This is a genomic window from Coprobacillus sp., from assembly GCF_984815275.1.
Genome location: NZ_CFJNYH010000001.1, coordinates 56375 through 114045, shown reverse-complemented (window position 1 = coordinate 114045; position 57671 = coordinate 56375). Strand labels below are relative to the sequence as shown.

Annotated in this window: 53 protein-coding genes, 1 CRISPR repeat array and 1 riboswitch (2 of these 55 running past the window's edge); of the genes, 36 read left to right on the top strand and 17 right to left on the bottom strand. The window is 31.0% G+C overall.

Features of this window, described 5'->3' with window-relative positions:
• From AC5M21_RS00610 to AC5M21_RS00565, 10 genes are all read left to right on the top strand, one after another.
• A protein-coding gene (locus AC5M21_RS00610) for an HAD-IC family P-type ATPase (RefSeq protein WP_117598975.1) crosses the window boundary here: on the top strand, positions 1-2336 show its 3' portion. Its footprint begins 10 nt before the window's first position; the window shows 2336 of its 2346 coding nt (coding positions 11-2346); its start codon lies off the left edge, out of view; the stop codon is at positions 2334-2336.
• Positions 2337-2524: 188 nt separating this feature from the next.
• Positions 2525-3043, top strand: coding sequence for a nucleoside-triphosphatase (locus AC5M21_RS00605; protein ID WP_117598976.1), 519 nt, complete (start codon positions 2525-2527; stop codon positions 3041-3043).
• On the top strand, positions 3036-4058 hold the full coding sequence (locus AC5M21_RS00600; RefSeq protein ID WP_117598977.1) for an ABC transporter substrate-binding protein: 1023 nt from the start codon (positions 3036-3038) through the stop codon (positions 4056-4058). The genes AC5M21_RS00605 and AC5M21_RS00600 overlap by 8 nt, the downstream gene beginning before the upstream one ends.
• Entirely contained in the window at positions 4055-5047 is a 993-nt protein-coding gene (locus tag AC5M21_RS00595) for a FecCD family ABC transporter permease (protein ID WP_117598978.1), read from the top strand. The genes AC5M21_RS00600 and AC5M21_RS00595 overlap by 4 nt, the downstream gene beginning before the upstream one ends.
• A complete protein-coding gene (locus AC5M21_RS00590) occupies positions 5044-5817 on the top strand; it encodes an ABC transporter ATP-binding protein (protein WP_117598979.1) in 774 nt (257 codons plus the stop codon). The genes AC5M21_RS00595 and AC5M21_RS00590 overlap by 4 nt, the downstream gene beginning before the upstream one ends.
• A 16-nt stretch (positions 5818-5833) precedes the next feature.
• Positions 5834-7249 (top strand): uracil-xanthine permease family protein, encoded by a 1416-nt coding sequence (locus AC5M21_RS00585; protein WP_117598980.1) that lies wholly within the window; start codon positions 5834-5836, stop codon positions 7247-7249.
• Positions 7250-7266: 17 nt separating this feature from the next.
• Positions 7267-8070, top strand: coding sequence for an FAD binding domain-containing protein (locus AC5M21_RS00580; protein WP_117598981.1), 804 nt, complete (start codon positions 7267-7269; stop codon positions 8068-8070).
• Positions 8060-8533, top strand: coding sequence for a (2Fe-2S)-binding protein (locus AC5M21_RS00575; protein WP_117598982.1), 474 nt, complete (start codon positions 8060-8062; stop codon positions 8531-8533). The genes AC5M21_RS00580 and AC5M21_RS00575 overlap by 11 nt, the downstream gene beginning before the upstream one ends.
• Positions 8533-10827, top strand: coding sequence for a xanthine dehydrogenase family protein molybdopterin-binding subunit (locus tag AC5M21_RS00570; RefSeq protein ID WP_117598983.1), 2295 nt, complete (start codon positions 8533-8535; stop codon positions 10825-10827). The genes AC5M21_RS00575 and AC5M21_RS00570 overlap by 1 nt, the downstream gene beginning before the upstream one ends.
• The gene (locus AC5M21_RS00565; RefSeq protein ID WP_028043486.1) at positions 10824-11423 is read left to right on the top strand and encodes a nucleotidyltransferase family protein; all 600 of its coding nucleotides are present in this window, start codon (positions 10824-10826) and stop codon (positions 11421-11423) included. Before AC5M21_RS00570 ends, AC5M21_RS00565 begins: the two co-directional genes overlap by 4 nt.
• 113 nt (positions 11424-11536) lie before the next feature.
• Here the strand turns inward: AC5M21_RS00565 and AC5M21_RS00560 are convergent, their stop codons facing one another.
• Positions 11537-12418, bottom strand: coding sequence for an NAD-dependent epimerase/dehydratase family protein (locus AC5M21_RS00560; RefSeq protein ID WP_117598984.1), 882 nt, complete (start codon positions 12416-12418; stop codon positions 11537-11539).
• Between the two features lie 188 nt (positions 12419-12606).
• Between AC5M21_RS00560 and AC5M21_RS00555 the strand changes: the two genes are divergently transcribed.
• The 6 genes from AC5M21_RS00555 (at position 12607) to AC5M21_RS00530 (ending at position 22285) form a co-directional block, all read left to right on the top strand.
• Positions 12607-13041 (top strand): AraC family transcriptional regulator, encoded by a 435-nt coding sequence (locus tag AC5M21_RS00555; protein WP_028043484.1) that lies wholly within the window; start codon positions 12607-12609, stop codon positions 13039-13041.
• 502 nt (positions 13042-13543) lie between these two features.
• Positions 13544-17077 (top strand): Ig-like domain-containing protein, encoded by a 3534-nt coding sequence (locus AC5M21_RS00550; protein WP_302280804.1) that lies wholly within the window; start codon positions 13544-13546, stop codon positions 17075-17077.
• Between the two features lie 200 nt (positions 17078-17277).
• The gene (locus AC5M21_RS00545; protein ID WP_117599167.1) at positions 17278-17739 is read left to right on the top strand and encodes a DUF6323 family protein; all 462 of its coding nucleotides are present in this window, start codon (positions 17278-17280) and stop codon (positions 17737-17739) included.
• Complete coding sequence (locus AC5M21_RS00540) at positions 17726-18643, top strand: DUF6179 domain-containing protein (protein WP_117599168.1); 918 nt, start codon at positions 17726-17728, stop codon at positions 18641-18643. Before AC5M21_RS00545 ends, AC5M21_RS00540 begins: the two co-directional genes overlap by 14 nt.
• 80 nt (positions 18644-18723) lie before the next feature.
• Positions 18724-21231, top strand: a complete 2508-nt coding sequence (locus AC5M21_RS00535; RefSeq protein ID WP_302280805.1) for a ribonucleoside-diphosphate reductase subunit alpha — start codon at positions 18724-18726, stop codon at positions 21229-21231.
• 13 nt (positions 21232-21244) lie between these two features.
• Positions 21245-22285 (top strand): ribonucleotide-diphosphate reductase subunit beta, encoded by a 1041-nt coding sequence (locus tag AC5M21_RS00530; protein ID WP_302280806.1) that lies wholly within the window; start codon positions 21245-21247, stop codon positions 22283-22285.
• Between the two features lie 51 nt (positions 22286-22336).
• Here AC5M21_RS00530 and AC5M21_RS00525 read toward each other — a convergent pair whose 3' ends face one another.
• The 7 genes from AC5M21_RS00525 to AC5M21_RS00495 form a co-directional block, all read right to left on the bottom strand.
• Complete coding sequence (locus AC5M21_RS00525) at positions 22337-24301, bottom strand: leucine-rich repeat domain-containing protein (protein WP_117599170.1); 1965 nt, start codon at positions 24299-24301, stop codon at positions 22337-22339.
• 105 nt (positions 24302-24406) lie between these two features.
• Complete coding sequence (locus tag AC5M21_RS00520; protein ID WP_117599171.1) at positions 24407-25693, bottom strand: RNA polymerase sigma factor; 1287 nt, start codon at positions 25691-25693, stop codon at positions 24407-24409.
• Between the two features lie 419 nt (positions 25694-26112).
• The gene (locus AC5M21_RS00515; protein WP_117599172.1) at positions 26113-26364 is read right to left on the bottom strand and encodes a hypothetical protein; all 252 of its coding nucleotides are present in this window, start codon (positions 26362-26364) and stop codon (positions 26113-26115) included.
• Between the two features lie 20 nt (positions 26365-26384).
• Positions 26385-26585, bottom strand: a complete 201-nt coding sequence (locus tag AC5M21_RS00510; protein WP_303320122.1) for a PD-(D/E)XK nuclease family transposase — start codon at positions 26583-26585, stop codon at positions 26385-26387.
• Positions 26561-26701, bottom strand: coding sequence for a hypothetical protein (locus AC5M21_RS00505; RefSeq protein ID WP_238637667.1), 141 nt, complete (start codon positions 26699-26701; stop codon positions 26561-26563). Before AC5M21_RS00505 ends, AC5M21_RS00510 begins: the two co-directional genes overlap by 25 nt.
• 340 nt (positions 26702-27041) lie before the next feature.
• Positions 27042-29177, bottom strand: a complete 2136-nt coding sequence (feoB, locus tag AC5M21_RS00500) for a ferrous iron transport protein B (protein ID WP_117599174.1) — start codon at positions 29175-29177, stop codon at positions 27042-27044.
• Positions 29137-29415 (bottom strand): FeoA family protein, encoded by a 279-nt coding sequence (locus AC5M21_RS00495; protein ID WP_008788746.1) that lies wholly within the window; start codon positions 29413-29415, stop codon positions 29137-29139. The genes feoB and AC5M21_RS00495 overlap by 41 nt, the downstream gene beginning before the upstream one ends.
• Positions 29416-29522: 107 nt before the next feature.
• Here AC5M21_RS00495 and AC5M21_RS00490 point away from each other — a divergent pair, with 107 nt between their 5' ends.
• Positions 29523-29966 carry a metal-dependent transcriptional regulator gene (locus tag AC5M21_RS00490; RefSeq protein WP_008788747.1) on the top strand — a complete coding sequence of 148 codons (444 nt, stop codon included), beginning with the start codon at positions 29523-29525 and terminating at the stop codon, positions 29964-29966.
• A 151-nt stretch (positions 29967-30117) separates the two neighbouring features.
• Here AC5M21_RS00490 and AC5M21_RS00485 read toward each other — a convergent pair whose 3' ends face one another.
• The 3 genes from AC5M21_RS00485 to AC5M21_RS00475 form a co-directional block, all read right to left on the bottom strand.
• A complete protein-coding gene (locus tag AC5M21_RS00485; RefSeq protein ID WP_017144239.1) occupies positions 30118-30783 on the bottom strand; it encodes a putative immunity protein in 666 nt (221 codons plus the stop codon).
• Between the two features lie 249 nt (positions 30784-31032).
• A complete protein-coding gene (locus tag AC5M21_RS00480; RefSeq protein ID WP_008788749.1) occupies positions 31033-31371 on the bottom strand; it encodes a hypothetical protein in 339 nt (112 codons plus the stop codon).
• A gap of 63 nt (positions 31372-31434) precedes the next feature.
• Positions 31435-31878 carry a YfbO family protein gene (locus AC5M21_RS00475; protein WP_302280832.1) on the bottom strand — a complete coding sequence of 148 codons (444 nt, stop codon included), beginning with the start codon at positions 31876-31878 and terminating at the stop codon, positions 31435-31437.
• A gap of 345 nt (positions 31879-32223) precedes the next feature.
• On the opposite strand from AC5M21_RS00475, the gene AC5M21_RS00470 reads away from it, so the two are divergent.
• The 3 genes from AC5M21_RS00470 (at position 32224) to AC5M21_RS00460 (ending at position 34765) form a co-directional block, all read left to right on the top strand.
• Positions 32224-32373: a hypothetical protein gene (locus tag AC5M21_RS00470; RefSeq protein ID WP_302280830.1), complete on the top strand. Its 150-nt coding sequence runs from the start codon at positions 32224-32226 to the stop codon at positions 32371-32373.
• Between the two features lie 114 nt (positions 32374-32487).
• On the top strand, positions 32488-32952 hold the full coding sequence (locus AC5M21_RS00465; RefSeq protein ID WP_302280829.1) for a hypothetical protein: 465 nt from the start codon (positions 32488-32490) through the stop codon (positions 32950-32952).
• 81 nt (positions 32953-33033) lie between these two features.
• A riboswitch (Lysine riboswitch) is annotated at positions 33034-33201 on the top strand.
• Between the two features lie 79 nt (positions 33202-33280).
• Positions 33281-34765, top strand: coding sequence for a Na+/H+ antiporter NhaC family protein (locus AC5M21_RS00460; RefSeq protein ID WP_302280827.1), 1485 nt, complete (start codon positions 33281-33283; stop codon positions 34763-34765).
• Between the two features lie 432 nt (positions 34766-35197).
• On the opposite strand, the gene AC5M21_RS00455 is transcribed toward AC5M21_RS00460, so the two are convergent.
• The 3 genes from AC5M21_RS00455 to AC5M21_RS00445 all read right to left on the bottom strand — a co-directional run bounded on the left by AC5M21_RS00455 (position 35198) and on the right by AC5M21_RS00445 (position 37746).
• Positions 35198-35521: a hypothetical protein gene (locus AC5M21_RS00455; RefSeq protein WP_302280826.1), complete on the bottom strand. Its 324-nt coding sequence runs from the start codon at positions 35519-35521 to the stop codon at positions 35198-35200.
• Positions 35522-35552: 31 nt separating this feature from the next.
• Entirely contained in the window at positions 35553-36437 is an 885-nt protein-coding gene (locus tag AC5M21_RS00450; RefSeq protein WP_302280825.1) for a helix-turn-helix domain-containing protein, read from the bottom strand.
• A gap of 284 nt (positions 36438-36721) precedes the next feature.
• Positions 36722-37148: direct repeats of the CRISPR family, unit length 30 nt; unit sequence GTTTAATATCAACATATGATGTTTTGAAAT.
• A 34-nt stretch (positions 37149-37182) separates the two neighbouring features.
• Positions 37183-37746, bottom strand: coding sequence for a 3'-5' exonuclease (locus AC5M21_RS00445; protein ID WP_302280824.1), 564 nt, complete (start codon positions 37744-37746; stop codon positions 37183-37185).
• A gap of 417 nt (positions 37747-38163) precedes the next feature.
• Between AC5M21_RS00445 and AC5M21_RS00440 the strand changes: the two genes are divergently transcribed.
• The 11 genes from AC5M21_RS00440 to AC5M21_RS00390 all read left to right on the top strand — a co-directional run bounded on the left by AC5M21_RS00440 (position 38164) and on the right by AC5M21_RS00390 (position 48231).
• Positions 38164-38520, top strand: a complete 357-nt coding sequence (locus AC5M21_RS00440; RefSeq protein WP_302280823.1) for a CidA/LrgA family protein — start codon at positions 38164-38166, stop codon at positions 38518-38520.
• Positions 38513-39205, top strand: coding sequence for an LrgB family protein (locus AC5M21_RS00435; protein WP_008788756.1), 693 nt, complete (start codon positions 38513-38515; stop codon positions 39203-39205). Before AC5M21_RS00440 ends, AC5M21_RS00435 begins: the two co-directional genes overlap by 8 nt.
• 36 nt (positions 39206-39241) lie before the next feature.
• On the top strand, positions 39242-39874 hold the full coding sequence (locus tag AC5M21_RS00430; RefSeq protein ID WP_302280822.1) for a lysoplasmalogenase family protein: 633 nt from the start codon (positions 39242-39244) through the stop codon (positions 39872-39874).
• A gap of 245 nt (positions 39875-40119) precedes the next feature.
• A complete protein-coding gene (locus AC5M21_RS00425) occupies positions 40120-42870 on the top strand; it encodes a PRD domain-containing protein (RefSeq protein ID WP_008788758.1) in 2751 nt (916 codons plus the stop codon).
• A complete protein-coding gene (locus tag AC5M21_RS00420; protein WP_008788759.1) occupies positions 42867-43328 on the top strand; it encodes a PTS sugar transporter subunit IIA in 462 nt (153 codons plus the stop codon). Before AC5M21_RS00425 ends, AC5M21_RS00420 begins: the two co-directional genes overlap by 4 nt.
• On the top strand, positions 43312-43812 hold the full coding sequence (locus AC5M21_RS00415; protein WP_008788760.1) for a PTS sugar transporter subunit IIB: 501 nt from the start codon (positions 43312-43314) through the stop codon (positions 43810-43812). The genes AC5M21_RS00420 and AC5M21_RS00415 overlap by 17 nt, the downstream gene beginning before the upstream one ends.
• Before the next feature lie 12 nt (positions 43813-43824).
• Entirely contained in the window at positions 43825-44631 is an 807-nt protein-coding gene (locus AC5M21_RS00410; protein WP_008788761.1) for a PTS mannose/fructose/sorbose/N-acetylgalactosamine transporter subunit IIC, read from the top strand.
• The gene (locus tag AC5M21_RS00405) at positions 44628-45458 is read left to right on the top strand and encodes a PTS system mannose/fructose/sorbose family transporter subunit IID (protein WP_008788762.1); all 831 of its coding nucleotides are present in this window, start codon (positions 44628-44630) and stop codon (positions 45456-45458) included. Before AC5M21_RS00410 ends, AC5M21_RS00405 begins: the two co-directional genes overlap by 4 nt.
• 14 nt (positions 45459-45472) lie before the next feature.
• The gene (locus AC5M21_RS00400) at positions 45473-46357 is read left to right on the top strand and encodes a class II fructose-bisphosphate aldolase (protein WP_008788763.1); all 885 of its coding nucleotides are present in this window, start codon (positions 45473-45475) and stop codon (positions 46355-46357) included.
• An 11-nt stretch (positions 46358-46368) separates the two neighbouring features.
• Positions 46369-47331, top strand: coding sequence for an aldo/keto reductase (locus AC5M21_RS00395; protein WP_008788764.1), 963 nt, complete (start codon positions 46369-46371; stop codon positions 47329-47331).
• On the top strand, positions 47332-48231 hold the full coding sequence (locus AC5M21_RS00390; protein ID WP_008788765.1) for an AEC family transporter: 900 nt from the start codon (positions 47332-47334) through the stop codon (positions 48229-48231).
• Positions 48232-48261: 30 nt separating this feature from the next.
• Here the strand turns inward: AC5M21_RS00390 and AC5M21_RS00385 are convergent, their stop codons facing one another.
• Together AC5M21_RS00385 and AC5M21_RS00380 are read right to left on the bottom strand one after the other, a co-directional pair.
• Positions 48262-49215 carry an L-lactate dehydrogenase gene (locus tag AC5M21_RS00385; RefSeq protein ID WP_008788766.1) on the bottom strand — a complete coding sequence of 318 codons (954 nt, stop codon included), beginning with the start codon at positions 49213-49215 and terminating at the stop codon, positions 48262-48264.
• A gap of 117 nt (positions 49216-49332) precedes the next feature.
• A complete protein-coding gene (locus AC5M21_RS00380; protein ID WP_008788767.1) occupies positions 49333-50055 on the bottom strand; it encodes a hypothetical protein in 723 nt (240 codons plus the stop codon).
• 147 nt (positions 50056-50202) lie between these two features.
• Here AC5M21_RS00380 and AC5M21_RS00375 point away from each other — a divergent pair, with 147 nt between their 5' ends.
• Entirely contained in the window at positions 50203-50724 is a 522-nt protein-coding gene (locus tag AC5M21_RS00375; protein WP_008788768.1) for a YcxB family protein, read from the top strand.
• A gap of 1045 nt (positions 50725-51769) precedes the next feature.
• A complete protein-coding gene (locus tag AC5M21_RS00370; RefSeq protein WP_008788769.1) occupies positions 51770-52195 on the top strand; it encodes a very short patch repair endonuclease in 426 nt (141 codons plus the stop codon).
• Between the two features lie 10 nt (positions 52196-52205).
• Here AC5M21_RS00370 and AC5M21_RS00365 read toward each other — a convergent pair whose 3' ends face one another.
• Positions 52206-53654 (bottom strand): Sau3AI family type II restriction endonuclease, encoded by a 1449-nt coding sequence (locus AC5M21_RS00365; RefSeq protein WP_008788770.1) that lies wholly within the window; start codon positions 53652-53654, stop codon positions 52206-52208.
• Between the two features lie 143 nt (positions 53655-53797).
• On the opposite strand from AC5M21_RS00365, the gene dcm reads away from it, so the two are divergent.
• The 3 genes from dcm to AC5M21_RS00350 all read left to right on the top strand — a co-directional run.
• Entirely contained in the window at positions 53798-55054 is a 1257-nt protein-coding gene (gene dcm / locus AC5M21_RS00360; RefSeq protein ID WP_008788771.1) for a DNA (cytosine-5-)-methyltransferase, read from the top strand.
• A gap of 73 nt (positions 55055-55127) precedes the next feature.
• The gene (locus tag AC5M21_RS00355) at positions 55128-56093 is read left to right on the top strand and encodes an FRG domain-containing protein (RefSeq protein WP_008788772.1); all 966 of its coding nucleotides are present in this window, start codon (positions 55128-55130) and stop codon (positions 56091-56093) included.
• A gap of 1 nt (position 56094) precedes the next feature.
• On the top strand, positions 56095-57671 hold the 5' portion of the coding sequence (locus AC5M21_RS00350; RefSeq protein ID WP_017144245.1) for an AIPR family protein. 283 nt of this gene lie beyond the right edge of the window; only the first 1577 of its 1860 coding nucleotides appear in the window; it begins with the start codon at positions 56095-56097; the stop codon falls past the right edge of the window.

Below are 57671 nucleotides of genomic sequence, written 5' to 3'. Positions count from 1 at the left end.
CACATGCATATCAAACACATGGTTTAAATACAAATGAAGTTCAAGAAAGAAAAGATGCTGGAAAACAAAATGGCATAAGTCAACCAGCTAGTAAAACTTATTATCAAATATTAAAAGATAATATTTTTACACTTTTTAATCTCTTGAACTTTTTCATCTTTGTTGCATTAATGATGGTTGAAGCATGGTCAAATCTTGTGTTCATGGCTATTATTATAGCGAATGCTGGGATTGGAATTTTACAAGAAATGAATGCGAAAAGACTGGTTGATAAACTTTCTATTTTGACCAAGCCAACTATCCATGTTATGCGTGATGGGCATAAGCAGGTGGTTGATATTCAAGATATTGTTTTAGATGATTTGTTAATTCTAGAAAGTGGAGATCAGGTATGTAATGATGCAGTTGTTGTCTTTGGAAGTATAGAAGCAAATGAGTCTTTATTAACTGGTGAATCTGATCCAATCCATAAGCATCAGGATGCTCATCTTTTATCAGGAAGTAGTGTTATATCTGGGAAATGTTATGCAAGGGTTGAAAAGGTTGGTAAAGATAATTATGCAACAACACTCATTCAACAAGCACAAGTGTCCAAAGAACAAAATTCTGAATTAATGGATTCTATGAATCGTGTGACACGAATAACCACTTTTATGATTATCCCTTTAGGAATTATTCTTTTTATAGAGGCATTGTGGTTACGTGATGATACATTATTGACAGCAGTTGTTTCTTCTTCAGCTGCATTGCTTGGAATGTTGCCAAAAGGACTGGTATTGCTGACGAGTGTTTCATTAGCAAATGGTGTTACGCGATTGGCTAAACGTCAAGTTCTTGTACAGGATTTATATTCTTTAGAAACATTATCGCATGTAGATGTTCTATGTTTAGACAAAACAGGAACGATTACTGATGGTCAGATGAAAGTTGAACATATGTTTACATATGGTGTTATCGCACATTTACCAAATAAAGAAATAATGGGATCTTATTTACGTTTTAGTGATGATAATAATGTTACGTTTCAAGCGATGGATCGTTATTTTCAAAAAAATCAAATCTTAAATCCTATTCAAAAAATTCCTTTTTCATCATTACGTAAATGGAGTGCAATTGAATTTGAAAGTTTTGGAACAGTTGTTGTTGGTGCAGCTGAAAAAATAATGATGAAAGATTTTCCTATTGAAATCAATGAATATATTCAACAAGGTATGCGAGCAATTGCAGTTGGTTTTACTAAAGAGAGTGTTTTTGATGATCAGCCTTTGCCAGAACTCCAGCCTTTAATGGTCTTGATTTTATCAGATAATATGAGAAAAAACACGAAAGAAACATTAGATTACTTCCATGAAGAAGGTATTGATACAAAGATTATTTCAGGTGATCATGTTGAAACAGTTGCTGCTATTGCTAAAAAAGCAGGAGTTAAAAATCATGAAAAATTTATTGATATGTCAACTGTTTCAGATGATGAAATCGGTACAGTTGTTGAAGAATATACAATCTTTGGAAGGGTTACACCTTTTCAAAAGAAGCGTATTGTAGAGGAACTGCAAAAGGTTGGTCATCATGTGGCTATGACTGGTGATGGAGTGAATGATTTATTAGCTCTCAAAGCAGCAGATTGTTCTATAGCTATCGCAGATGGGAGTGATGCTTCTAAACAAATTTCCCAAGTTGTTTTACTAAATAATGATTTTACATGTTTACCAGATGTTCTTTTAGAAGGCCGTAAGGTTGTGAATAATGTGACACGTGTTGCAGGTGTTTTCTTTATCAAAACAATTTATACAATTCTTTTATCAATCATTTGTGTCTTCACAAATACACCTTTTCCTTTTATACCATTGCAGATTACTCTCATCGATTTATTCATTGAAGCAATGCCTTCTTTCTTGACAATGTTTGAATCGGATACAAGAAAAATTGAAGGAGCATTCTTACCACAAGTCTTTACAAAGGCTTTACCAAATGGTATAAGTATAATCATTTGTTTTATGCTTGTCATGATGTTTTATCCAAGCTTCTCATTTGATGACTTAGAAGCTATAACAATTATGTATATTGTCTTGGGAGTTATTAGTATGGTTGCAGTCATTCGTTCATGCATTCCATTTACCAATTTAAGAGTCATTGTATGTACTCTTATGATTTTAGGTTTTATAAGTGCAATTATTTTGGGAGCAGGACATCTCAATCTTGCAGCCATAACACAGCGCATAGGGATTTACGCTATCGGTGTTAGTTTTATTGGTTTGGTTATTGAAAGGCTTTTATATTCATATATTAAGAAGAATCAAACACCGCTTCAGGCTATCCCATATATATTGAAATAACTTAGCATTTTTGCTAAGTTTTTTTGTTTTTATGTTGATACAATAAGATTGTAGAATAATGTTGCTTATGATATAATAATGTCGCTTTTAAGCACAATGGAAATATAAGGGAATTTGTTTTTTTGTTCAAAGAAAGGATGTTTTTTCAATTAATAGATTATTGAAAAACTTTTTTATGTGTGTGAATGATGAAAAATATTTTTATAACTGGAGATCGCCAAATTGGAAAGTCAACATTAATAAGTCACATTTTATCTGAGTGTCAAAAGGAATATGTAGGTTATCGGACACTTCCTGATCAAAAAGTATCGATGGGTTATACATATGTGATGCAAGATATGACAACGCAAGAGACAATGCCTATATCCTTTTATAATGGAAAAAGGATGATGGGGATACCTGAAACTTTTTCTGATTTAGGTGTCAGGTGTTTAAAACATGCTTTAAAATCTTCATGTGAAATCGTTGTCCTTGATGAATTAGGACGTTTTGAACAGGAAAATCTAGATTTTATTGAATCTGTTTATGATTTATTAGATAGTGAAAAATGGGTGATTGCTGTTCTTAAAAATGAACCTATTTCTTATCTTTTACAGATGAAACAAAGAGAAGATTGTCAGTTATATGATTTGAATACTCTTTCATTTGAACAAGCAGAACAAATGATTATTTCTGAAATAAAAATGAAGGGAGAAGAGGATGAATAAGAGATTATTCAAAAAGTTAGTCAGTTTGTTAATATGTATAGCAGTGTTTATATCTTTAATGGGGTGTTCTTCCAATCAAGATGCTAAGCAATCACAAATTGAGTTAATAGATCAAGCTGGAAGAACAGTCACTTTAGAGCAGCCAGCTCAAAAAATTGTGAGTTGTTACTATATTACAACATATGCAACTTTGTCTTTGGGTATCAGTGATAGACTTGTCGGAATTGAAAAGAAAGCAAATTCTAGACCAATTTATAAAATGGCTAATGGGAAATTACTGGATTTAAAACAAGTGGGAAGTTTAAAGGAATTGAATATAGAAGCTATTGCTGAATTGAAACCTGATTTGGTTTTGATGCCATTAAAATTAAAAGAGAAAGCTCAAATATTAACGGACTTAGGCATTCAGGTTTTGATTGTGAATCCTGAAACACATGAACAATTGGTAGAAATGTTAAAACTGATTGGAAAAGCATGTGGAGTAGAAGAAAAAGCGAAACAATTAACTGATTATTATCAGACACAAATTGATAAAATGACAAAGACATCTCATCAAAAGACCCAAAGTGTTTATATGGGAAGCAATTCTGCTTATTTAGAAACAGCACCTGCAACAATGTATCAAAGTACTTTAATTGAAACAGCAGGTGGAAAGAATGTTGCCGAAGAATTAGAAGGAAATTATTGGACACAAGTTTCTTATGAAACATTATTAAAAATGAATCCTGATATGATTGTCATTCCATCAGCAGCAAATTATTCTGTTGAAGATATCATGAATGATTCACAATTGAAATCATTAAAAGCGATTCAAGAGGAAAATGTTTTTCAAATGCCAAAAGGAATTGAAGAGTGGGATTCACCAATTCCTTCAGGGGTATTAGGAACAATGTGGTTATATAGTTTGTTGCATAATGAGATTTATTCATATGATGCATTTATCAAAGATGTTCAAGATTTCTATAAGACTTTTTATGGTTTTGATATTGATGAAAGTTTATTAAAGAACTCATGAAATCAAAACGTTTATTATTTTTGATGATGGCTTTGTTGTTGATAACTTTTTGTCTTTCTTTAACAGTTGGAAGTTATTCTTTATCATTATCTGAAATTGGCTGTTTGTTTGTTGGTCAATCAAATGATGTGATAGCACAACAAGTTTTCTTTCACTTGCGTATTCCACGTATTGTGATGGGAGTATTGGCAGGACTTGTTTTAGGTGTTGCTGGGGGTGTTTATCAGTTTATCTTTAGGAATCCTTTGGCTTCCCCTGATTTGACAGGGGTTGCTTCAGGAGCAAGTTTTGGTGCTGCTTTGATGATTGTTGTAGGCATGAACAGTGCAATAGAGATGATGTTTGGAGCTTTTGTTATGGGGATTGTTTCTCTTTTCTTTGTTATGTTCCTTGTCAAAATAACTGGGGTTCAACGCGCAACGACTTATATTCTTGCTGGCATTGTCATATCAGCTTTGGCAGATGCTGGAATCATGATCTTTAAGTATATGGCTGATCCTATAAGTGAATTAGCAACGATAGAGTTTTGGACTATGGGCAGTTTAGCATCTATGACTTTGAGTAAGATGGTGATTGCACTTATGAGTATTGTCATTCCACTTGCTTTTATTTTATTATGTCGCCGTCAAATTGTGATGTTGTCATTGGGAGATGAAAATGCAAGATACTTAGGTCTCAATGCGAGTTTATTAAGAATGATTGTCCTTTTGTTAACAACATGGATGGTTGCCTCAATTGTTTCTATTACAGGAGTCATTTCTTTTGTGGGATTGATTGCTCCACACATCGCTTATCTGATTTTACATAAGCGTACAGAACATTTTTTACTGATGAGTGGTTGTATTGGTGCCTTGATTGTTATAGTCGGTGATATGCTTTCAAGGAGTCTTGTCTCAGGGGCTGAATTACCATTAAGTATTCTCACTATTTTCTTTGCAGTCCCAGTACTTATTTTTTTGATGTGGAGACAGCGAGGTCAAATTCTATGAATGGATTATTAGAAGTGAAAAACTTATCAGTTTCTTATCAGCAAAAGGTTGTGGCTGATGTATCAATAACTATACATTCTCAAGAAATTGTAGGACTCATTGGACAAAATGGTTGTGGGAAATCAACATTACTCAAAGGTATTATAGGTGGTTTTGTTTCAACACAGGGACAAGTCTATGTAAACGGACAGGACTACTTTGCAATGAATATAAAAAAACGTGCTCAAAACATAGCGATGATGACACAAAGATGTGAAGTGATGGAAGGCTTCACAGTTAGTGAAATGATTGAACTTGGTGGGTATGCATCTTCTCGTTTTTTTGATTCTCACATTGATGAAGAACAGATTATGCAGATTGCTAAAGAGTTTCAAATTGCTGATTTATTAGATAAAGACTATACAAAGTTAAGTGAAGGACAAAAGCAATTGGTTCAATTAGCAAGATTAACAAGACAAAATACGTCAGTTCTTTTGTTAGATGAACCAGATAGTGCTTTAGATTTTGAGAATCGTCATCGTATCTTCCAAATGATTCAAAAGATGATTAAAAAACAAGAAAAAACGGGTTTCATAGTTTTACATGATCCACTTTATGCTTTTATGTATTGTGATCGGATTTTATTAATGAAAGATGGGAGAATCATTGATGAAATCATACCACAACAAGAAACATGTGAAATAATGACGCAAAAGATGCAGAATCTTTATCCTCGAATGATTATTCAAAAGGATCAAAACTATCAACAATTTTATTGTTTAACAAAATAAGAAAGGGTTTATATATATGAAAACAAATACAAATCAAGAGAATTCAACGCCTTATGATTTTGAAGGAAAACTTCCTTTAAAACAGGCTATACCATTAGGTTTACAACATGTGCTTGCGATGTTTGTTGGAAATCTAACACCAATTTTAATTATTACAAGTGCTTGTGCAGCTATGAGTGATGCTGAGCAATTTGCAGCTATTCAAGTTTCATTATTACAAAATGCAATGTTAATTGCTGGAGTTGTGACTTTAATCCAATTGTTTGCGATTGGACCAGTAGGTGGAAAGGTTCCAATTATTATGGGAACAAGTTCTGGTTTTATTGGGGTTTTTCAAAGTGTTGCGAAAGTCATGGGTGGAGGTATCTTAGGATATGCTGCTATTATGGGAGCATCTATCATTGGTGGCTTATTTGAAGGTGTTTTAGGCTTTTTATTAAAGCCACTTCGTCGTTTTTTTCCTGCTGTTGTGACAGGGACTGTCGTTTTATCAATTGGGCTTTCTTTAATTAGTGTTGGGGTTGGTTCTTTTGGTGGAGGAAGTAATGCAAAAGATTATGGTTCTATTGAAAACTTATTGGTTGCTTTAGCAGTTTTAGTGATTATCTTGGTTTTAAAACATGCGACAAAAGGAATGATGAGTTCTTCATGTATCTTAATTGGCATTATTTGTGGTTATATCATTTGTAGTTTGATGCCAATGTTTTTATCTACAACTGGTGTCAGTGCAGAGGGAACTGAATTTGTGAAATCATGGGTGATTAATTGGGATGCTGTTGCACAAGCAAAATGGTTTGCCATTCCAGAATTCATGCCAGTCACTCCAGTTTTTGATTTACGTGCGATTTTACCTGTATTGATTATGTTTATTGTCACTGCAGTAGAAACTGTTGGTGATATTTCTGGTGTTATTGAAGGTGGTATGGGACGTGAAGCAACAGATGAGGAATTATCTGGAGGTGTCATTTGTGATGGACTTGGTTCAAGCTTAGCAGCTGTTTTTGGTGTTTTACCAAATACTTCATTTAGTCAAAATGTTGGTTTAGTAACAATGACAAAGATTGTAAATCGCTTTGCACTTGCTTGTGGGGCTATTTTCTTAATCTTATGTGGGTTATTTCCTAAATTAGCTGCATTAATTTCAATTATGCCACAAAGTGTATTGGGTGGAGCAGCAGTTATTATGTTCTCATCTATTGTGATGAGTGGTATTCAATTAATTACCAAAGAACCATTGAATGCTCGTCGTATGACAATTGTCTCAGTTGCTTTAGGGTTAGGTTATGGATTAGGTGCGAATAGTGCTGTTTTAGCTGGTTTACCAGAAGCTGTTCAAATGATCTTTGGTGGATCTGGAATTGTTCCAGCAGCATTAGTTGCAATTATTTTAAATATTTGTTTACCAGAAGAAAAGGATGTTAAAGAAGTATAACGTGAGGAGGGATTGTTTTGTTAGAAATCAAAAACTATGTCAGAGTACAGAGTTTAGCAGAAGCTTATGAGTTATGTCAAAATCGCAGCAATGTGATTATTGGTGGGATGCTATGGTTAAAAATGCAAAATAGAAGTGTTGATACTGCGATTGATCTTTGTGATTTGAATTTGAATCATATTGAGGATAAAGGTGATGAGATTCATATCGGTGCAATGGTATCGTTGCGTGAATTAGAACTCAATTCCATTCTTGATCAATATACATATGGAGCTATGAAAGAAAGTGTACACAATATTGTTGGTGTTCAATTTAGAAACCTTGCGACTGTTGGTGGAAGTTTATTTGGACGTTATGGATTTTCAGATGTATTGACAATGTTTATGGCTCTTGATGCTTATGTTGAACTTTATCATGGTGGAATTGTTTCCATTCAAGAGTTTGCGACTATGCGTCCAATTCCTGATGTTCTTATAAGAGTTATTATTAAAAAAAGACCACAACGTGTTGTCTATATGTCACAACGCAACACGAAAACAGATTTTCCTGTTTTAACATGTGCAGTGAGTCAAATGAATTCTTCTTATACATGTACAATTGGTGCACGTCCTTTAAAGGCAATCACATTTTCAGATGAAAATCATTTATTAGATGAATCTTTAAGTAATGAGAGTATTTTGAATTTTGCGAATGAAATTGCTCAAAAGCTTGTTTTAGGTTCTAATTTACGTGCGAGTGCTGATTATCGTCGTCGTATTGCAAAAGTCTTAATCAAACGTGCTTTGACAGCGTTAAGGGAGGGAAATCATCATGCTTATTAAAATGAATTTAAATGGAAAAGATATTGAAGCTTTGATTGAGCCAGATATGTTATTGATTGATTTCTTACGTTCTCAAGGATGTTTAAGCGTGAAACGTGGATGTGATACAAGTAATTGTGGCTTATGCACAGTGTTTGCTGATGAAAAGCCAATCCTTTCTTGTAGTGTTTTGACTGCAAGGATGGCAGGACATAAAATTGTGACTTTGGAAGGAATGCAACAAGAAGCTAAATGTTTAGCTGAATTTATTGCTGATCAGGGGGCTGAACAATGTGGTTTCTGTAATCCAGGAATGATGATGAATGCAATTGCTCTTTTAAAAGAAAATCCACATCCTACTGATGAAGAGATATTAAATTATTTGGCTGGTAATTTATGTCGCTGTTCTGGTTATGAGGGACAATTACGTGGTATGAAAGCTTATATTGCTTATTTAGAAAAACAAGGAAAGGAGTCATTATAATGAAGAAGACTTTCCAGCAGGTGAATAAACCTGTTCGTAAAAAAGATGCAATGAATTTATTGTTAGGAAAACCAGCATATGTTGATGATGTGACACCAACAGATTGTCTTGTTGTGAAAGTTTTACGTTCTCCTCATGCTCATGCTTTGATTGTAGATATTGATATAGAGACTGCTAAACAAGTGGATGGGATTGAAGCTATTTATACTTATCATGATGTTCCTCAAAAACGTTTTACGATGGCTGGACAAACATATCCAGAACCAAGTCCCTATGATCGTTTGATTTTAGATCAAAGAGTTCGTTTTGTTGGCGATGCGGTTGCGATTATTGCGGGAGTAAACGAAAAGGCTGTTGATCAGGCAATGAAACTTATTCAAGTCAAATACCAAGTCTTAGAAGCTGTTTTAGATATACATACTGCAAAAGATAATGAAGTTTTGGTTCATCCAGAAGAAAATTGGAAGGCATTATGTCCAGTAGGGGCTGATAATCAACGAAACCTTTGTGCAAGTGATTATAGTGTTGAGGGTGATTTAGAAGGTGTACTCTCAACTTGTGACGAAGTGATCGAAAGAACTTATCATACTCGTGCGAATCAACAGGCCATGATGGAAACTTTTAGAACATATTGTGAAATTGATCCTTTTGGTCGATTACATGTTGTGAGTTCAACTCAGATTATTTTCCATGTCCGCCGTATTTTAGCTCATGCGTTAGATATTCCTAAATCTCAAATTCATGTTGAAAAGCCAAGAATTGGTGGCGGGTTTGGAGCAAAACAAACAGTGGTTGCTGAAGTTTATCCAGCCTTTGTGACTTGGATGACAAAGAAACCATCAAAGATGATATACTCACGTACAGAAACTCAAATTGCTGCCTCACCTCGCCATGAGATGGAAGTGACAGTCCGTATTGGTGCTATGAAGGATGGAACCATTCGTGCTATTGATGTGTATACATTATCAAATACAGGTGCTTTTGGTGAACATGGTCCAACAACAGTTGGATTATCAGGACATAAATCGATTCCATTATATAATCATCATTTAGAAGCTTTCCGTTTTGCCTATGATGTTGTTTATACCAATTGTCAGGCAGCTGGAGCTTATCGTGGTTATGGCGCAACTCAAGGCATCTTTGCAGTCGAATCTGCCGTTAATGAACTAGCCTCTCGTCTAGGAATAGATGCAGTTGCTATTCGAAAAACCAATATGGTGAAAGAAGGACAGGAAATGTCTGCTTATTATCATGAAGTGGCTAAGAGTTGTGCTTTGAATCGCTGTATGGAACGTGCTGAAGAATTATTTGATTGGAAAAATAAATCAAAACCAAGAATAATGCCAGATGGGAAGATCCGTAGTGGTGGTGTTGCCATGGCTATGCAGGGTTCAGGAATTTCTGGTGTTGATGTTGGTTCAGCAACGATTAAATTAAATGATGATGGTTTTTATGCATTAACAATTGGGGCAGCAGATATGGGAACCGGTTGTGATACAATTCTTGCTCAAATGGCTGCTGAATGTTTAGAGTGTGATGTTGATAATGTGATTGTCTTTGGGGCAGATTCTGATGCTTCACCATATGACTCAGGTTCTTATGCTTCAAGTACAACATATGTCACTGGAAAAGCTGTTGAAAAAGCTTGTCTAGAATTAAAAGATCATTTATGTGAGATAGGTGCTCAGATGTTGGATTGTGCAAAATCTGAGGTTGAGTTTACGGGGCAAGGTATTGAAACATTAGTTGGTCAAAAATCTGTATCTTTAAGTGATATTGCAACAAAATCAATGTGTGGAAACAATATATCTACACAAGTCACAGTTTCTCATTCATCACCAGTTTCTCCACCACCATTTATGGTAGGAATGGTTGAAATTGAATTAGATAAAGAAACAGGACAAGTTGAAATCTTAGATTATGTTGCAGTCGTTGACTGTGGGACAGTCATTAATACCAATCTTGCACGTGTTCAAACAGAAGGGGGAATTGTTCAAGGGATAGGTATGGCTCTTTATGAAAATGTTCAATATAGTGATAAAGGAGCAATTGCTGAAAATTCATTCATGCAATATAAGATTCCATCTCGTTTAGATATGGGAAAATTACGTGTGGATTTTGAAAGCAGTTATGAAGAGACTGGACCTTTTGGTGCAAAGTCAATTGGTGAAATTGTTATTAATACACCATCTCCTGCCATTGCTCATGCGATTTATAATGCGACAGGGGTATGGCAAAGAGATTTACCAATGACTCCTGAAAAAATCTTAATGAGTTTACCAGAAGAGTTATGAAAATTCATATGATTTATTTAGCGGCGGGTAATAGTCGTCGCTTTGGTTCTAATAAATTACTTTATTCATTTCATGGTTTACCATTATATCAATATGGGTTGAAACAATTACGAGAACTCTTAGAAAAAAATGACAATTATACTTTAGATGTTGTGACTCAATATGATGAAATTATTGAGTATATCAAAGAATTATCATGTCCTCGTTTGTATTCAATAAAGAGTGAAAAAAGTCATTTGGGTTTATCATATTCCATTCAAGCTGGAATTCAAAAATATAATCATGATAAAGATTGTTATTTCTTATTTTTGGTTGCTGATCAGCCTTATATTCAATCATCAACTATTAAAGCTATGGTTAATCTTATAATCAATAATCATGCTTTATTAGGAACTGTTAAATATCAACAGCAAGTTGGTAATCCAACTATGTTTCATTGTCAACTTTATAATGAATTGATGAATTTAACAGGTGATGAGGGCGGAAGAAAGATTATTGATAAATATTCAAGTGTATGTCTAAAAGTTCCTGTTATAGAGAAAAGAGAACTTTATGATTATGATTATCTTCAGGATATCAAAAATAATGAGGTATAAGTTCATTTAACTTATGCCTTTTTCATAAAAAAAGCTTTATAGTAAGGAACAGAAATGAGTTTTTGTCCATTCCTCATATAGAGCTATGTTGGATAGTCATTGTAAAAATACTTTTAAATATTATGTTCATCTTTTGATACCTGGCAAATATAAAAGTCAATAAGCGGGAATAACCAATCAGATAATGGAGTGAAATGAAAACCGATATCTTGAGCTTTTTTTACATTTAAACTATGTGACTGTATATCATTAAATGGTGCCTTATCTCCATCAGATGTTATTATAGCTTTTTTACCAGTATGGTCTTCAATATAATCGAAAATTTCTTGTAATGTTATGGATTGTGGGCTACATGCATTTATGGCTTCGAATATATCTTTATCACTTAAATAAGCCAAAAAAGCACCAGCATCATGCGAGGATATGAAATTGAATGATGTTGTGAATTCATCTATATACATAGGAACACCTTTGAAAATATGTTCAACATAAAAATACAAACGTTTTGTATAGTCATCTCTTCCCAACACAACTGGAAAACGAACTCTTGTTGTTTTCTGTTGTGGATGTAACTGGACGATAGCACTTTCAGCCTGACGTTTCCCTTCATCATAAGAAAATGAACTCCTTACACCCATTTTTAAAACATGATGAGCTGCTATGAAATCATCTTCCTTTGTATTTAATTGAAAAGGATAAACCGCATTTGATGATGTTAGGATATAACGATGACAATGTAAAGAATTGAAAAGAGTTTCAATATCCTGAGATGAGTACGCTAGATTATCATAAACAATATCAAATTCTTTATCCTTAAATATATCTTTTAATTGATTGGTATCATAACGATCTACATGTATTCTTTCTACACTTGTTCCAAAAGAGTCAGGTGTCATTCCTCTTGTAGCAATAGTGACATGATATCCTTTCTTAATTAATTCGTTGACTAAATGAACACCAAAATAACGTGTACCTCCAAAAACCAATACATCCATAATTATTCTCCTTAGATTTTCATAAGATATATATATTATAATTGGATAATCATTTATAAGCAATCAATTCAATGTATACGGTATATATATCAATATTTTTTAAAAATTTTCTTGAAAATCATATGAATAGGATTTACGATGATTATGTTGAAGTCGACATCAACTATGAAGAATAGGAGAATAAGATTATGAAAATTGAAGAATTTAAGAATGTGACTATGATTTATATGCGTCATGTTGGTGAATATGGACTCAAAAATAAAGAGTTAATGGAGACTTTTAAACAGTTTCTAAAAGATAATCATTTATTAAATGATCAATCAGTTATTTTAGGGATTGCATTAGATAATCCTCAAATTGTTCCTGCTGATCAGTTGCGATATGATGTAGGTCTTATTGTTGATGAAACTGAAAATGATATTTTGCCAAGCCGATTGATTGATGATGGAAAATATGCAATATTTGAAGTACCTCATACTGCTCAAGGTGTCCAGGATTTTTGGATTCAAATTCCAAAGCTGGCAGAAAATCTATCAATTGATGAAAAGAAACCAATTCTTGAACGCTATGCTATGAACAAAATCAAGAATCATTTGTGTGAATTCTGTATTCCACTTAAATAATATAAATTGTATTAATAAAAAAGATGTGTTAGAATCAATTTTTTCCAAAATAATACAAATAATTGTAAAACTATGTTATAATGAAAGCGTTAATAAAAGTTCGTAATAGTAGACTTTAAAAGACTATTTATATATGCTAAAATCATAAATAAATCAAATAGAATTTGTTAAAACCATAAGGCAGAGAAGATAATTCTCTGCTCTTTTTTTGTCTACTTTGAAGTACGAGGAAAGGAGAATGATTTGATTAATAAGTATTTTAAAAAGGTGAAACAATTTCTATGTTTCGTTTGGAATGTATTCATTGCTATTTTTTTTAAAACGACAAAGACATTCTTTGATTATCATACCAAAGACTTTGTTTTTATAGAGTTTAGTATTTATAAAAGTAGAGATGGACCAATATTTATTTTATAAAGATTTATAAATATATTAGTGAAAGGAAAAGTATGAAACTTACATCTGCTAAAAGTAAGTAACATACAGTTAATGAATCATGAGATTGAAGTATAACTTAATACAGCACTATAAAAAATTATCATTAATTATATTTGTCGTTGTTGCAATTTCTATTACATACGTAACGAAGTATGGTATTAAAGCTGCCAATCAGAATAATATAGGTGATTTTATTGTGACCGGTGGTACCTATGGTATTGATTATGAATATGGAGATGTCACATATTATATACAAGGATATGGTATTAATGAAAGTGCAGTTACTGATAAGGATCTTCCTAAAAGTGGTGGTATCAAAAATCTTGTTGTGAAAGCATTAATAATTAAAACATCCACTCCATTAACTCTATCAACATCTCAAACAACAACATCGGGAATATATATTGAACCAGGCAATCATGCAGACTTGACATTTAATAATGTTAATATTAATGGTAGTCTTCCAGTAAATATTCCAACCAATATAGGCAATCCAACATCTTTACATCTGACATTGGCTGATGGAAGCCATAATTCATTACAGGCAACAACAAATGCAACTGCTCATTTGCCAGGATTGCGATGTGGAGAAGGATCGTCTCTAACTATAGATGATGAACGTAGAAATGTAGATATTAATGGAAATTTTGTTGCTCCAGAACAAGGAAGGGTTTCAAGAGATGTAACCTTAATGGATGGTACCAAAGTACAAAAAGGCGATCGTTTAACAATACTAGATAGTTCAAATCCGGGTCAGCTTATAGTTAATGGTGGTTATCGTGCATCTGCAATTGGTGGAGCAGCAATTGAAAATAGTGGAAATATGACATTTAATGGTGGACAGATTATAGCTCGAGCATATGGACCTAATGACCAGACTCATGGAGCTGGTGCTGGAATAGGTGGGGGACATGCTGGTGGTGGAACAATAACAACTGTTAATGGTGGAAATATAGAAGCTTATGGATCATTTCATGGTGCTGGATTTGGTGGAGGATGTACATATTGTGGTGGTATGTCAAATAAATCAGTGACATATACTTTGACGGATGTTATATTATGTAAAACTCCAAAGTCAACAATTGCAGGTGACATGAATATAAATGGAGGATATCTAAGAGCAGAAGGATTCACACATAGTAATGCTTTTGGACAAGGATGTCAAAGTACGAATATAGGAAAGACAATCAAAATCACTGGAGGAACATTATTACCAGTTTCTAAATCAGGTTTTTATGATATTGGTGGATTGGGAGGTGATGTTATTGTTACTGGTGGTTCAATCCGTCTCTCTGGTCCAGGTAAATTTCAAGGTAAAAATAATGGTGATACTTATGCTTGGGGTAATTTGGAAATGACAACTAAGGTTTTTATGACTAAAATTGATTTGAAAGGTTACAATCTTCCTGATACTCTTGTAGACAGTATGAAAATGTCTATCAATGGTGTAGAAACAAATTATGGAATGCCATCATACACAGATGAAAAAGGTGGACTATATTTTTGGCTTCCTGAAAGTGGATCAGCAACTGAAGTACGTGTAGATTTAGGAATTAAAGGTAGTGATGGTAAGGAAATTCCAATGGATTCATTCTTTGTTACTGATGCTAAGCAAGATTCTATCTTAAAGCAATATGTGACATTTTCTGTAGATAATTCAATTATTAATGAATCTGATCGTCTTTATAAGAGATATGATGGATTAAGTTTTACTGCCCAGCAACAACACAATTTCTTAAATTCCGCCATTGCTGGAGGTATAAATGTTCCTATACCAACAAATGGACAGTTAACAGATATCAGTAAAATGTCTATTCAATCACAATTGTTAGACAGTGAGACACTTGAACCGTCTGGCTCAGAGGAAATTATATCAGGTACAAATGCCAATGTAGGGAAATATCAACTTATTATTACTTCAACAGAATATGCAAATTCTATAGGTTTTAAAGATAGTTTTTGGGGCCATCGTGCTTATTACAAATACGCTGAAATTGTGAAAGCAGATAGTATCATTAATACAGAGGTGAAGAGAAGTAAGAATGAAATTGCTGCAGATCAAGAAATAGAATTGACTGCCTATGTTTCTCCCAATAACAAGGAAGCTTTAACATGTAAGGCACCAACTGGAAAAGTACAATTTTATATCAATGGTGAGAAATATGGAGATCCAGTAGAATTAGTCAAAGCCCCAAATTCTAATGGGGCTGGGTTTGAACAAAGCATGGCAATTATGAAATGGACACCAACAGATGATGGAGGGAAATATAGTAAGAATGGAGAACAGGTTATCACTGTAGAATATTTAGGAGGAACAAACTATAAGGAAAGCAAGGTAGATTCAGAAAAGATTCAAGTGACACCCGTCAATCAAGGGGATATAAATAAAGGTGGAACACCAATTAAGGTAACTGATATGTCAGAAAATAGAGTTGTAGCACCTGGGGATATATTAGATAAGATTTATGGAGATGACTTTCATCTCAAACTTGAGGGTCGAGATACAGATAATAAACCAATCTACAGTTCATCAAATGAAGATGTTTTAAGAGTAGATAAAGATGGAAATGTCCATATTGTAGGGCCAGGAGAAGCAGTCATCACTGTGACAAGACCAGGAAATGGAGCATATAATGATGCAACACAAAATATTACAGTGCATGCAGGAAAGAAAAAATTGACTTGTGAGTGGCTTGATATATTGGATAAATATTATGATGGAAATCGTAGTGCATCAATAGATTATCAAACTCTGAAACTTTTAGGAATAGCAAAAGAAGATCTCCAAGATTTTATAAATAATATTGAAATTATTGCTACTTTTCCAAAAAAAGATGTAGGTAAATATGTTGATGCTCAAGCAAAGATATTATTAAGTGAAGAACTTGCAAAGAAATATTATTTTGAACAACCAAATGGAGAGAAAACATCATATATAGATGTGAAAGATGAAGCATCTATATTACCAAAAAAATTAAATAATAATGATGAGAAATTAACAGTAGAAAAAATAGTAAATCATCCATATACAGGAAGTGAAATCAAGCCGCCTATAATTGTAAAAGATGGTGATAAAATTCTTATAGAAGGTGTCGATTATACTGTAGAATATAAGAATAATGTGGATGTTGGAGTAGCAACAGTTGTTATTAAAGGAAAAGGAAATTATGAATCATCATTAGAAACACAGTTTAATATCACAAATATTAATATAGATATAAATGGTGATGGCAAATCTGATATTAATATAGATGTGGATGGTGATGGAAAAGCAGACATCAATATTGATACAGATGGCGATGGTAAAGCAGATATCAATATTGATACAGATGGTGATGGTAAAGCAGACATCAATATTGATATAGATGGCGATGGGAAACCAGATATAAATATAGATGTGAATGGTGACTTCATTGCAGATTACAATATTGATACAAACGGAGATGGCATAGCTGATAAAAATATTATGAATCAAAAAAATAATCATAATATAGTTATGTCAGATGATACAACATCTATAAATTATTTTATTATTATGTTAGCAATATCTTCATTGTTAATTATGTGTATGATATTCAAACACAAAAAATATAATTGATCTATTTTGGGATAGAATGAAACTATCCCTTTTTCTGTTGAATGATGAAAATAAAAAAACAACTCTTTATTTAAGTGTTGCTTGAATATATTTTATATATTTGTCTTCTTTTGTACCTTTATCATACCACAAAATGGCTGTTTTTTCAAGTCTTGTCATTTTCATATAATAGGTGTATTAAGTATAAAGGAGGAAAATATATGGATAAAATTATGCAGTTACAAGTCGTTAAAAAAGAGGAAGAAATCAATCAGATTATGAAGTGTAATGAGCTGTCAATACAGTATGGATTGACTCTCACACCACAAGATGTTGAAGGTTTATTAGAAATGCAACATAAAGTCTTACAAGATGTTGGGAGGGTAGAATTTCATTCAACAATCTTACAACAAATCATCTATGAGTTTTGTGATAGTTTATTTATTCATAAATATAACTATGTAGAAACAATCAATCAACTTTTAGAAATTTTCTATTATTATCGAGATGCAACTGAAGATTATTTAACTGATGAAGAGATTATTCATTATATGAAGATAGCGTTTGATGGGTGTTGTCAAGGGTCGTTATATTATTTATCAGAGGAACAGTTGAATACATTAATGGACGATTTAAATAGTAGAAATGATATTTATGAGGGGTTAGCGTATGGAGATATCTAAGAAAATCATTTCATTTGAAGAATTGTTAGATTCAGAGTTTCTACCAATTGAAATCAAAGATAAAATGACTCAAGGCATGATAGAAGTTTTCATGGAAAAGATGAGAAGATATACAGGTGGAGATTCATCAGTATCTAAAGAAAGAGCTCAAAGTCTAATGGATTCTATTCTCTATACTTTATCTTTTTATATGCGAAATATGGATATGCAAGATATGATAGAGATGCTTAAGACTCAGGGTATCGTTGAGGTCTTTAAACAGAGTCATTATCACTTATTACAACATGTTCATAATCTCTATTTACAAGTTCAAGAATTACAAAGTCATAAATTAAATATATCTTTAGATATTTATCAAGAAACAATAACAAAAGGATTAACGGCTTTTTTTGATGTTTATAACTTTGATTATTGTAGTCAGGATATCATTTTAACTTTGGATTATCCAACTTGTTATCCTTTAAAACAAGTTGGTTTAGAAAGATTGATTGAATATGTTCATTATTTAGAAATAGAACATGATTTCTTAAATTGTTTTCAACAAAGTGATATTGAAAAGGTCTTAAGGGGCTATTGTTTCTATAATGATGGAATAATTGATAATATTTCGTTGCTTTTTATGAACCAGCTTTTAATGAAAAGTTTGATAGGCTTTCATTATGACTTGTTATTTCAAAATCAAGAAGAAATCAATCAACTTTATCAAGTTTTATCATCTTATTCTTCAAAAGAACTTTATGATATCTTATATAGACAACTTCAAATATTAATAAAGAGTTTAGAAACTCATCATCAACAAGAGATATTGATTTATTTTACATATATATTAAATGATCTGGTTTCTTATTTACATCAACATAACCAATTTCATACTCTAAAAAAAGCAGTTGCTTGTGCATTTTAAGATATCTGTGTTTATTTCAAGCATATGAGTGGAAGACTCTTTTTAAGATATGTTAGAATGCATTGAAGGATGTGGATGAAATGTTAATACAAAAAAGAAATGGTCTTTATCAGGATTATGATAGACATAAAATTAAGAATGCGATTATAAAAGCATTTAAGGGAATACATGAAACAATAAATCAACAACATTTAGAAAATATTTTAAATGATGTTGAAAATCAGATTCAAGAGAAAACCAGTGTTGAATATATTCAAGATAAAGTAGAAGAGGCCTTAATGCGACATGGCTATTTACAAGTTGCAAAGGCTTATATTCTTTATCGTGAAAAGCATCATCATTTAAGAATTGTTATTGATGAGCTTATGCAGATGTTAAGTGATGATAGCATAGAATCTCTTTTGATAAAAATACAAAAAGATTATCCTCAAACAGAATATTCTCTACAATTGTTATTGATAAAATTAAAAACATTTTATAAAGTAGGTATGAGTCAGCATGATGCTTTTAAGATGTTAATGAAAGCAAGTGTAGAACTGATCAGTAAAGATGCTCCTGAATGGGAAAAGATTTCAGCAAGATTCTTAACTTATGATATTCATCAAAGAATAGATGAAAAGATGGAAACTATGGATATTCATTCTTTTTATGATAAATTGGTTTATTTAACTAAAGAGAATTATTATGGTGATTACATCTTGGAACATTATTCTCATAAAGATATTCAAGAATTAGAAAGTTATATGCAAGATGAAAGAAATGAAGTTTTCACATATAGTGGTTTAGAATTAATTATGAAGCGTTATTTGATTCAAGATAGAAATAGAGATATCTTAGAAAAACCGCAAGAAATGTTTATGGGAATAGCCATGCATTTGGCAATGAAGGAAAAAGAGAAAGTCAAATGGGCAAAAGAAATTTATGATATTTTAAGTACATTGAAAGTCACAATGGCGACGCCCACAATGTCAAATGCTAGAAAACCATTTCATCAGATGAGTTCATGTTTTATTGATACTGTTGATGATTCATTAGCGGGTATTTATAAGAGTTTGGATAATTTTGCAAAGGTTTCTAAGCATGGTGGTGGAATGGGACTTTATTTTGGAAAAGTTCGTGCCAATGGAAGCAGTATTAGAGGTTTTAAGGGTGCTGCTGGAGGTGTGATTCGTTGGTTAAAATTAGTCAATGATACAGCAACTGCAGTTGATCAATTAGGTGTGCGTCAAGGAGCTGCCGCAGTTTATTTAGATGCCTGGCACCGTGATTTACCAGAGTTTTTACAGATTCGTACAAATAATGGTGATGATCGTATGAAGGCTCATGATATTTTCCCAGCTGTCTGTTATCCAGATTTATTTTGGAAACTTGCAAAATGTGATTTAGATGCATCATGGTATATGATGTGTCCCCATGAAATTTATGAAGTGAAGGGATACTATCTTGAAGATACTTATGGTGAAGAATGGGAAAGAAAATATTATGAGTGTGTAGAAGATAAACGTATTTCTAAACGTGTGATGTCAGTTAAGGATATCATTAGATTGATTATTAAATCTCTCGTAGAAACTGGGACACCATTTGCTTTTAATCGTGATCATGTGAATCGTATGAATCCTAATGCTCATCAAGGAATGATTTATTGTAGCAATCTTTGTAGTGAAATTGCTCAAAATATGAGTGCTATGGAAATCTTGCCACATGAAGAAGTACAAATCAATGGAGAAACAATTGTTGTTGAAAAGACCAAACCAGGAGATTTTGTGGTTTGTAATTTAGCCTCTTTAACACTAGGACATATTGATGTGACAAATGATGAAGAGTTACAGCATATTATACATGTTGTCATGAGAGCATTAGATAATGTGATTGATTTAAATTATTATCCTGTTCCTTATGCAAAAATAACAAATCAAAAATATCGTCCAGTAGGACTTGGAACAAGTGGCTATCATCATATGTTAGTGAAATTAGGCATGACTTTTGAAAGTCATGAACATTTAGAGTTTGTTGACCAACTCTATGAAAAAATCAATTATTATGCTTTAGAAGCATCATGTGCTCTTGCTAAAGAAAAAGGAAAATATGATTATTTTGAGGGCAGTGATTTTGATACAGGTTCATATTTTGAAAAAAGACATTATCAAAGTACATCTTGGAGAGTCTTGCAAGATGAAATTCATAAATATGGTTTAAGGAATGGGTATTTATTAGCGATTGCACCAACAAGCTCAACATCAATTATTGCAGGAACAACAGCAGCAGTCGATCCTATTATGAAGAAATTTTTCATGGAAGAAAAAAAGGGCAGTATGATCACAAGAGTTGCTCCTGACTTAAACATGAAGACATTCTGGTTATATAAAAATGCTCATCATATTGATCAAAAATGGGTCATTGAAGCAGCCGGAGTGAGACAAAGACATATTGATCAATCACAATCGGTCAATCTTTATATAACCAATGAATTTACATTTAGAAGACTTTTAGATTTATATATATTGGCTTGGGAAAAAGGTGTGAAAACACTTTATTATGTACGTAGTCAATCTTTAGAAGTTGAAGAATGTGAATCATGTAGTGCATAAGGGAGGAAATATAATGGAATTAAAACGTAAAGCTTTATTTAATGCATCTGGAGATATTGACGTGAGAAAGCGTCGCATGATGAATGGAAATACAACAAACCTTAATGATTTTAACAATATGAAATACAGTTGGGTGAGTGATTGGTATCGTCAGGCAATGAATAATTTTTGGATTCCTGAAGAAATCAATTTGACACAGGATATTAAAGATTATCGCTTATTAAATGAATATGAGAAAACAGCTTATGATAAGATACTATCTTTTCTGGTTTTCTTAGATTCACTGCAAACAGCGAATCTTCCTAACGTCGGTGAGTATATCACTGCCAATGAAATTAATTTATGTTTAACAATCCAAGCATTCCAAGAGGCAGTTCATTCACAAAGTTATAGTTATATGTTAGATTCAATCTGTTCACCAATTGAACGAGATGAAATTTTATATCAATGGAAATATGATGAACATCTTTTAAAAAGAAATGAATTTATTGGAGAACAGTATAATGCATTTTTAGAACACAAAGATAGTTTTCATTTTATGAAGACAATTATTGCCAATTATATATTAGAAGGTATCTATTTCTATTCGGGGTTCATGTTCTTTTATAATTTAGGAAGAATGGGAAAGATGCCAGGATCTGCTCAAGAAATTCGCTATATCAATCGTGATGAAAACACCCATCTGTGGTTATTTAGAAACATGATTTTAGAACTTCAAAAAGAAGAACCTGATCTTTTTACTCCCGATAAAATAGAGGTTTATAGAAATATGATGAAACGTGGTGTCGAGGAAGAAATTGCATGGGGACAATATGTGCTTGGTGATCGTATTGAAGGTTTAACAATGAAGATGGTCAGTGATTATATTCACTATCTTGGAAACTTCCGTGCTCAAGCTTTAAACTTTGAACCGCTATTTGATGGTTACATGCAAGAACCTGAATCTATGAAATGGGTTAGCATTTATAGTAATGCCAATGATATTAAAACAGATTTCTTTGAAGCACGTTCAAGTGCTTATGCGAAATCAAGTGCTTTAGAAGATGATTTATAAAAGAAAAAGAATAGTCAATCTCTTTATAGAGAAAGACTATTCTCATTTTGTTTACTTTAAATATTTCTTTTTCAAAATGATAATAACACATCCACTCAATATAGTTATTCCTAAATATATGAATAAAGAAGTTTCATCACTTGTCTGAATTATATTTCCATATTTATCAACTCTATTTCCAAACTCATCATAGATAATTCCATTTTCAGTTCTGTTTATATGAAAATTAATATTTTTATGAGAGGTATTCATATTATTAGGATTATTTACTATATCCTGCGGTTTATTGTTTGTTGGGATTTCTGGATTTTGGGGTACATCAATATTTGGTGTTTCAGGAGTCTGAGGTTCATCTATTGGTTTGGCAGTGATTGTTAAGATATGTTCAACAATCTTTCCTCTATATGTAATGATTTGTTTAGAAGTAGATAATGTTATTTTATCTACATTAAATGTAAAATCACTCTTTGTTGTATCATTGTATTTGATATCTATTGTTTTTCCATCATCATATTTGATACTTATGACTAATCCTGTTGGGTCATATTTTTCGCCATCAGTATATGTTGATTTTGGTAGAGTCTTCATTGAAATAGAGTGAAGAGGAATTCTATTGATATTTGTTTCTTTTTCTAGTGTTCCAAATTTTATCTTAACTTTGAGATTGGTTGCTGTTTCATCACTTCCAATATAAAGTTTTCCGTTCTCTACTTTTGTATCATGACTTGTTGGTGTTCCAACAATAGAATATGTTGGATCTGGAATTAAATATTGTTCAGGAATAATAATATCATCTCCAGTGTATTCAGTCGTTCCTGTTTTATCTTGGTATATTTTGGTGATATGTTTATATTCAAAGATATCTGTTAAATAAAATTCAGATTCTTCATATGTATATGATTTTATTTCTGATTGTTTGACGTTTATTTCTGGTTTGACAATACCTCTATACCAATTAAGAGAACGATTTGATTGCGTATCAATTTTATCTAATTCCAAATGAGTTATATCTGGATGTTCTGGATCATCACTTATAATAAGAACGTTGTTTAATTGATTTTGGGTTTCAAAAGGAGCACTATATCCAAATGCACCATTTCCTATACTCGTTATTCCTTCAGGAATTGTTATACTTTTTAGACCACTGCTTTTAAATGCATCGTTTCCAATGTTTGTAACCCCTTTTGGAAGAACTATATTTTTTAATGCTGTACAATTAGAAAATGCGTCCTTTCCAATGCTTGTGACTCCATCAGGAATCGTTATACTTTCAAGTCCACTGCAATACGAAAAAGTTCCATCAGCTATACTGGTTATATGTTTGGGAATGTTGATGTTTTTGAGAACTGGGCAATGATAAAATGCATTGACTCCAATATCAGTGACGTTTTCTGGAATTATTATATTCTCAAGAACATCACATCCATAAAACATTTCATCAGATATTTTCGTAAGACTTTTTGGCAGGGTTACATTTTTGAGTGATTTGCATTGCTTAAAGATTTCTTCACCTGTTTCTTTAACACCTTCTGGTATAGTTATACTTTGCAAGGATTCACAGTTTCTGAATGCATATGTTCCTATATTTATTACACTTTTTGGGATTGTTATATTTTCAAGTTTAGTGCAACCATTAAAAACACTATCTTGTATATTTAATAGTCCTTCAGGCAAGGTTACATTCTCAAGAAAAATGCAATCATCAAATGCATAGATCTGAATACTTGTGACACCATTTGGTATAATAACGCTAACAGTATCTTTATGCGCAAAAACTGATGAGCCTATTGAAGTGACTTGAATTCCATTAATGGTTGCTGGTATATTGACATTTGTTGAAGAACCAGTATATTTTGTGATTGTTCCACCGCTATCAATAACAAAATCACTCTCTGGTGTGAGTGCATAAGATTTTATGCTTGTTTCTGTGGCAGAAACAGGAATTTTCGTTATTCCTAGTGTCATTGTGAAACACATACATAGTATTCCTAAAATTCTTAGTTTTCTTTTTATCATCTTTTTTCCTCATTTCATTATAATTTAAACCCTTTCAATATATAAGGTATCTTTAAAAGAAAAAAGTGTCATAATTCAATAAAAAATTTAATATTTTATATTTTGTTAATCACTTGTTGTTGTGAGATATGTATAATTACCTGCTTTATCAGCGACATTGATGCGATAAAGGTATTGACTATCCATAGGGAGTTCAAGAGTTTGAGTCTCTTCATTAAAAGTATAATTATATATTTTTTGTTCATTTGCAAAGATTTCAATAGAGTTCTTATTTATCATTGATAAATTATCTTTAAAGACAATTGTATATATATCTCCATCTTTTGTAATAGATTTCTTATCAGGACTTGATGTATCAATTGTATGAATGGTTAATTCTTTAGAATCAATAACTTGATTATTTTTGATTAATGAAACTGTATAGATTCCATTACTATGAATTGTTGTTGTATTTTTGTTGTTAATAGTTATGTAATCATAGTTTTGATTGGTTGTTTTGACTTCTAAAGAAATTGGCTGATTGGTATACTCTTGAGGATAGTGAAAATCAACAATTTTGCTTGGTTCTTCTTGCATTTCTTGAAGAGGGGGAGTTTTTGGTTCTTCATCTGATAAATTATAAATGATTGCTCCTCCAGTAATCGCAAGAGTTGTGACAAGTGTTGCGATTGTGAGTGAAGTTGTAGAAACAGTTGCTCCTGCTGTGAATGAGACTTCGTTTGTAATCGCAGCTGCAATAGATTTGCTTGTTGTAAGTGATAAAGTATGCAAGTTTTGACATGTTACAAAAAGTAATAATAAAGCATTTGGATCTAATGCTGATGAAATGACACCAGGTGTTATGCCTTTCAATTCTAATTCATCTTTGATATAATTCTTTGCTCTTCTGATTCTTAATTTAACTGCATTTTCTGAAACATCTAAGATTTCAGCTATTTCCTTTACACTTAATTGTTCATAAAATCTAAGGAGGCAAACAGAGCGTAATGATGTAGGCATTGCTTGGATAATGTCTAAGATATATTCACTGACTTCTTTATGAATCACTTCATGAGTGATATTCATTTGTTCATCTTCATACTCTTCCATTGAAGAATTATAATCATCTTCATGAGTTCTTTTTTGTGATGCTGTTTGTAAACAGATATGATAGGCTAATCGATAAGACCAGACATGAAAGGCTTCAGGATGTTTTAAATCTTTGATGTCTTGAAGGATTTTTATGAATATATCTTGTACTGCATCTTTTGCATCGTCTTCATTTTTTAAAAAATTGTATGCCATAAAATAAAAACGATCTTTGTAAGCTTCATAGATTTTATCAAATGCTTTTTCTTGCCCAGCTTGTAGTTTTATAATTGTACTTTTATGAATCCTTTTTTGTTTTGCCATTGTGTTTCTCCTTTTTTGTTTGCTTATTATTATCTTGTCATAAAAGAAATTGATTTACAAGACTTGACATATTTATAGAAAAAGTGTTATTAAGAGTGAATTATAGTGAATACGACATATTTCCGCATAGATAAATATTGATTACGTATAGAAAATAGACAAATTTAGGAATTAATTAAGAAGATTTAAAGATAAAAATAATAATCAATTCTTAAATGTTGTAGTTATTATGTGACAAGAGAAGAATATGTTCCTTTGTATATTCTCATTTATTTCAAAAACTTCTGAGTATACAAAAATACATGGTAAAGTAGGATGGAAAGAAGTTTATAAAAGTTGATCAGTGGAGCGTAATTACAGAAATGTCATATATGTAGATATATGACAACAATTATAAAAAGAACCTAAAAAGTGTATGATTATTCATACACTTTTAAGAAAATCAATACATCTTTACTCTCTTGATTCATTTTAATTATTTTTTTCATATCTTCCAGCGATTGACCGCTAAATAACATATCCAGTATTTTTTCATAGACCTCATAAATGAGTCCTTCTAAAAATGAGCTTTCTTCCTGTGGGAATGAACACTGAAAAAACTTAAGAACATTATGATATAAATTTTCCTGACGTTCTTCTTCAATTCCTTCATGATGTCTCTTTTCATACATATCTCTATTCTCTGAAAGTCTCACTTTGCGATTAAGATTGCGCCGATATGCCATATCTGGGCACCATAAACCTGAAATCTTTGATAGAGATACTGACTGAAATGAGAATTCTGCATTTCGATATTAATGTCTCCATTTTCAGCAGTTCTCACTTTGATGTCTAGAATCATATCTTTATCATCAAGAGAATGAGGATTTAAATCAGGATTGCTGACAGTAATCTTGGAACAGTTGACATGAATAATGTTTTCAATGAGTATGTAAGCAGATAGAGACAGTCAAGATCATCAAAAAGCATATTATTTTTAAAATCAGAAATATAATTTTTCTTAGTCATATAAAAACCCTGCTTACTGGTTTGTCCAGTAATGAGGGTACATATCACTACAAGTTTGAAGGGTCATTTTTCTTATTTATTTGAAAATAATTCATTTTTTCACTAAATTTAGAATTTCAATGCAATATACTAAAACTATGAGAGAACAAACAAGTCACATAATTATCATATGAATTTATTTTAAAAAGATGAAATAATATGATTCAATCATTGAGTGTTTCAATTGTTTGAATTATAGAAAAGAAATTTATATTTTTCATATGAATAATCGCTATAAATTACAAGAAAGGCATAGTATATCTTATATGCATATAAGTTTTTTGAGTTTCTGGATTTTTGATTATACAAAGAAATATGCAGTTTGAGCAAAAAGGAAACAAACAAGTAAACCAATAAGAGTTGGCACAACGAAAGAAACGATAGACCATTTCCAACTACCAGTTTCTTTTTTGATTGTCATTAAGGTTGTTGAGCAAGGCCAATGCATTAATGAAAATAACATTGTGCTAATTGCAGTTATCCATGTCCAACCATTTTGAACAAGTAAAGCCTTTAGTTCAACAAGATTGCTCATATCAAGAATAGTTCCTTGAGCAAGATAGGCCATGATGATAATAGGAACGACAATTTCATTGGCAGGTAAACCGAGAATAAATGCAATTAAGATAACACCATCTAATCCTAATAATTTTGCAAAAGGATCAAGAAATTGAGCACAGTGATTGAGTAAACTCATGTCACCAATCATAATGTTAGCCATCAACCAGATGATAAGACCAGCTGGGATAGCAACACATACAGCTCTTCCTAAAACAAATAATGTACGATCAAAAAGTGAACGAATAATAATTTTTCCAATCTGGGGTTTACGATAAGGTGGTAATTCTAAAGTAAAGGAAGAAGGAACACCTTTTAATAAGGTTTTAGATAAACACTTTGTAACCATAAATGTCATAATGATGCCAAGTAAAATAAGACCAGTGAGAAAGAGGGCAGATAAAACTGATGAAAAGATGCCAGCACTCCCTACAAAGAACATTGTAATAATTGCAATCAGCGTAGGGAAACGACCATTACAAGGAACAAAGTTATTTGTAATAATAGCAAGTAATCGTTCACGTGGTGAGTCAATAATACGGCAGCCAATGACTCCAGCAGCATTACACCCAAATCCCATACACATTGTTAATGCTTGTTTTCCACAAGCACAACAGCATTTAAAAGGTTTATCAAGATTATAGGCGATACGGGGAAGATATCCAACATCTTCTAGTAATGTAAAGAGTGGGAAGAAAATAGCCATTGGTGGTAACATGACAGAGACAACCCAAGCTAAAACACGATAAATACCTAGAACCAAAACACCATGTAACCATGCAGGAGCATGAAAGTACATAAATAAATCGGTTAATCTATCTTGGATATAAAAGAGGATATCTGATAAAACTTGTGATGGATAATTGGCACCAGTCATGGTTAACCAGAATATAATAGCTAAGAGGGCTAACATGATTGGATAGCCAGTCCAACGACTTGTCAGAATATGGTCGATTTTGCGGTCTTTTTGATTGTAAGCAGCATCTTCATATGTGACAACATCTTGACATATGTCTTCTGCCACATGAACAAGTGATGAGACAATTTGATCTTTAATTGTTGCTGTATCAATATTATGTTTTTGTAAGAGTTCTTGAGCAATATTTATAGCTGAAATAAGTTCTTCTTGTTTTAAGAAATCAGTTCCTAAATGATGATCTATTTCAACTAATAAAGATGGATCTTGTTCTAGGAGTTTAAGACTTAACCAGCGAGTATTTAATTGACCTTGTAATCTTTCTTCTAAAATAGGCTGAATCATTGCAATAGCTTTTTCTAAAAGACGGGGATATGTGATTGAAATGTATTCATGATGCTCTTTTGTATCAATAGTATCATCAAGACATTTCAGGAAACGGTCTAAAGATTTTTTTTGGCGAGCAACAGTACTGATGACAGGAACACCAAGTTTTTGAGAAAGCAATGGTAAATTGATATGAATATTTTTACGGATAGCTTCATCCATCAGATTGACACAAACAATGACATTTGAAGAGATTTCTATAGTCTGTAAAACAAGGTTAAGATTTCTTTCTAAACAAGTTGCATCACAAACAACAACAGTCAAGTCTGGATGTCCGAAACAAATAAAATTACGTGCAACTTCCTCTTCAGCAGAATGCGCCATAAGAGAATAAGTACCAGGAATATCAACCATCACATAATCATGTTTTTCAGTAGAACAATAACCTTGTGCATTGCTGACAGTTTTACCAGGCCAGTTACCAGTATGCTGATTCATACCTGTTAAGTTATTAAAAACAGTACTCTTTCCAACATTTGGATTTCCTGCTAAAGCAATGACTTTTGCATCAGGAGATTGTTTGATAATCTCTAATTCAACATTTTTGAGTTCTTTTGATTGGATATCTTCCTTCAATCTTTTCAGCCTCCATCATATCTTTTATCATAATATCTTGGCAATCTTCACTTCTAATTGCAATCACTGCACCACGAATAAAATAAGCTGACGGATCACCTTGAGGGCTACGTCCTAAACATTCAACAACAGTTCCATTAATGAGACCAATATCAAGAAGGCGACGACGCATACTGTTGGTAGCAGTAAGTGTTGCGACCTTTGCTTTTGCACCTATAGGCAAATCATTTAAATTCATAAAATCATCCTTTTTAACATATTTTAGGATAAGGAAACTTTTTATCCTAATTCAATGTATGGTTATTTCTTTTCATTTGTGATTAAAAACAGGAAAGGACATGAAAAATGAGTAAAGAACCTAGTGATTTTCATACTTTTACAGGCTATCGTCTGACATCTAGCCAGGAGTTAACTCCTGCTATGGAGGATTATTTAGAAATGATTTATAGGCTTTATCATCAACAAGTTAAGATTAGAATAGGCGACCTTTCTCGTCATTTGAATGTTCAACCATCTTCTACAACAAAAATTGTACAAAGATTAAAACAATTTGGATATGTTGATTTTGAAAAATATGGAGAGATTACGTTAACTGATAAAGGGATGAGTGAAGGGAAATATCTGTTATATCGTCATGAAATACTTCATCATTTTTTATGCGTTTTAAACCATTCTAATGATGAATTAGAACAAGTTGAAAAAATAGAACATTTTATGGATAGGAAAACAATTTTACAGATAGAAAAATTAACTTTATTTCTTGAAAATCATCATGATTATGATCAATAATTATTTTTCAATATAATTTTTTATAGATAGAAAATGAAAAAGAAATTTAAAATACTCATATAAAAAATAGGACACTTTTTGGAGTGTCCGTTATATGAGTATTTAATAATGATTGGATAGATGAAGTAATACACAAACTGGGATTTGTAGTTTATTCTGATAATAATGACTTTGCTAATTCTATTTGCTTGCCTCGTTCCTTAATGACTTCAACCTTGCTGTTATTATTCAAAAGATTAATAACCTTTATTGCATAATCAGATGAAACGATAGCATGACCTCTCATATGCCCTGTTGCAATAGCTTGAGCATATATTCTTGATGAAAACTTACTTATTTCATTAATTGAATTTTTGGCAAGTGTATTAGCCAAAAAACCTGCTTTTCTCAATTCAAATGCATTTATTTTATTGTCAATTCTCTTTTGTAAAATACCACTTGTTTTAGAAATAATATCGTTTTTTAATTTTTCATCTCCAATATTTATATAAGAAATAAATCTTTCAGCATTTTTAATTGCCCAAATTGCTAATTCTCTTTGAGATAATCTTTCCAAAATATGCTCTAATTTATTTCTTTCATCCACATCATCAATAATTTTTATCTTATATGGAGATGGGATAATAATTTTATTTTCAATATATAATTGCCTTTCATGTTCATTCCATGCGTATTCTACTGGTTTCATCATATATACCTCTACAAATTCTAATTTCATACTATTTTTTTTATAAACTGAATAAACTCCCCTTGTGATAACCGCTGCTATATAATAGGTTATAAGCATCCCTATGCAAAAAGGAAATATGTTCGACATTGCTTTTCTCTTAGAACTGCTATAAATAGAAATAAGCACTCTAAATAATATTCATATTGCCATTTGTGAGAAAGTATTACCTAAATTTTGAGTGTGAATATCTAATAATCTGCTTATAATTCCTAAAATAAATCCGATAATCAGCATACTAAGAGGATTTAATAACATGTTTTTCAAAAATATTACCTCACTTTAAAATTCTAATTTCTCTTCATCAATTCATAAAACTAGAAGATGCTTAATAACATATTATTTAGAATCTTTTTCATATTTCACTAGATAAGGCTCTAAACGTTTCCTCAACTCATATGTTTCATCTTCATAAGGCATTTGAGGAATTTCATAATCAAATATTCCGGAATTATCTAGTTCAGAAATTTCTTCAGGTGTTATTAACTCTACCACTAACTTCCGTAAACTTGCTAATCTAGTCACCATATCAGTTTCAGCACATGCAATAGCTAATGAATAAGCTCTATTGTCTGCATTCTCTCGTTTCTCACTTCTATCCAAAATACAAACCATCATGTCTAAGACTTTTAATAACTGAAGATATTCTTTTTTTGATAGATATACTTTATCTCGCATTTTCAATCTCCTTAGATTTATTTGTTCTTTATTATAAACTGAAATCAATTGATTGAAATAGAATTAGTCCCATACAATTTCTAAACAATTAAAGTTCTCTGGAATTGATGGTATACATGAATAAATATCTAATTCTGAAGGTTTGATTTTAATGACTCCATCAGAACATAACCATTGACAATTGACTATTTTTTCTAATTCAGATGGTTGCATGTTTGTACATATTACGATTGAGTCTCCCGCAAGAATTAATTCTTCTCTCTCATTTTCTTCTTCAATTTGTGTATCATCATGCAAAGTAACACGAACCCATGCTATATTTGGCATTAATTCAATCTTTTGTAACATATCCCATATTTCAGCAAGCGAAGGGCGCCCCTCTCTCCATTGATTAGGAGCAATCGAATCCTCCTCTGTATTTCCCTCGAAAAATTCAACAAGCGTCAACAATGGAAAACGTTCTTCATTTTCTTTTAATATTTTTTTAAATTGACCTAATTCTATCATAACCACAATCTTCCTTTCAAATTATGCTTTATAGCCATATTATACCATAATGAATTTTATAGTCATTCTCATTTTTATTATATTAAATTTTTTTAATAGAATTAAATACAAATAAGTAATCATTTTAGTTTCTATCTTATATATGATAAAATAATAATATCTTTAAATATAGAGATAGGAGAAGATTTAGGGATTATTAAATCATAACAAATCAGTTAAAAGACCTATAAAAAAACGTATTAAAAGATACGTGGTAATGTGATTGCATGAAATCTTCGTAAAGATTCCCAGTATCCACTCGTTGTTTATTTAAGCCACGATGATGGAGAGGGGGATAACTGTATTTTGGGAAAGGACTTTGCATCATTTTTAGAAAATATTATTTTCATAGGTGGGTGTGCAAATAAAGATTGGCAAATGCTGCTATTTTGTGAGAATGCATATCAGGAATTGACCCATTCTGTAAGAATGCTGTTACTTATAAAAGAGAATTAAGTGATTAATATGGTTGAATTAATGTATAATTCTCATAAATTAGCAGAAGTTATAAAGAAAATTATTCTATTTATATAAAGTATATATAATATGATTTGGAGCAGGGAGAAAAGTATGCAAGAAGATAAAAAGCTGAGATTAAAAGAATTACTAGAACAACAAAAACAAAGAATATATAATGCAAAAATCAATGATCAAAAGGAATATATTTTAAAAGAAATACCTCAATTTCACCAACATTATCAATTTGCTGATAAAGAAGACATCATCAAATTAAAACTGTTTTTAAAGAGTTTACCTACTTTAACGAGTGTACGTTTAGATTTGTCTCAACTTCCTAAGCAACAAGAAATCAAATTTTTTAAGGATATTAATGCTCATTTCAATGTTTGGATTTGTTTTCTAAGTGGTTTGCCTGAACTCTTTGAATTGTACCCGTATGGAGATATTCAAGACTTTATCAATGATTTTGATAGTTGGCAATATATAAGTCCTTATTTGATTTTAGTATGTGATAATTTTAAGGATTTCATATTTATTGATGATGAGAAAAAGATGATCCAATCACAAAATACTTAAGTAGGAAATATAAATTGAAGTGAAAATGTGAACATAAGAGTTGACATAATTAAAAATTGTATGTACACTAAAACAAGTTGAATAAATGGTAGAGGTGCAATGATCAAGAGTCCATAATCACAATGTTTGGTACAGTGATTATGAAAAGGGTGATTTGCCGAAGTGTTTTCATGACACCAATAGTGAAAACGCTGGGGGATGATAGAATATATCATCAACTGTCACAATATGTGGAGGGCTATCTCATGCAAATGTATTTTATAATGCTTTGATTGATTGCCAGTCAAAGCTTTTTCTTTTGCCGTTTATATCACAAGAAGGAGGAAATATGAATTTTATTGGAACATTCTGGGCTTTGATTCCAGCTATTATTGCAATTGTGATTGCATTAAAGACAAAAGAAGTATATATATCATTATTTATTGGGATTTTTGTTGGAGGATTATTATTGACTGGCTTTCATCCTATTGGTGCTATTGAAACCGTTTTTGAAACAATGATGGCAAGTTTATCTGATACTTGGAATATTGGAATATTAATCTTTTTGGTATTTCTAGGGACAATTGTTGCATTAATGACCAGAGCAGGCGGAAGTCGGGCATATGGTGAATGGGCAACTCACAGAATTAAAAATAAGCAAGGTGCATTACTTTCTACTTTTGGCTTAGGAGTTTTAATCTTTGTTGATGATTATTTTAATTGTTTAACAGTCGGAAGTGTCATGCGTAATGTTTGTGATGAATTTAAGATTTCACGTGCGAAACTGGCTTATATCATTGATTCTACGGCTGCACCAATTTGTATTATTGCACCTATTTCAAGCTGGGCAGCGGCTGTGAGTGGCTATACCAGTGGCGATGGTTTTTATCTTTTTTTGCAAACAATCCCTTTTAATTTATATGCGCTTTTGACAATCATTATGGTTCTATGTGTTATTCGTTTTGATTTGAATATTGGGAGTATGAAAGAACATGAAATCTCTGCTCAAAATGGTGATGTTCATCATGGTAATGAAGAATATAAAGATGTTCATGTTATTGAAACGTCTGATAAAGGAAAGGTTTTGGATTTAATTTTACCAGTTCTTTTTTTGATTATCAGTTGTATTACTTGTATGGTTTATACAGGTGGCTTTTTTGAGGGGGTTTCTTTTATTGAGTCTTTTACAAATTGTAATGCTTCTTTAGGACTGGTATTGGGTTCGTTCTTGACGTTAGTTTTTACCTTTTTGTTATATTTACCACGTCGTATTCTCACTTATAATCAATTTGCTGAATGTTTGCCAACTGGCTTTAAAATGATGGTTCCTGCAATGACAATTTTAGCACTGGCTTGGACATTAGGAGATATTGTTTCTACACATTTACAGGCTGGTTTATTTGTCTCTACAATGTTAGAACAATATCAGATCAGTGTTGCTGTTTTACCAGCGTGTCTATTTGTTATTGCTGCTGGATTAGCCTTTGCAACAGGAACATCTTGGGGAACGTTTGGTATTCTCATTCCAATCGTGACAGCTATTTTTACAGAAGGAAATCCAATGTTGGTTATTTGTATATCGTCTATTTTAGCAGGAGCTGTTTGTGGTGATCATATCTCACCAATTTCAGATACAACAATTATGGCATCAGCAGGTGCACAATGTCATCATGTTGGTCATGTTTCTACACAACTTCCTTATGCAATGGTTGTTGCAGTTGCATGTATTGTTGGTTATATTGTTGCTGGTCTGACACAGAATGTTTGGCTAACATTTTTAAGCGGCTTGATAACTTTATTAATTATGATATTTTATATTAACAAGAAAAAGTAAAGCTGTTGTGAAAAGATAAAAAGTTAAAATATGGTGTAAAATTAAAGATGATAATCTTATTAGAAACAGTATTGTTAATATATTTTATATGTTTGAATTGATTATAATTTACCAGCAACAATTATTGATATAATCAAAAAAAGGTAAAGTGAAAAAGTAAATTCCAGTTTTATAAAATCAGTTTTTTAAGAAAGATTAATTTCTGTTTTATTGATAAATTCAATAGATTTTGATCTTTTTAATTTGATTTTCTTTCAATTATCATATATGATTTATGTAAAGATAAACATATTTATATATTTTTGATCGCACTGAAAAAGGTCGATTTAGTCACTTTTTAAAAAATGTAAGACTAAATTCTTGTTATGAACTTGTATTGGTTATTTGATATCTATATGAATTTGTTTATTCTTTATAACTACGTTGGGGTAGTTACTTTATGAGATAAGGTTTCAATGTCACTTGATCCTTATCTATTTTTTTTATGTTTAATAAATCTAATATCTTTTGACCATATAAGAATTCGAATAGTTCATAAGGAGTCTTTCCATTTAAACTCTCTCTAGGAACACTATTGATATGACTAAACATTAAATCTAGTTTTTCTTGTGTTAATTCTTCAGTAGAAGCTCCATTAGGAACGATGTCTCTTATAAAGTTATGATTCTTTTCTACATGAGGCTTCTGTGATGATTGCATGGGATCACAATAAAAGATATGTGTTCTTACCATCTTTGTTTCTGGATCTATTTCCATATCCTCACATGCATAAAACTCTGCTCCTCGATCAGTTAATATGATTGGAAAACTGTTCATGTCCTAAGAGTTGATAAAGATAATTAATTCCTGCGAATATAGATTCTTTCGTTTTTTCCTTATGAATAATTCCAAACATAAATCCTATCTTTGTAAACATAAAAGTTTGAATATAATGCTTCTTATCTTCATTATAAACAGTATCCATCTCCACAACTGGAATATCAGGATGATTTTCAATATATAATAAATAGTCTGAATATCTTCTTCCATCTAGAAATTGAGGCTGCTTATTTCTTGGCTTACAAGGATATTCTTTAGAAAGTTTTCGTGAGACTTTCTTCTTGAGATTAATATTTAATATACCAAATTTTCTAAAGATACCGATACTAATATAATTGTATAAAGTTTTTTCACATATATTCAATTCTTTGTGATTGAGTATGATTTCATAAGGAGATTGACCTTGATCAATGAGAGGCTTAATAATAACTGCCATATCTTTAACTTGATTATAAGTGAGATCAACTCCCATTCTTGAATCAACTAAAGATTCAAGATATTCATTATGAGCGATATCAGCTTTATAGAAGTATCTATCTAAAAAACACCTTGAGATTTTATCACATCCATTACAGGCACCAGGAGAGCGATCTTTTCTCTTACAAGGAACAGGAACATATCTTTCACATCTTTGGGTACAACGATAACACTCTTTTTTAAGGTGAATACAGTTATTACCATAAAAAGAAGCACGTTCTTTTAATTTTCTATGAAGTTTAATTTCTTTAGCGACAGTAGAAGGATCTTTACCAATATTATCTGCAATACTTGTTTTAGAAGCACCATTAGTAATTCCTACTTCAATTATTTTTCTTTCATCTAATGTTAAATGCTTATTTGAATTTGATGACATAAATGTTTCCTCCCATCCTTACAAATTCAAATAGATATCTAAAATCATAATATAATATGTAAGACTAAATTCCAACTAGAATTATGTGAAAGACTAAATTCCATAAATTTATTTAAAACTGGAATTTACTTTTTCACTTTACGATAATCAAAAAAACATTGAATATATCACATAAAAATAGAATTTTATGTTGATTTATGATATAATTATTTTTACTTGGTAAAAATATTGATAAATTCAATAGAATTTTATTTCTGCCAGTTATGAAAGTGTTGTTTTATCTGGTTTAATATCAACATATGATGTTTTGAAATCTGTGAAGTTGAAATTTTATAAAAAAATGGGTCAAGGTTTAATATCAACATATGATGTTTTGAAATGGTGCTAAGGTTTCCTTTAATTGCCTTGTTAATGTTAGTTTAATATCAACATATGATGTTTTGAAATTAAGTATATACTTCAACTCCTTCTCCTCCGTCACTGTTTAATATCAACATATGATGTTTTGAAATCCAAATATCTGCGTTTTTAGGCTCATGCTATTACAAGTTTAATATCAACATATGATGTTTTGAAATCCTTTAGGTAAACTTATAAGTGGAACCAAGTACGGTGGTTTAATATCAACATATGATGTTTTGAAATTAATAATCAACAGTCTGTTTTTGTTTATAAAGATAGGTTTAATACCAACATATGATGTTTTGAAAGTTATTTATAATAAAAATATCCCTATATTAAGATGCTATAGGGATATTTTTTTATCTTCAATTTCTATTTTAATTTTTTCATAAAGTTCATATGTAGCAATACAATCAGCAATTGATCTATGTTCATTATTGGAAAGGTTTAAGTATTGGACCATATCTGTTAAACGATGATGTTTCATGTGAGGATAGACCTTTCTACAAAACTGAAGTGTATCCATATATTCATTTTCAATATCTATATGAAATTGATTTGCAACAAAGTTTAAGTCAAATGATGTATTGTGTCCTAATAAAATATCATCACCAATAAAACTGAAAACATCGTCTCTAATCTCATCAAGGGTTGGCATTCCTAATAACATATCATTTGTAATTCCCGTGAGTTTGGTTATAAAAGGGCTAACTTCACGTTCTGGATTAATGAGTTGAGAATATTTATCTATAATCTGTTGATTTCTTATTTTTAAAATTCCAACTTCAATAATCTTATCATCGGCCCATGATAATCCTGTTGTTTCTAAGTCAATAACACAATAATCTTCAATGATTTTCTTTGTATATTTTCCACGCTTTTTTTGTTTTCTATATTTCTGTTTCATACCTTTACCTCAATATCTTTCTTCTTTCATTAAAGCTAATTTTCGTATAAAAATCAACTTATTTAAACTTTTTTTAATTATGATATTGATAATGTTTTCATAAGTATTTAATAAAATAGGATTTGAATCTGATAGAATAGAAGTTGTTGTTGAAGTTATTAATATAATGGAAAATGTATGACTATAGAAAAAATCTAAAAGATTGTATATTTTCTTATGAAAGAAGTGTTTTGACTATGTTTGTTGTAGTGAATTAAAAATAAAAGAATGAAGTGAAGAAATAATACTAATGATTAAAAAAGATATTTAGTCTCATTATATTGGCTGATTTTTTTTCTTTGAAAGAAATGTATGAAATCAATATGGATTTGAGAAGAATAGTGTTATAATAGTGAAACTGTAATGGGGGTATCGAAAATGAAGTATATACATCAATTTTTAATTATTATGGCAATATCATTTATTGGTGAGTTATTGAGTTTATTGCCTTTACCAGTGCCAGCAAGTGTTTATGGATTATTCATTTTATTAATCTGTTTATTTACTGGTATTATTAAACTTAAAGATATAGAAGATGTTGCCGATTGGCTAATTTTAATTATGCCAGTTTTATTTGTTCCATCAGCTGTGAGTTTAATGAATGTTGGTGATGAACTCTTGGGGGATATTGTTGTCATTGGCGTTGTGCTTGTTGTCAGTACAATTGTTGTAATGGTGACGACTGGAAAAGTTGCACAGCTGATTATTGAAAGAAAGGAGAACAATAATGGATAAGATTTTTGTAGAAACGATGTATTTTGGAATTGTCTTGAGTTTATTGTCATATTGGATTGCTGTTCAAATACGTAAGAAATTTCCATATCCACTTTTTAATCCTTTATTAATGAGTGCATTGATATCAATTGCTGTACTGTCTTTCTTTCATATTGATTTTGATACATATAATCAAGGTGCGCAGATGATTACATTTTTATTAACACCATCAACAGTTTGTTTAGCAGTCCCTTTATATAAACAAAGTCAAATTCTGATGAAACACTTAGATGCCATTTTATTAAGTTTGTTGAGTGGTTGTTTAGCGGGCATGTTAAGTATTACAGTATTATGTCTTTTATTCAATGCTAGCAATACATTATTATTTTCACTTTTACCAAAATCAATCACAACTGCAATAGCAATTGGAGTGTCTGAATTAATTGGAGGGAATTCAACGATGACTGTTGGCATTGTCATTATCACAGGAATTTTTGGTGCTATGATAGCCAAAACAGTTTGTCATATCTTTAAAATCAATCATCCTGTAGCGATTGGATTGGCATTAGGAAATAGTGCGCATGCGATTGGAACAGCGAAAGCCATTGAATTTGGAGAAATTGAGGGTGCTATGAGTAGTTTGTCAATTGTTATTGCAGGTATTTTTACTGTTGTTTTTGCTCCTCTTATAGCAAGTTTATTTTAAATAGAATATAATAGGGATAAAGAAAGGATGATTGTTATGCTTTTTGCAGTCTATAGTATCTTTGTCATCATGATGCTGTTATCCATAAAAAAGAAATCTTATATTATTTTTAAGACGCTTAACAGTTTGGCCTTTATAGCTGTGGCAGTATACTGTGGTATGACTTCAGATCGTGTCTCTATGATGGTAGGGCTTTTACCGGGATTGATAGGTTGTCTTGCAGGAGATTTTATGCTTGCAACTCAATATAAAAAAAGTTTTTTATATGGATTAACTTGTTTTTTGATTGCTAATCTTTGTTTTGTTATTTATTTTATTAATTTTCAATCATTATCTATTATAGAGTTCATTCTGCCAGTTGCTTCTATAATGATTGTCATTGCTCTTTCCTATTTGCCACGTATGGATTATGGTGTATATGATAAAGCGATTTTGGCGTATGCTTTTATGATTACTTTAGCAATGGTCAGAAGTGTTGTTGTGTATCTCACATTATCAACACCTATGTTTTTATTTTCTATGGTGGGTTTTATTCTTTATTTTCTTTCAGACATTATATTGTTATTCGAAAAATTCTTTGAATGTCGTTTTAAGGATATATTAACTGTTTTTAATCTCATAACATATTTCTATGGTTTGTTTTTTATTGCTTTGAGTTTAGTGAAATAGTTAATGGTAAAAATTGGAAAATTAGAGATGTCTTAATAATGCTACAATAAAAGTAGTGATGAAATTGAATGGAAAAGTGTTGTCAATATCTGTCTATCATTTATAAATGATAAGAATATATTCGACACTTATCGACATTCTTTCAACACTACTTTTCTTATTGCCAAAAAGTGCAAGAAATTTTGTCAATTATGACAATTTATACAAAACAAGGTATGCTTGAGTTACCGGTGAAAGGAGTCTATATGATAACAACGAGAGATGAAATAATCGATTATATGGAAATGTGTACACAAACAAGAAAAGACAAAGATATTGAAACTTTTTCTGCCAATCATGTGGCTGATGAACTGAAAATTAGCAGAAGTTTAGCGAGCCAATATTTAAATGAACTATTTAAAGAAAAATGTTTAATTAAAGTTTTAACAAGACCTGTATTGTTTTTCCATAGAAATACATTAGAACAACAAGGTGGTTTTGTATTTCAACAATTAGATTTCTTAAGTCTTAATGAATTGCAAGCTTATCTTCAAAATCATTCTCGTCAAGACTATGCATTTGAAGATATTATAGGAGCTTATGGATCTTTAAAAGGAATTATTGATAATTTTAAAGCCTGTATGAAATATCCAACAAGAGGATTACCACTGGTTTTAATAGGTGAGAAAGGAACGGGGCGCAAGAATCTTATCAGAGCAGTTTATAAATATATGCTTTCCCAAAATATTATTGAAACACATTCACAATTGATAGTGATTGATATGGCTGATCTTCAAAATAAGGATGATATCCTTGATATCCTTTTTGGAAATTCTCAAAAGAAAGACACCTATCCATCACAAATCTTACAAAGTCAAAATGGGATGGTTTATATTCGTAATGCTCAATATCTTTCATTGCCGCTTATCCAAAAAATCATTCGTTATTTTAGTCCTGAATGCAGCGATGATGATTTATATGCACTCTGCTTTGAATCGACAGCGAGAATTGTTTTAGAAGCAACCATGAATCATGAACAGCAACTTGATATGTTTCAGGATATCCCTATTATTTGTACAATGCCAACTCTCTATGAAAGATATAACGAAGAAAAAGAGGCATATATATACCGCTATTTCCAAAGTGAATCAAGAAAGATTGGGAAGAAAATTATTGTCAGTACAAACGTTATGGGGAAATTAATGGCTTATCAGTATACCGATAATATTGATGGCTTAGAAAACATTATCCAAATTATTTGTGCCAATGCCAATGCTGATCATCATCAAGAAGATCATTTAAAAATCTATACATATCATTTACCAGCTCCTCTTTTATCTGTTGAATCACACGATATGAATGAATATAAAAATGAATTGTCTTTTATAGATGTTCAAAATTATCAACAAGGACAAGAAAATCAACAAGTTGAAAAGATATTTGATTCTCTTTTACAAGATACAGAAAAATTTTTTATGAGTAATGATGGTCAATTAGATGAATTTATGAATGTTATCAAAAGACGTTATCATCAATATTTTGAATATCTACAATTCAATAAAAGATTTGATCAAAAACAGATTCGTCATATTGAATTGTCTATTAATGATATCATTGATACTATTTTTGAAAATTACAATGTTAATGAACCAACTAATTTCACTTCACTCATATCAAAAAGTATTTATTTTATCAAAGAGAATAGATCCTTTATGAATACTTGGTTTACAACACATCATCAAAAAATTCATGAACTTTCTTTATTTATTCAGCAATCATTTAAAAATGAATATGAAATGATAGAGTGTATTCATCTTTATATCTATGATTCATTAGGTATTAAATTTGATGAAATCAATAAAACAATCTTTACTGTTTTGTTAGCTGATTATATTCGTGGGATTGTTAAAAAGAAATGTTTAGGTATTATTGTTTCCCATGGTTATTCAACTGCAACCAGTATTTCTGATGCAGTTAATACAATGATTGGAAGACATGTCTTTGATTCCATTGATATGCCAATTGAAACTACAACTCATGAAATTGTTGAGAAAATTAAACAATATTTGGTACGAGTTGTTACAAAAAATGATTTATTGGTGATGGTTGATATGGGGTCTTTACAGGATATTGGTGAATCATTAATAGCTGTTGCTCAAAGTGATATAGGTGTGATTAATCATGTTTCTACGGGACTGGCATTAGAAGCGGGATACTTGATCTTAAGAAATGAATCTTTAAAACATATTCTTGAAAAGATCAATGATATCTCCCAAACTTCCTATCGTTTGATAGAGAATACCAAACGAAAACCAGCGATTATCTTTACATCAGAAAATGGTGTGAATACAGCACGTCGTTTATCAGAACTCTTTATTAGGAGTTTACCTAAGAATATAGATGTTGATATTTTAACATATGATTATTTTGAATTGATGGATTCAATTCAGCAAACAGATGTCTTTGAAAAGAAAAATATTTTATTTATCTTTGGTGTCAGTGATCCAAAGATACCAGAAATCTCATTTGTTTCTTTAGAAGATATTATGAGTATGAATAAGGTTGATGAACTTTATCGTGATTTTTCAAATTATTTAACTGCTCATGAAATTAATGAATTCAAAAGAAATTTAATGAAGAATTTCTCTTTAGAAAACGTCATGAAACATTTAACGATTTTAGAACCAACACGATTAATTGAATCTGTTTCTGAATCAATTGAGAAACTTCAAAAATTACTAAATGTTGAATTTTCTAATCAAACGATTATGGGTTTATATATTCATATCAGTTGTTTGATAGAAAGACTGGTGACAAAAGAAGCATTAGATTATGGCGATGTGACGAAGTTTGCTTTAGAGCATGCAGATTTTATATCACATATGAAAACAAGTTTTGAAAATATCTTTCGTAATTATGGAATAGATCTTCCATTAAGTGAAATGAGTTATTTATATGATTATATCTCTATAGATTCGCCAAATCATATAACACGTCAGAAAAGGGGTTTGTTATGAAAAAAATATTAATTGCAACACACGGAATGTTAGCAGAAGGGTTAAAGAGTTCTATTCATGTGTTAGCAGGGGATGGGTATCACATTCAAACGATTAATGCTTATACAGATGAGTGTCAAGGTGATTATTCTCATCAGATTGAAACATTTATCTCATCTTTAAATCAAGATGATGAAGGGGTTATTTTTACTGATTTATTAAGTGGCAGTGTGAATCAGAAAGTCTGCCAATTGTGTGTGAAAAAGCCATCTTATTTACATATTGTGACAGGTACAAATTTAATGTGTGTATTGGCTGTTTTGTTAGAAACAAGACCATTAACACAAGAAGTCTTAAAAGAAATTGTAGAGAATTCGGTTGTCTCTTTAATTGATTTTGAAGATCAAAATCAATCAGAAGAAACTGATGAGGATTTTCTATGTGTCGAGGAGGAAGAAAGAAATGATTGTTTCAATTAGAATTGATGATCGCTTGATTCATGGTCAGGTGGCTTTGGTTTGGTCTAAAGAATTAAATACAACGAGAATTGTTGTGGCTAATGATGAAGCAGCAAGAAACGATGTGATGAAAATGACATTAAAGATGGCAACACCAGCAGGGATTAAATTGTTGATTAAGCCTTTACAAGAATCTATAGATGTTTTTAATAATCCGAGGTCTCAAGATTTAAAACTCTTTGTTTTAACAAATTGTATTCAAGATACATTGGAAATTGTTAAGAATTGTCCTGATGTAGAATCAGTCAATGTGGCTAATGTGGGACGTTTTGATGAAAGTGATCCAGCACTTAAGACACAATTAAACCCATGTATTATTTTGAATCCACAGGAATTGGAAGCTTTAAAAGAGTTGGCAAAATGCCAATTACCTGTCTATGCACAAGTTGTACCAACGAATCCAAAAACACCAATTCAAAACTTATTAGATGGAATGAAAGGATAGGAGGAGAGAAAAATGACAGTCACTGCACTTTTAGCGGCTTTATCTTATTTTATTTGTTATGGTGGTAACTGGCTGCTTGGTCAATGTATGATTGAAAGGCCAATTGTTGTCGGAGCAGTTACAGGATTACTTTTAGGTGATTTACCAACGGGATTAATTATGGGAGCATCATTGGAAGCTATTTTTATGGGATCGGTTAATATTGGTGGACAGATTTCTGCTGAACCAGCGGCTGCTACAGTTTTTGCTGTCACATTTGCAACAATGCAAACAGTTGATGCCAATGCAGCTTTAGCCATTGCAGTTCCAATTGGGATTTTGTCAGCTTTTGTTTCTATGTTTATCAATAATATTGCTTTTAACTGGTTTGTTCCTTTTATTGATAAGTATGCTAAAGATAATAATGATCGTGCCATTACTTTTATTAACTTTGGAGCATGGCTTTTAAGATTTACAATTTTCTCAGTTTTAATGTTTATTGGCGTTTATTTAGGACAAGGACCAGTTCAAACCTTTGTCAATAGTATTCCAGCAGTTGTGATGAATGGTTTAACAGTTGCAGGTAAATTTATGCCTGCTGTTGGATTTGCAATTTTAATGAAGATGTTATGGAGTAAGGAATTAGCAATCTATTATTTCTTGGGATTTATCTTGGTGACTTATATGGAATTACCATTAGTTGCTGTTTCAGCAATTGGAATCATTATTGTTTTGGCAGTTTCATCAAGAGATTTACAATTAATTAAAATGCAGCAAAATGCAGCAGTTGGACAAATTGCTGAAGACTATACAGATGATGTGGAGGATTTCTTATCATGAAAAATAAAGATGCACTAACAAAAGAAGATAAGAAGATGCTAAATAGTATCTTTCTAAGGTCATTTACTATTTTTGCAGGACGTTCTGGTGGACAGGTACGTCAGCATGCTGCTGGATTTATCTATTGTTTATTACCGGCTTTTAATCGTTACTATAAAAATGATCCTGAAGGGCGTCGTCAAGCGATGGTCAGACATACGATGTTTTATAACATTACTCAAAATTTAGGGACTTTTGCAATGGGTTTAGTTGCCGCAATGGAAAAGGAAAATAGTGAAGACCCAAACTTTGATGCGCATTCTATTGTTGCTATTAAAACAGCTTTAATGGGACCTATGTCAGGAATTGGTGATTCTATATTCTGGGGTGTTTTAAGAGTCATTGCTGCCGGTATTGGAATTAATCTGTCTCTACAAGGTTCAATATTAGGACCAATCTTATTTTTATTGGTTTATAATGTTCCTTCTATTATCTGTCGTTATTATATGACTTATGCTGGTTATACAGTTGGTTCTAATTTTATTTCTGAGATCAATCGTAGTGGCTTGATGAGTGTTTTAACCAAAGGGGCAAGTATCTTAGGATTGATTATGATTGGTGGGATGACTGCTTCAACTGTTACTTTTACATCTGTTTTAAGTTTTCCAGTGAGTGGTAGTGATCCGATTCTTTTGCAAACGTATTTAGATTCTATTTTTAAAGGTCTGGTCCCATTGTCATTAACACTAGGTTGTTTATTCTTATTAAAGAAAAGAGTGAATATCAATCTGATTATGTTTGGTGTTATGGGATTAGCGATTGTTTTGGCATTGTTTGGAATTGTATAGAAGGAGGAGCGATTATGCTTGTTTCAATGAAAGAGATGTTACATCATGCAGATAAGAACAATTATGCGATTATGGCTATTAATTGTTGTAATATGGAATGTGCAAAAGCGATTATTGGTGCTGCTGAAACAGAGTGTTCACCAGTCATTATTAATATTTCTCCACGTCAATGGAAATCACATGCATCATTGGATGCAACTGTACCAATGATAAATAATATGGCTCAAAAGTCTTCTGTTCCCATTGCTTTAAATTTAGATCATGGTCAAGAATATAACGATGTGGTAGAGGCAATTCAACATGGTTTTACCAATATTATGTTTGATGGTTCCGCATTACCTTATCAGGAGAACTTAGAAAGAACTGCACTGATCAGTGATTTGGCACATGCTTCAGGTTGTTCAATTGAAGCAGAATTAGGACATGTGGGTCAAGCTTCAGCTGGTGATGGAGTGAGCAATGATTTTTATACTCATGTTGATCAGGCTGTCGAATTTGTCAAACAGACACATGTTGATGCTTTGGCAGTTGCAATTGGAACTGCCCATGGGCAGTATCCGCAAGGTTATGTTCCACATTTAGATTTCCAAAGATTAAAAGAACTCAAAACTGCATTGCAGATGCCACTTGTTTTACATGGGGGTTCTGGAGCAGGTCAAAAAAATATTCAAAAAGCTGTCGCATTAGGGATTAATAAGATTAATGTTTGTACTGATGTTTTTGCGGTTGGAAGAGAGCGAATGAAGACTTCCCTTGAAGAGAATCCTCATATTGATTTGATGGATTTATGTCATGAAGCAGAAATGGCTATGAAAGAATATATTTGTTCATATATGCAAATGATTGGTTCGAGTCAGCGTTATTGTTATTGTACGTCAGTGAAGAAAGAATTTGATTAAGGAGGCATGTTATGAATTATAAAGAGAATCAATTGACTCAAGAAAGAATCTCAGTTTTAGGTGTTGGAACATGGTCAATGGGTGGAACAAATAAATTTGGTTTATCTTATGGCAATGTTGAAGAGCAAGCATCAATAGAAGCCATTCATACTTTGATTAAGAATGGTGTGAATTTAATTGATACAGCACCTGTCTATGGGGCCGATAGTGCTTCTGAAAAAGTCGTTGGGATAGCATTACAAGGTGGTTATCGTGAAAAGGTAAAGATTGTCACAAAGTTTGGAAATGTGAATGATCCGCAAACTGGTAAGCGTGTTATTAATAATAGTTATGACACAATTATGAAAGAATGTGAAGAGTCATTACAACGATTACAAACTGATTATATTGATTATTATTTGATGCATTATCCTGATCCAAATGTCCCAATTGAAGAAACGATGAGAGCTTTAAATGAATTAAAATTAGCTGGTAAAATTCTTCATATTGGATTAAGTAATCCGACGCAAGAACTTATTTTAGAAGCTGAACAATATGGTCAAATAGAAGCTATCCAGTTACCTTATTCAATGGTCAATAGACAACAAGAGGAACTTTTCAAATGGTGTCATAATAGAGGATATTTTACAATGTCTTATGGCTCATTGGGAGCAGGTATTTTATCTGGTGCTTATCGTGAATTGCCACATTTTGATGAGAAGGATATTCGGTATACATTTTATCCTTTCTTTAAAGACCCTATGTTTTCTGACATTCAATGTCTTTTAAAAGAGATGGATAAAATTGCTCACATTCATCATGTTCCGGTTTCTCATATTGCATTAAATTGGGTGACTCAAAAAGACTTTATCTCTGCATCTTTAGTTGGTGTTGCAAATCAAGATCAGGCTCAAGAAAACAGTCAGGCTTTTGCTTTTTCTTTGACAGATGAAGAAATGTTATTCTTAGATCATGCTATAGAGAAATATTTATAGATGCATGCTATTTTACCAAAAGTATGTGGCTATCTGGGTATCATTTTGGTAAGCTATGCCCTAAAAAGAAAAGGAATTGTGAATCAGCAGGCATATTCTATCTTTTCATCTCTTATGCTGAAATTGACTCTTCCCTGTGCTATTATCATCAATATGAATAATCAACAGATAGCCTTCTCTTTATTATTTATTATTCTCTTAGGTCTTTCTTATAATGCTGTGTCATTAATGATTGGGTATTGGAGTGGCAAAAAGAATCAGCAAAGCCTCATGCAGATGATAAATGTATCTGGTTATAATATTGGTTGCTTTGCTATGCCTTTTGTCAGTGGTTTCTTTGATGCAACAGGTTTCATTGTGACAAGCTTATTTGATATTGGAAATTCAATCATGTGTTTAGGTGTTAATTATGGGATTGCATCAGCAATTAAGGATAAACACCAACATTTTGACTTTCAATCAATGTTTATAAAGGTGTTTCATTCTATTCCTGTTTGGACATATTTTATCATGTTGATATTGAGTTTTATGTCTATCAAACTTCCTTCCTTTTTTCCTCCCTTCTTAGAAACGATTGGCAATGCAAATCCTTTTATCGCAATGGCTGTTATCGGCTTTTCGTTACAGATAACATTCAAGAAAGAATATCTTGTAGACATTTTTAAGATAGTCAGTTTGCGTCTATTCATTTCTATTTGTTTAGCTATCTTTACATATCTTTTACCAATTGATAATTCATTAAAGCGTCCTTTAATTATTCTCTGTTTTTCGCCCATTGGAGCAGCAGCTGTGGTCTTTACAGAGTTATTAGGTCTTGATTATGAAAAAGCAGCATGCATAAATTCTATCTATGTCATTATTTCAATCATTATGATGTGTTTATGTATAAGTTTCATATAAAAATGGTCCCGTCTAAAAGACGAGACCATTTTAGTCATCTAAACATTCATAAAATGATTTTAAATGTTCACAAGATTGATTAAACTCTTTGAATTCTTCATCAGTCATATCTAACTCTACAATTTCTTTAGCACCAGTTCGATCTATAATTGTTGGAACACTGATATAAAGATCATCATGCCCATATTCACCTTGCAATAAAGTAGAAACAGGCAGTATTCTGTTCTCATTATGCAGGATTGTTTTGACAATACCGACTGTACTTGATGCAATACCATAACAAGTATTACCCTTACGATTAAAGATTTCCCAACCTGCTTTGATAGTCTCGGCTTTCATCTCATCATAAGGATCTTTTCCAATACGTGCTTCATTATCCCTAACAACACTGTAAATATCCTTGCCACCAATACGTACAGTTGACCAAGGAATCATTTCACTGTCACCATGTTCACCGATGACAAGAGCATGGACACTGCGAGGATCAACATCAATTTTTTGAGCAATAAAATATTTTAAACGTGCTGTATCTAATGTTGTTCCAGAACCAATAACTTGTCTGGCTGGTAAACCTGAAATCTTATATGCATAATAAGTCATCACATCGACAGGATTAGAGACAACAATTAAATGTCCATCAAAACCACTTTTCATGATTTCGGTCACAATTGTTTTCATAACCTTTTTTGTTGGTTCTAACATTTTCAAACGATCATTTCCAGCATTATGAACAGGAACGCTTGCTGTAATGATAACAATACTTGCATCACAACAATCATCATAAGTTCCAACTTTAACTGCTGTATTGCGATTCATGTATTCCATACTTTGAGATAAGTCTAAAACTTCTCCAAAAGCTTTTTCCTGATTTAAATCAATTAATGCGATTTCATCACAAAGTCCCTGGTTAATTAAACAAAAAGCTGTACTGACACCAACATTCCCAGCTCCAATAATAACAACTTTACTTTTTAGTATATTCATATAATTCTCCTTTTTAACAGATGACATCATTATATCATTTCAAAATATTTTGAGCCACTTTAACAATAAAAATACATCACTTTTAAGAGTGATGTACAAATATGTATATTTTCTATATTAATAGCATTTTTTACAAGCTGTAAATACACGACTTTGCGCTTCACTTAATGAGACTTGACTAGGATTTTTCATATTACTGCAGTTAGCATTCGAATGATACTTTTTACCAGTTTTAGGAATGTAAACCATGGCACTATTTGTATGATGACTTTGATTTGAAGATGATGTTGATGAGCTTTTGTTTGATTGTGAAGATGAACGTTGACTTGCTGTTTGTGCAGCATTTTTCTTCGCTTGTTCGCTTTTCTTTTTTTCATCAGACTTTTTTTGTTCTTCAGCTTTCTTTGCATTCTCTTGTTGTTTAATTTCTTCAGCTTGTTTTTTCTCTGCCTCTTGTTTTTCCTTGGCTTTAGCCATTGCTAATGCTTGTTGATTGACAACTTGAATAGTTACTGAATTACTCTTAACATCATCTTTTTTATATTGAAGTGTTACAAGACCTTCTTTTTCTAACGATTTTAAGATTAATTTCCCATCTTTAATTTCTTCTATTTTGATGATATCTGCATCACTGCATTCAAAATCATCTTCAGACAGAAGTCCATCGTCAGGGTGAACAGTTAATGCCACTTGTTGACTTTGATGAATATCCATTGTGATATTCTCTTCATTAATAATAATTTCATCTGCCATTGGTTTCCCAAACACAATACCTATGATGATAAGACCTATAAATCCAAATCCCATATACTTTAAAATTTTTAAAACTTTTCCCTTCATATTTAATCCTCCCTTAAAATGCTATATACATTTTATCTTGTTTTTTGTAGAAAATGTATAATATCAAGAAATTACTTCATTAAAGTTAATATTCATGTCATAATAGTAGAGGATAATAACTCAATGTTGAAAAGTGGGAGGAAAATTATGAAACGTATTCAAATTAATCATAATATAGTTGATCAGGATATTTTAAAAGAGATCAAGAGATATATGGTTGCACCTTGGCAACAATACATGTTGTCAATAACAGGACTTGTTGCTATTGTAGCATCTATTTTTAATTTTATGAACAATCAGTATCCAATGGGAATCTTATTGATTGTATTGTGTGTTGTGTGTTTTCTTGAAATTTTTTGGTTAAATAAAAAGAAATATAAAGATATTTTAAATACAATGAAAAAGGAAACTGAAAAAGAAGAAAATATTTATACAATGATTTTTGGTAATGATGCATTGACTATTCGTAACTGTGACATGGCAACTGATAACAAAATGCCATATGAGAATATGAAAAAAATTGTAGAAACGGAAAATACATATACTTTCTTTGGAAAAAAGAATCAATTTGCCATTATTAGAAAAGATTCTTTAAAGATAAAACCGAGTGAATTATTTGATTTCTTAAAAACAAAGGAAACAAAAATTTCAAAATGGCCAAATGTATAAGAAAGAACATCTATTGGATAATTTCCATAGATGTTCTTTTATTCTATAATAGGGTAGTGATATTCATCTAAAAGTTCATTCATTTTCATAAGATTATAATTTAGGAATTTTTTGGAGTGATTTCTGGAAAGAAAGGAATTTAATTTTGATTAAGCATATTTAATAATTCAATTGTTGTCATATTATCACCTGAATTTATGTTATTACTTTCAATGAAATGATAATAAAAAACAAGAATATAATCAAAAAGGCAAAATACCCTTACCCCATAATGACTATTTTATGAGGTTTAGTTCTGTAGTGCTTTTCTAGTATTGAACAGTATTCGTGTTCTCATTTTTCTACTTTTAGTAGTGAGATAGTATTTATTCTTTATAATCCCTTGTGTCTGTAATTTTGATAGTGTCCTTGTCATTTTTCGTATGTTTTTTGGTCTTCTCTTTCTTTAAAGAGTTGTCTTCTGTTATTCTTATTGATAAATCCATTAATAATATATTCTCCCTTGGCTATGATTTGAAATAATCTTAATGTCTCCTTATTAAGAATATTGGTGGTACAACAAGATTCAGTCATTGACTTCTTTTCGATTTGATATGTTTACCAACTCTTTCAATGATAAATCATCTTAATTGATTTCAGACAATGTTTTTCCATGTCTTTTAATGTTGTATTTACTGACTTCTATATACTTATATAGGTTGGCAATACTTTTTCTCGTTGGCACTCATTTTTTTGTTTTTATAAGTTCTCCATCTTCTACTTCCCTTTTTTTATAAGATTTTAAAATCTTTTGGATTGCTGATAATGGTTCTAAAGAGAGAACTCCTGTCTTCAATTAGAAGAGGGTTGATAAACAAAAATTAAATATTTGCACAAATATTATTTATAGTGAACCAATAATTACAGTGATATTATAGTAATCTATTAGTCAACTGTGTAATTATTTATATATTTTTTATGAATGAAATCTATATTAAAATTTTATTTGATATATGTTGAGTTAATAATTCTAAAGGGTTAAAATTATAAAGAGGAGATGGTTTTTTTGTCAAATGAAATTTCATCAGAAAAACGTTCTAAAATTATGTCTCATATAAAAGGAAAAGAGACTTCTATTGAGATTAAAGTTAGGAAGTATTTGTATCTGCATGGTTTTAGATATAGAAAAAATGATAAAAGTTTACCCGGTACCCCAGATATAGTTATCACTAAATATAGAGCAGCAATATTTGTAAATGGTTGTTTTTGGCATCATCATTACAATTGCAAATATGCAACCTTGCCAAAAACAAGAAAAGATTATTGGATTCCTAAAATACAAAGAAATGTTGATAATGATATTAAAAATTATCATCAATTGGAAGAATTAGATTATAGAGTTATTGTGGTGTGGGAATGCGAGATTAATGAAGTTTTTGAATATAGAATGCAACAATTAATTGAGGAAATTAAAAATCCTGATTATAAATAGAATCATTAACTTATTCATTTATTATTTTTAGAATATAATCATTATTCATAAAAAAACATTGTTTTGTTATTATAATACCATCTGGTAATAAATCACCATCCCTCTCAATATTACCATCACCTATAGTTTCATTATTTAATAATTTATAAACTGATTTTTGTGTATGAGGTCTTACATGTAATATTAAATTATCACCTTTTTTTGGTAGATTGTTTGTTACAATTGTTTTTCCTGTTTTTTGCTTTTTGATTTCTAAATGGAGACCATTGGTTAAAATATCTTGTGTTTTTCTCCATGCATTAAAAACATGACTTTCTAAATCTTTTTCTGGCATATTCCACAACATTACTTTTCTAAATTTGTATTGTTTGCAAGTATCATCGATTTCATCAAAGATACAGAATAAGAATTTTTTGCTTAAAAATAGATTTCTCAATGTAGATGTTTCCCAATCTTCATCTATTAATTCTTTAGTCTTAAAAGCAGGGAATGACATTGACTCACGAATTATACCTTTTTTGTTTATTCGAATTGTTTTAACTACAATATCTGCTTTTTCGAATTCATCAAGTTTATTTGCATCTACAGATATATTCATCATCTTAGATATGTAGACTCTTAAATAATTTTTTGAATTTCTATTCACATTAAATCCAACACTATTATCAATCTGATTTAATGTTAGTCCTTCGTAATGTGAGAATGTATTCTCTATAATATCCTTAAAAGTATTGTGATAAAGAATTGAGATATCTTTAATAAAGCTTTCTCTGTTTTGATTTTTGTTAAATATTTGATTTCGTAATAACTGTGTCATATATGAGTTTTTTAAGCAAAAAGCTCTTTTCATTGCCTTGATACTATTAAAAGGTTGGGGAACTTTATATTCTGAATTAGCACCTTTAGGGCATGCTCCAAGGTAGAAAGTATCACTTTCGGAAATAAGGTGTGCATTTCCTGATTTGATTTTACTTATTATTGTCTCATAATCGTTTAAGATAATTAACTGATCTTCTTTACTGAGTTGAGAAAACTGATATAGAAAAACTTTTGATATAATATAGTCATATTTATATTTGTCTTTTTCATGTTCATAAAACATCATTAGTATTTTTTCTATCTTTTGGTAGCAATGACTTTCTGTGAAATGAATATTATAATCCTTTTCATAATTAATATCAGTTAAAACTAAGCGTTCTTTGGCGGAAACTTTTTTATTATTATTTACCCATTTATATGGTGTTACTTTTAATTCAACACCTAGATTTGGGAAATCAGCTTCTTGCTTATTATTGACATCATATCCAAAATATCCTTCTTCAATTATTTGACCAAGGTTTCCTTTATTTTTGTGATTTTGAATTCGATTACTTTTATCTAGGTCGCCTATTTTCTTGCCTACAGCACCATATGCTTTTTCCATTAATTGTTCAATTGTTTCATATGTGATATTTTGCATAAAAATTTTCTCCTCCTGCTTATTGATCTTTTTGTGTGAAAATGTTATACTAAGAAATATTCATGAAAATAAATACTAAAATTCTTGATACAGAATAGTTTTATTTGTATAATTATAACATGTTTTGAAAGGAATTGGTATAGATGGAGAAGACAGTAGTTGAGCTATTTGCAGGTGTTGGTGGCTTTAGAGTTGGATTGAATCATATAACTGGGTTTGACGAAAATGGAAGAGCAATAGAAAATGGTGAATGGAACTTTGTGTGGGCTAATCAATGGGAACCATCTACAAAAGTTCAACATGCATTTGATTGTTACTGCAAACGTTTTGGAAATGAGAATCATTCAAATGTGGATATCTCACTAGTAAATAAGTCAGATATACCCAATCATACGTTACTGGTTGGAGGATTTCCTTGTCAAGATTATTCTGTGGCAAGAACATTGTCAGGTGAAAAAGGAATTGAAGGAAAAAAAGGGGTTCTTTTTTGGGAAATTGCAAAAATTCTAGAAGTAAAACAGCCACCTTTTGTTTTATTAGAAAATGTTGATAGATTATTAAAGTCTCCATCAACAAAACGTGGAAGAGATTTTGGAATAATGCTAAGGACTTTTCATGATTATGGATATAATGTAGAGTGGCGCGTAATTAATGCAGCAGACTATGGGTTTGCTCAAAGAAGACGTAGAGTATATATATTTGCTTGGCAAAGAACAACAAGGTATAATAATGTAATTACAGAATCTGTATTAGAAGACATTGTTTTATCAGAAGGGATATTTGCTAAAGCTTTTCCTATTGATATAGAAGCAATTGAAAGAAACAAGAAAAGAGAATATTGTATTGGACGTAAAAATTATAAAGATAGGGTTATAATGACAAAAAAGTTTCATGAAACTTTTGAAAATGCTGGTGTAATGATAGAAGGGGATGTTTGGACAAAAAAGGTGCAATCTCTACTGATACAATTTACACCATTAAGAGATATTTTAGACAAGCAAAGCAATCTAGAAAAATATGTTTTAACAGAGAAACAAATTAATCAATTTAAAGACCTTCGTGATTCTAAAAAGAAAAAGAGAACAAGGCCTGATGGATCAACATATACATATTCTGAAGGAGCTATGTCACCTTATGATAGTCTTGATTTACCTGGACGAACAATGTTGACAAGTGAAGCTAGTATAAATAGAAGTACACACATAATTTTTGATGAAAATTTTCAGAAATTAAGATTTATTACTCCAATAGAGGCAGAGAGAATGCAGAACTTCCCAGATGACTGGACAAAAACTGATATGCCTGAGAAAAGACGTTATTTTATGATGGGTAATGCATTAGTCACAGGGATAATAGCACAATTAGAATATTTTATTTCTAATATTGTTAATGATGAATAATTACAATTTGTTTGTAATTGTTTGTCTTTTTTTTATATATATTATAAAATAAACAGTATGAAGGGGTGGAAATATGAATATTTTTGGTTATTTAGCTAAAATTGGAGAATGTATTGATAGACTTGAAAAGAGTTATTATGAGCACTATGACAAAAAAATATTAATTGCTTTTAGAGGTGAATCAAGAAATTTTGAAAATACAAAGTTAATGCCTTCTATGTTTAGAGAAAGCGAGTATATTTATAAAGAAAATTATTTGTTTGATCTTTTTTGCGATTTGGGTTTAATAAAGGATAATGATAAATGGATTGATAAAGCCACAGATACACAACATTATGCTGCACTAAGCAGAATGTTAGATATAACATTTGATTGCTTGGTCGCATTATATTTTACATGTAAATATGATGAGAATTCGTTGAATAAGGATGGATATCTTTATGTTTTTGGTTTTCCAGAATATCAGTCACCACATTCAGGGTTTATAGAACAGTTATATGAAAATGTTTTAAATGTTAATGAAAATATTATGTTTCAAAAGAATTTTCTCGTATTCTCAGAAAGTTATGCAAATGAAAGAATAAAAGCACAAAAAGGAGGATTTATATTTTTCCCTAGTCAGGTATTTACGCCATTAGATGAAGTATATTATAAATATGTAAAAATTAATGCGTCTGATAAAGAGAGGATAGTAGATGATTTAGATAAAATATTTAAAATAAATGAGGCAATTCTTTTTCCAGAAAAAGATAAGATTGCAATATATGCTCGAAAAAAATTTATTGAAAACGAGTATCAAATTAAACAATTTAGTGTTCAAGATGAAATGGAAAATAGAATTCAACAAGTTAAATATGAAATGACAATGAGTACTCATTTGAGTTCAATAAATAAACTACGACGTATTAGAAAAGATAAAGATGAGCTAATACAATATATAATGAAACAATATAATTTGACAGATGTGGATAGAATGAAGTTGTTAAAAGAATTGGATTATAAATTTAAATTACTTAATGGATATTTTGGAGGAAGATAAGATGGATGAGTTAAATTATGCAATAGACATGCTAGTGGAAAGACAAGGATTATTATCTGATTATGGTTCTATAAATCTTTCATCCCTAAATGATAATAATACTTTATATGAGTTTGAAGCTATAAATGATATGTCAGATATTGAACGATATTTGATATATAATGCCAGTAAAAAGCAAGATATTGAAGACTATTTAAAATTCGAACGTGACCTTAATGATAAAAATTCTGCTCTGGATATGTTTTTTATTCCAGTTATAATTTTTAATAATTGGGATGATGAAATGAATTTCTATCAATCTATTTTTGATAATCTTAAAACTGCAAAGGAGCGAAGAAGATTAAAGGATATATTTGCTTCAAAAATCTCTATATATATGGAATTGAATCAAAAAATAAGTTTAAATATAGATGATGAAACAAATTATGTAGAATATTTAGATGGAAAGAATTCGTATACCTCAGATGTAAAAGGATACATATATAATATTTCATTTTTTGAATTAAAAAAACTATTTAATGTTACTGGTAATGATTTGTTTAAAAAAAATATTAGGAAGGGTAACAAAGGAGATAAAACTATTGGTGATATAAAAAAGGAATTTAAAAAATATTTGTGTGTCCACGTATATAATGCTTTGTGTAATGAGATTGATAGAATGCAGTTAGAGGAACTTCTTGGTATTAGTAGGGATATTTTAGTTAAAAATTCTCCCAATAAGTTTTGGTTTTGTCATAATGGTATAACTATTTTTTCATATGATCAAGAAGAATTTGAAAGAGTAGGTAAGAAGATTGTTTTGAATCCTAAAAATGTTAGTGTCATCAATGGAGCGCAAACTATAACTGGGTTTTATAATAGCATTAAGGAATTAAAGTTAGAACTTTTAAGTATATTTCAAGACTTTGATAATATTAACATAGATATTGATAAATCTTTGGAAGATGCATCAAAATCGATATTTGTAAAATCGATAATTATTCATGGGAATGAGCATTATGTTCAGCCTATCACTTGTGGATTGAATACTCAGGTTCCTATATTACCAGAACATATCATTGCAGATTCAGATGAAGCAAAAAGACTAAATAAAATTCTAAAAAAAGGGAAAATAGAGATTGTACCTGAAGGGTATAATTCTGTGTTTGATCAAGGATATAGTGCACTGGATTTTGCAAAAAAATACTTATTATGTACTATGAAACCAGGTAGAAGTAAGAATTTGAGAAAAAATGACTTGAAATCTATTATAGAGCAAGCTGCAGAGAGATTTAATGGGAAAAGTGAAGAATTACTTAAAGAATTTCGTACTATAGGAGAAATAGATAAATGGTGGAAAACTTATAAAAAAGAGCGGGAAGAACTATATTTAAGTGAAGAAGATATAGTGTTCTGTAAATATGGAAAAAACTACTTTACATCTTATGTATTAGATAACGACTATTCTAGTGAAGATTATTTTTTAGCCTTTGATGAGTTTGTAAAATCCATGAAGAGAGTTTCACACAATGAAATTACATTAAATGATTTTAAAAAAGATGATTTATTTAAAAGTTATTTAGATAACAAAGATTTAAT

Excerpts from the sequence above, each read along its gene's own strand:
- AC5M21_RS00565 (WP_028043486.1), top strand. The coding sequence starts at position 10,824 with ATGAAAATTCATATGATTTATTTAGCGGCGGGTAATAGTCGTCGCTTT.
- AC5M21_RS00505 (WP_238637667.1), bottom strand. The coding sequence starts at position 26,701 with ATGACTAAGAAAAATTATATTTCTGATTTTAAAAATAATATGCTTTTT.
- AC5M21_RS00525 (WP_117599170.1), bottom strand. The coding sequence starts at position 24,301 with ATGATAAAAAGAAAACTAAGAATTTTAGGAATACTATGTATGTGTTTC.
- AC5M21_RS00455 (WP_302280826.1), bottom strand. The coding sequence starts at position 35,521 with ATGGAAATAGATCCAGAAACAAAGATGGTAAGAACACATATCTTTTAT.
- AC5M21_RS00430 (WP_302280822.1), top strand. The coding sequence starts at position 39,242 with ATGCTTTTTGCAGTCTATAGTATCTTTGTCATCATGATGCTGTTATCC.
- AC5M21_RS00555 (WP_028043484.1), top strand. The coding sequence starts at position 12,607 with ATGAAAATTGAAGAATTTAAGAATGTGACTATGATTTATATGCGTCAT.
- AC5M21_RS00410 (WP_008788761.1), top strand. The coding sequence starts at position 43,825 with ATGACAGTCACTGCACTTTTAGCGGCTTTATCTTATTTTATTTGTTAT.
- AC5M21_RS00600 (WP_117598977.1), top strand. The coding sequence starts at position 3,036 with ATGAATAAGAGATTATTCAAAAAGTTAGTCAGTTTGTTAATATGTATA.
- AC5M21_RS00540 (WP_117599168.1), top strand. The coding sequence starts at position 17,726 with ATGGAGATATCTAAGAAAATCATTTCATTTGAAGAATTGTTAGATTCA.
- AC5M21_RS00425 (WP_008788758.1), top strand. The coding sequence starts at position 40,120 with ATGATAACAACGAGAGATGAAATAATCGATTATATGGAAATGTGTACA.
- AC5M21_RS00450 (WP_302280825.1), bottom strand. The coding sequence starts at position 36,437 with ATGTCATCAAATTCAAATAAGCATTTAACATTAGATGAAAGAAAAATA.
- AC5M21_RS00520 (WP_117599171.1), bottom strand. The coding sequence starts at position 25,693 with ATGGCAAAACAAAAAAGGATTCATAAAAGTACAATTATAAAACTACAA.
- AC5M21_RS00515 (WP_117599172.1), bottom strand. The coding sequence starts at position 26,364 with ATGTATGAAAAGAGACATCATGAAGGAATTGAAGAAGAACGTCAGGAA.
- AC5M21_RS00420 (WP_008788759.1), top strand. The coding sequence starts at position 42,867 with ATGAAAAAAATATTAATTGCAACACACGGAATGTTAGCAGAAGGGTTA.
- AC5M21_RS00595 (WP_117598978.1), top strand. The coding sequence starts at position 4,055 with ATGAAATCAAAACGTTTATTATTTTTGATGATGGCTTTGTTGTTGATA.
- dcm (WP_008788771.1), top strand. The coding sequence starts at position 53,798 with ATGGAGAAGACAGTAGTTGAGCTATTTGCAGGTGTTGGTGGCTTTAGA.
- AC5M21_RS00590 (WP_117598979.1), top strand. The coding sequence starts at position 5,044 with ATGAATGGATTATTAGAAGTGAAAAACTTATCAGTTTCTTATCAGCAA.
- AC5M21_RS00475 (WP_302280832.1), bottom strand. The coding sequence starts at position 31,878 with ATGATAGAATTAGGTCAATTTAAAAAAATATTAAAAGAAAATGAAGAA.
- AC5M21_RS00395 (WP_008788764.1), top strand. The coding sequence starts at position 46,369 with ATGAATTATAAAGAGAATCAATTGACTCAAGAAAGAATCTCAGTTTTA.
- AC5M21_RS00405 (WP_008788762.1), top strand. The coding sequence starts at position 44,628 with ATGAAAAATAAAGATGCACTAACAAAAGAAGATAAGAAGATGCTAAAT.
- AC5M21_RS00365 (WP_008788770.1), bottom strand. The coding sequence starts at position 53,654 with ATGCAAAATATCACATATGAAACAATTGAACAATTAATGGAAAAAGCA.
- AC5M21_RS00495 (WP_008788746.1), bottom strand. The coding sequence starts at position 29,415 with ATGAATTTAAATGATTTGCCTATAGGTGCAAAAGCAAAGGTCGCAACA.
- AC5M21_RS00385 (WP_008788766.1), bottom strand. The coding sequence starts at position 49,215 with ATGAATATACTAAAAAGTAAAGTTGTTATTATTGGAGCTGGGAATGTT.
- AC5M21_RS00415 (WP_008788760.1), top strand. The coding sequence starts at position 43,312 with ATGATTGTTTCAATTAGAATTGATGATCGCTTGATTCATGGTCAGGTG.
- AC5M21_RS00605 (WP_117598976.1), top strand. The coding sequence starts at position 2,525 with ATGAAAAATATTTTTATAACTGGAGATCGCCAAATTGGAAAGTCAACA.
- AC5M21_RS00560 (WP_117598984.1), bottom strand. The coding sequence starts at position 12,418 with ATGGATGTATTGGTTTTTGGAGGTACACGTTATTTTGGTGTTCATTTA.
- AC5M21_RS00545 (WP_117599167.1), top strand. The coding sequence starts at position 17,278 with ATGGATAAAATTATGCAGTTACAAGTCGTTAAAAAAGAGGAAGAAATC.
- AC5M21_RS00490 (WP_008788747.1), top strand. The coding sequence starts at position 29,523 with ATGAGTAAAGAACCTAGTGATTTTCATACTTTTACAGGCTATCGTCTG.
- AC5M21_RS00585 (WP_117598980.1), top strand. The coding sequence starts at position 5,834 with ATGAAAACAAATACAAATCAAGAGAATTCAACGCCTTATGATTTTGAA.
- AC5M21_RS00440 (WP_302280823.1), top strand. The coding sequence starts at position 38,164 with ATGAAGTATATACATCAATTTTTAATTATTATGGCAATATCATTTATT.
- AC5M21_RS00460 (WP_302280827.1), top strand. The coding sequence starts at position 33,281 with ATGAATTTTATTGGAACATTCTGGGCTTTGATTCCAGCTATTATTGCA.
- AC5M21_RS00445 (WP_302280824.1), bottom strand. The coding sequence starts at position 37,746 with ATGAAACAGAAATATAGAAAACAAAAAAAGCGTGGAAAATATACAAAG.
- AC5M21_RS00380 (WP_008788767.1), bottom strand. The coding sequence starts at position 50,055 with ATGAAGGGAAAAGTTTTAAAAATTTTAAAGTATATGGGATTTGGATTT.
- AC5M21_RS00355 (WP_008788772.1), top strand. The coding sequence starts at position 55,128 with ATGAATATTTTTGGTTATTTAGCTAAAATTGGAGAATGTATTGATAGA.
- AC5M21_RS00570 (WP_117598983.1), top strand. The coding sequence starts at position 8,533 with ATGAAGAAGACTTTCCAGCAGGTGAATAAACCTGTTCGTAAAAAAGAT.
- AC5M21_RS00480 (WP_008788749.1), bottom strand. The coding sequence starts at position 31,371 with ATGCGAGATAAAGTATATCTATCAAAAAAAGAATATCTTCAGTTATTA.
- AC5M21_RS00390 (WP_008788765.1), top strand. The coding sequence starts at position 47,332 with ATGCATGCTATTTTACCAAAAGTATGTGGCTATCTGGGTATCATTTTG.
- AC5M21_RS00465 (WP_302280829.1), top strand. The coding sequence starts at position 32,488 with ATGCAAGAAGATAAAAAGCTGAGATTAAAAGAATTACTAGAACAACAA.
- AC5M21_RS00535 (WP_302280805.1), top strand. The coding sequence starts at position 18,724 with ATGTTAATACAAAAAAGAAATGGTCTTTATCAGGATTATGATAGACAT.
- AC5M21_RS00435 (WP_008788756.1), top strand. The coding sequence starts at position 38,513 with ATGGATAAGATTTTTGTAGAAACGATGTATTTTGGAATTGTCTTGAGT.
- AC5M21_RS00400 (WP_008788763.1), top strand. The coding sequence starts at position 45,473 with ATGCTTGTTTCAATGAAAGAGATGTTACATCATGCAGATAAGAACAAT.
- AC5M21_RS00530 (WP_302280806.1), top strand. The coding sequence starts at position 21,245 with ATGGAATTAAAACGTAAAGCTTTATTTAATGCATCTGGAGATATTGAC.
- AC5M21_RS00485 (WP_017144239.1), bottom strand. The coding sequence starts at position 30,783 with ATGTCGAACATATTTCCTTTTTGCATAGGGATGCTTATAACCTATTAT.
- AC5M21_RS00575 (WP_117598982.1), top strand. The coding sequence starts at position 8,060 with ATGCTTATTAAAATGAATTTAAATGGAAAAGATATTGAAGCTTTGATT.
- AC5M21_RS00375 (WP_008788768.1), top strand. The coding sequence starts at position 50,203 with ATGAAACGTATTCAAATTAATCATAATATAGTTGATCAGGATATTTTA.